This is a genomic window from Pseudomonas sp. MD330_10 (assembly GCF_042610415.1).
GTDB classification, from domain to species: Bacteria; Pseudomonadota; Gammaproteobacteria; order Pseudomonadales; family Pseudomonadaceae; genus Aquipseudomonas; species Aquipseudomonas rhodesiae.
In genome coordinates, this window is sequence record NZ_JBHGZU010000019.1 from 55,453 (window position 1) to 97,920 (window position 42,468).

Annotated in this window: 48 protein-coding genes (1 of these 48 only partly in view); 23 read left to right on the plus strand and 25 right to left on the minus strand. The window is 59.7% G+C overall.

Annotated features, from left to right (window positions below; all coding sequences use genetic code 11):
* Nucleotides 1–116: the final stretch of a response regulator gene (locus tag ACFZPT_RS22685; protein WP_099313103.1), read on the plus strand. Its footprint begins 2,194 nt before the window's first position; 116 of the gene's 2,310 nt are visible here — the last part of the coding sequence; its start codon lies off the left edge, out of view; the stop codon is at nt 114–116.
* On the opposite strand, the gene ACFZPT_RS22690 is transcribed toward ACFZPT_RS22685, so the two are convergent.
* From ACFZPT_RS22690 to msrB, 3 genes are all read right to left on the minus strand, one after another.
* Complete coding sequence (locus tag ACFZPT_RS22690) at nt 70–561, minus strand: MarR family winged helix-turn-helix transcriptional regulator (RefSeq protein ID WP_034096605.1); 492 nt, start codon at nt 559–561, stop codon at nt 70–72. The genes ACFZPT_RS22685 and ACFZPT_RS22690 overlap by 47 nt on opposite strands.
* A complete protein-coding gene (locus tag ACFZPT_RS22695) occupies nt 558–1,043 on the minus strand; it encodes a glutathione peroxidase (RefSeq protein WP_034096604.1) in 486 nt (161 codons plus the stop codon). The genes ACFZPT_RS22690 and ACFZPT_RS22695 overlap by 4 nt, the downstream gene beginning before the upstream one ends.
* Nucleotides 1,044–1,193: 150 nt before the next feature.
* Nucleotides 1,194–1,586 (minus strand): peptide-methionine (R)-S-oxide reductase MsrB, encoded by a 393-nt coding sequence (gene msrB, locus ACFZPT_RS22700; protein ID WP_034096603.1) that lies wholly within the window; start codon nt 1,584–1,586, stop codon nt 1,194–1,196.
* A gap of 202 nt (nt 1,587–1,788) precedes the next feature.
* Between msrB and ACFZPT_RS22705 the strand changes: the two genes are divergently transcribed.
* Together ACFZPT_RS22705 and htpX are read left to right on the plus strand one after the other, a co-directional pair.
* Nucleotides 1,789–3,000: a pyridoxal phosphate-dependent aminotransferase gene (locus ACFZPT_RS22705; RefSeq protein WP_034096602.1), complete on the plus strand. Its 1,212-nt coding sequence runs from the start codon at nt 1,789–1,791 to the stop codon at nt 2,998–3,000.
* Between the two features lie 303 nt (nt 3,001–3,303).
* Entirely contained in the window at nt 3,304–4,191 is an 888-nt protein-coding gene (htpX, locus tag ACFZPT_RS22710; RefSeq protein ID WP_034096601.1) for a protease HtpX, read from the plus strand.
* 58 nt (nt 4,192–4,249) lie between these two features.
* On the opposite strand, the gene ACFZPT_RS22715 is transcribed toward htpX, so the two are convergent.
* Nucleotides 4,250–4,906 carry a thiopurine S-methyltransferase gene (locus tag ACFZPT_RS22715; protein ID WP_034096600.1) on the minus strand — a complete coding sequence of 219 codons (657 nt, stop codon included), beginning with the start codon at nt 4,904–4,906 and terminating at the stop codon, nt 4,250–4,252.
* 103 nt (nt 4,907–5,009) lie between these two features.
* Here ACFZPT_RS22715 and ACFZPT_RS22720 point away from each other — a divergent pair, with 103 nt between their 5' ends.
* The gene (locus tag ACFZPT_RS22720; protein WP_034112660.1) at nt 5,010–5,777 is read left to right on the plus strand and encodes a class III extradiol ring-cleavage dioxygenase; all 768 of its coding nucleotides are present in this window, start codon (nt 5,010–5,012) and stop codon (nt 5,775–5,777) included.
* Between the two features lie 76 nt (nt 5,778–5,853).
* On the opposite strand, the gene ACFZPT_RS22725 is transcribed toward ACFZPT_RS22720, so the two are convergent.
* Nucleotides 5,854–7,527 (minus strand): DEAD/DEAH box helicase, encoded by a 1,674-nt coding sequence (locus tag ACFZPT_RS22725; RefSeq protein WP_014717677.1) that lies wholly within the window; start codon nt 7,525–7,527, stop codon nt 5,854–5,856.
* A gap of 111 nt (nt 7,528–7,638) precedes the next feature.
* Here ACFZPT_RS22725 and ACFZPT_RS22730 point away from each other — a divergent pair, with 111 nt between their 5' ends.
* Complete coding sequence (locus ACFZPT_RS22730) at nt 7,639–7,905, plus strand: hypothetical protein (protein WP_187696905.1); 267 nt, start codon at nt 7,639–7,641, stop codon at nt 7,903–7,905.
* Between the two features lie 108 nt (nt 7,906–8,013).
* Here ACFZPT_RS22730 and ACFZPT_RS22735 read toward each other — a convergent pair whose 3' ends face one another.
* Nucleotides 8,014–8,769: a spermidine synthase gene (locus tag ACFZPT_RS22735; protein WP_034096598.1), complete on the minus strand. Its 756-nt coding sequence runs from the start codon at nt 8,767–8,769 to the stop codon at nt 8,014–8,016.
* Between the two features lie 124 nt (nt 8,770–8,893).
* Between ACFZPT_RS22735 and ACFZPT_RS22740 the strand changes: the two genes are divergently transcribed.
* A complete protein-coding gene (locus ACFZPT_RS22740) occupies nt 8,894–10,240 on the plus strand; it encodes a class II 3-deoxy-7-phosphoheptulonate synthase (protein ID WP_034096597.1) in 1,347 nt (448 codons plus the stop codon).
* A gap of 102 nt (nt 10,241–10,342) precedes the next feature.
* Here the strand turns inward: ACFZPT_RS22740 and ACFZPT_RS22745 are convergent, their stop codons facing one another.
* Nucleotides 10,343–11,572 carry a winged helix-turn-helix domain-containing protein gene (locus tag ACFZPT_RS22745; RefSeq protein WP_099313102.1) on the minus strand — a complete coding sequence of 410 codons (1,230 nt, stop codon included), beginning with the start codon at nt 11,570–11,572 and terminating at the stop codon, nt 10,343–10,345.
* Between the two features lie 45 nt (nt 11,573–11,617).
* Complete coding sequence (locus tag ACFZPT_RS22750; RefSeq protein ID WP_034096595.1) at nt 11,618–11,824, minus strand: DUF1127 domain-containing protein; 207 nt, start codon at nt 11,822–11,824, stop codon at nt 11,618–11,620.
* Between the two features lie 70 nt (nt 11,825–11,894).
* Between ACFZPT_RS22750 and ACFZPT_RS22755 the strand changes: the two genes are divergently transcribed.
* The gene (locus ACFZPT_RS22755) at nt 11,895–12,776 is read left to right on the plus strand and encodes a LysR family transcriptional regulator (protein WP_034096594.1); all 882 of its coding nucleotides are present in this window, start codon (nt 11,895–11,897) and stop codon (nt 12,774–12,776) included.
* Here ACFZPT_RS22755 and ACFZPT_RS22760 read toward each other — a convergent pair.
* The gene (locus ACFZPT_RS22760; protein ID WP_099313101.1) at nt 12,766–13,515 is read right to left on the minus strand and encodes a sulfite exporter TauE/SafE family protein; all 750 of its coding nucleotides are present in this window, start codon (nt 13,513–13,515) and stop codon (nt 12,766–12,768) included. The two genes, ACFZPT_RS22755 and ACFZPT_RS22760, sit on opposite strands and share 11 nt — an antisense overlap.
* 108 nt (nt 13,516–13,623) lie before the next feature.
* Here ACFZPT_RS22760 and ACFZPT_RS22765 point away from each other — a divergent pair, with 108 nt between their 5' ends.
* The 4 genes from ACFZPT_RS22765 (at nt 13,624) to ACFZPT_RS22780 (ending at nt 16,797) form a co-directional block, all read left to right on the plus strand.
* Nucleotides 13,624–14,574, plus strand: a complete 951-nt coding sequence (locus ACFZPT_RS22765) for a LysR family transcriptional regulator (protein ID WP_099313100.1) — start codon at nt 13,624–13,626, stop codon at nt 14,572–14,574.
* A gap of 78 nt (nt 14,575–14,652) precedes the next feature.
* Nucleotides 14,653–15,105, plus strand: a complete 453-nt coding sequence (locus tag ACFZPT_RS22770; RefSeq protein WP_099313099.1) for a MarR family winged helix-turn-helix transcriptional regulator — start codon at nt 14,653–14,655, stop codon at nt 15,103–15,105.
* A gap of 228 nt (nt 15,106–15,333) precedes the next feature.
* On the plus strand, nt 15,334–15,753 hold the full coding sequence (locus tag ACFZPT_RS22775) for an organic hydroperoxide resistance protein (RefSeq protein WP_099313098.1): 420 nt from the start codon (nt 15,334–15,336) through the stop codon (nt 15,751–15,753).
* A 27-nt stretch (nt 15,754–15,780) separates the two neighbouring features.
* Nucleotides 15,781–16,797, plus strand: a complete 1,017-nt coding sequence (locus ACFZPT_RS22780; protein WP_034112584.1) for an alpha/beta hydrolase — start codon at nt 15,781–15,783, stop codon at nt 16,795–16,797.
* Between the two features lie 63 nt (nt 16,798–16,860).
* Here the strand turns inward: ACFZPT_RS22780 and ACFZPT_RS22785 are convergent, their stop codons facing one another.
* Together ACFZPT_RS22785 and earP are read right to left on the minus strand one after the other, a co-directional pair.
* Complete coding sequence (locus ACFZPT_RS22785; protein ID WP_003172723.1) at nt 16,861–17,433, minus strand: elongation factor P; 573 nt, start codon at nt 17,431–17,433, stop codon at nt 16,861–16,863.
* A 49-nt stretch (nt 17,434–17,482) separates the two neighbouring features.
* A complete protein-coding gene (gene earP, locus ACFZPT_RS22790; RefSeq protein WP_034112582.1) occupies nt 17,483–18,616 on the minus strand; it encodes an elongation factor P maturation arginine rhamnosyltransferase EarP in 1,134 nt (377 codons plus the stop codon).
* Between the two features lie 132 nt (nt 18,617–18,748).
* On the opposite strand from earP, the gene ACFZPT_RS22795 reads away from it, so the two are divergent.
* The gene (locus ACFZPT_RS22795) at nt 18,749–19,120 is read left to right on the plus strand and encodes a hypothetical protein (RefSeq protein WP_034096587.1); all 372 of its coding nucleotides are present in this window, start codon (nt 18,749–18,751) and stop codon (nt 19,118–19,120) included.
* A gap of 5 nt (nt 19,121–19,125) precedes the next feature.
* Nucleotides 19,126–19,608, plus strand: a complete 483-nt coding sequence (locus tag ACFZPT_RS22800; protein WP_034112777.1) for a GreA/GreB family elongation factor — start codon at nt 19,126–19,128, stop codon at nt 19,606–19,608.
* A gap of 79 nt (nt 19,609–19,687) precedes the next feature.
* On the opposite strand, the gene cysB is transcribed toward ACFZPT_RS22800, so the two are convergent.
* The 5 genes from cysB to ACFZPT_RS22825 form a co-directional block, all read right to left on the minus strand.
* On the minus strand, nt 19,688–20,662 hold the full coding sequence (cysB, locus tag ACFZPT_RS22805) for an HTH-type transcriptional regulator CysB (protein ID WP_003189876.1): 975 nt from the start codon (nt 20,660–20,662) through the stop codon (nt 19,688–19,690).
* A 103-nt stretch (nt 20,663–20,765) separates the two neighbouring features.
* The gene (locus tag ACFZPT_RS22810; protein ID WP_034096586.1) at nt 20,766–21,266 is read right to left on the minus strand and encodes a universal stress protein; all 501 of its coding nucleotides are present in this window, start codon (nt 21,264–21,266) and stop codon (nt 20,766–20,768) included.
* A 71-nt stretch (nt 21,267–21,337) separates the two neighbouring features.
* Complete coding sequence (locus tag ACFZPT_RS22815) at nt 21,338–22,249, minus strand: 5'-nucleotidase (protein ID WP_034096585.1); 912 nt, start codon at nt 22,247–22,249, stop codon at nt 21,338–21,340.
* Nucleotides 22,250–22,264: 15 nt separating this feature from the next.
* On the minus strand, nt 22,265–23,227 hold the full coding sequence (locus ACFZPT_RS22820) for a putative 2-dehydropantoate 2-reductase (RefSeq protein WP_034096584.1): 963 nt from the start codon (nt 23,225–23,227) through the stop codon (nt 22,265–22,267).
* Nucleotides 23,224–23,610, minus strand: a complete 387-nt coding sequence (locus ACFZPT_RS22825) for a hypothetical protein (RefSeq protein WP_034096583.1) — start codon at nt 23,608–23,610, stop codon at nt 23,224–23,226. Before ACFZPT_RS22825 ends, ACFZPT_RS22820 begins: the two co-directional genes overlap by 4 nt.
* On the opposite strand from ACFZPT_RS22825, the gene ACFZPT_RS22830 reads away from it, so the two are divergent.
* Together ACFZPT_RS22830 and ACFZPT_RS22835 are read left to right on the plus strand one after the other, a co-directional pair.
* Nucleotides 23,609–24,043, plus strand: a complete 435-nt coding sequence (locus ACFZPT_RS22830) for a pilus assembly protein PilZ (protein WP_099313097.1) — start codon at nt 23,609–23,611, stop codon at nt 24,041–24,043. The genes ACFZPT_RS22825 and ACFZPT_RS22830 overlap by 2 nt on opposite strands.
* A gap of 130 nt (nt 24,044–24,173) precedes the next feature.
* Nucleotides 24,174–25,250, plus strand: coding sequence for a 3-deoxy-7-phosphoheptulonate synthase (locus ACFZPT_RS22835; RefSeq protein ID WP_034096581.1), 1,077 nt, complete (start codon nt 24,174–24,176; stop codon nt 25,248–25,250).
* 70 nt (nt 25,251–25,320) lie between these two features.
* Here the strand turns inward: ACFZPT_RS22835 and ACFZPT_RS22840 are convergent, their stop codons facing one another.
* Nucleotides 25,321–25,602, minus strand: coding sequence for a GNAT family N-acetyltransferase (locus ACFZPT_RS22840; RefSeq protein ID WP_034096580.1), 282 nt, complete (start codon nt 25,600–25,602; stop codon nt 25,321–25,323).
* A 612-nt stretch (nt 25,603–26,214) separates the two neighbouring features.
* Here ACFZPT_RS22840 and oprI point away from each other — a divergent pair.
* On the plus strand, nt 26,215–26,466 hold the full coding sequence (gene oprI / locus ACFZPT_RS22845) for an outer membrane lipoprotei OprI (protein WP_003172710.1): 252 nt from the start codon (nt 26,215–26,217) through the stop codon (nt 26,464–26,466).
* Between the two features lie 133 nt (nt 26,467–26,599).
* On the opposite strand, the gene ACFZPT_RS22850 is transcribed toward oprI, so the two are convergent.
* The 3 genes from ACFZPT_RS22850 to ACFZPT_RS22860 form a co-directional block, all read right to left on the minus strand.
* Nucleotides 26,600–27,568, minus strand: coding sequence for a L,D-transpeptidase family protein (locus ACFZPT_RS22850; RefSeq protein ID WP_034096579.1), 969 nt, complete (start codon nt 27,566–27,568; stop codon nt 26,600–26,602).
* A gap of 83 nt (nt 27,569–27,651) precedes the next feature.
* Nucleotides 27,652–27,945 carry a hypothetical protein gene (locus ACFZPT_RS22855; RefSeq protein WP_003172705.1) on the minus strand — a complete coding sequence of 98 codons (294 nt, stop codon included), beginning with the start codon at nt 27,943–27,945 and terminating at the stop codon, nt 27,652–27,654.
* A gap of 57 nt (nt 27,946–28,002) precedes the next feature.
* Nucleotides 28,003–28,608 (minus strand): arylesterase, encoded by a 606-nt coding sequence (locus ACFZPT_RS22860; protein WP_034096578.1) that lies wholly within the window; start codon nt 28,606–28,608, stop codon nt 28,003–28,005.
* Nucleotides 28,609–28,618: 10 nt separating this feature from the next.
* Between ACFZPT_RS22860 and ACFZPT_RS22865 the strand changes: the two genes are divergently transcribed.
* Together ACFZPT_RS22865 and ACFZPT_RS22870 are read left to right on the plus strand one after the other, a co-directional pair.
* Complete coding sequence (locus ACFZPT_RS22865; protein ID WP_034096577.1) at nt 28,619–29,302, plus strand: ABC transporter ATP-binding protein; 684 nt, start codon at nt 28,619–28,621, stop codon at nt 29,300–29,302.
* On the plus strand, nt 29,302–31,812 hold the full coding sequence (locus tag ACFZPT_RS22870; protein ID WP_034096576.1) for an ABC transporter permease: 2,511 nt from the start codon (nt 29,302–29,304) through the stop codon (nt 31,810–31,812). The genes ACFZPT_RS22865 and ACFZPT_RS22870 overlap by 1 nt, the downstream gene beginning before the upstream one ends.
* A 34-nt stretch (nt 31,813–31,846) precedes the next feature.
* On the opposite strand, the gene greB is transcribed toward ACFZPT_RS22870, so the two are convergent.
* Entirely contained in the window at nt 31,847–32,320 is a 474-nt protein-coding gene (greB, locus tag ACFZPT_RS22875; RefSeq protein ID WP_379555728.1) for a transcription elongation factor GreB, read from the minus strand.
* 117 nt (nt 32,321–32,437) lie between these two features.
* Nucleotides 32,438–33,439: a hypothetical protein gene (locus ACFZPT_RS22880; protein WP_034096575.1), complete on the minus strand. Its 1,002-nt coding sequence runs from the start codon at nt 33,437–33,439 to the stop codon at nt 32,438–32,440.
* 222 nt (nt 33,440–33,661) lie between these two features.
* On the opposite strand from ACFZPT_RS22880, the gene ACFZPT_RS22885 reads away from it, so the two are divergent.
* Genes ACFZPT_RS22885 through ACFZPT_RS22895 form a run of 3 tightly spaced genes read left to right on the plus strand, consistent with a single transcriptional unit; the run spans nt 33,662 to nt 37,068 of the window.
* A complete protein-coding gene (locus tag ACFZPT_RS22885; RefSeq protein WP_034096574.1) occupies nt 33,662–34,588 on the plus strand; it encodes an ATP-binding cassette domain-containing protein in 927 nt (308 codons plus the stop codon).
* Nucleotides 34,585–35,310, plus strand: coding sequence for an ABC transporter permease (locus ACFZPT_RS22890; protein ID WP_034112572.1), 726 nt, complete (start codon nt 34,585–34,587; stop codon nt 35,308–35,310). Before ACFZPT_RS22885 ends, ACFZPT_RS22890 begins: the two co-directional genes overlap by 4 nt.
* Nucleotides 35,311–35,325: 15 nt before the next feature.
* Entirely contained in the window at nt 35,326–37,068 is a 1,743-nt protein-coding gene (locus ACFZPT_RS22895; RefSeq protein WP_099313096.1) for a Gldg family protein, read from the plus strand.
* Nucleotides 37,069–37,072: 4 nt separating this feature from the next.
* On the opposite strand, the gene ACFZPT_RS22900 is transcribed toward ACFZPT_RS22895, so the two are convergent.
* From ACFZPT_RS22900 to ACFZPT_RS22910, 3 genes are all read right to left on the minus strand, one after another.
* Entirely contained in the window at nt 37,073–37,381 is a 309-nt protein-coding gene (locus ACFZPT_RS22900; protein WP_034096789.1) for a hypothetical protein, read from the minus strand.
* 260 nt (nt 37,382–37,641) lie between these two features.
* Nucleotides 37,642–38,076 (minus strand): DoxX family protein, encoded by a 435-nt coding sequence (locus tag ACFZPT_RS22905; RefSeq protein ID WP_034096571.1) that lies wholly within the window; start codon nt 38,074–38,076, stop codon nt 37,642–37,644.
* A gap of 103 nt (nt 38,077–38,179) precedes the next feature.
* Entirely contained in the window at nt 38,180–39,598 is a 1,419-nt protein-coding gene (locus tag ACFZPT_RS22910) for a transglycosylase SLT domain-containing protein (protein ID WP_034096570.1), read from the minus strand.
* Nucleotides 39,599–39,832: 234 nt separating this feature from the next.
* On the opposite strand from ACFZPT_RS22910, the gene ACFZPT_RS22915 reads away from it, so the two are divergent.
* Nucleotides 39,833–40,639, plus strand: a complete 807-nt coding sequence (locus ACFZPT_RS22915; RefSeq protein WP_034112567.1) for a TatD family hydrolase — start codon at nt 39,833–39,835, stop codon at nt 40,637–40,639.
* A 96-nt stretch (nt 40,640–40,735) separates the two neighbouring features.
* Nucleotides 40,736–42,217 (plus strand): methyl-accepting chemotaxis protein, encoded by a 1,482-nt coding sequence (locus tag ACFZPT_RS22920; protein ID WP_034112565.1) that lies wholly within the window; start codon nt 40,736–40,738, stop codon nt 42,215–42,217.
* Nucleotides 42,218–42,468: the final 251 nt, after the last annotated feature.

Below are 42,468 nucleotides of genomic sequence, written 5' to 3' on the forward strand. Positions count from 1 at the left end.
AAGAACGCGAACGCTGCCGCGCCGCCGGGATGAACGACTACCTGGCCAAGCCTTTCCGTCGCGAAGAACTCAATGCCCTGCTGGATCTGTGGGTGCCGAAGACGACAGCGCTCTGATCTGCCCAAGCAATTGGTCCAGACCATCGCGCAGGTCGTCCGCCTGGTTCAGGTCGATGCCGCTGTCGCACAACAGTCGCGTCTTCATCTGGTAAGTCCGCTCGCGCAGATGCACGCCGGCCTCACTCAAGCTCAAATGCACTTCCCGCTCATCCCGGGTACTGCGCTGCCGCTGCACCCAAGCCAGTTGTTCAAGACGTTTGAGCAACGGCGTGAGGGTGCCCGAGTCGAGCATCAGACGGTCCCCCAGCGCCTTGACCGTAGGCTGCGCCGGAGGGGCGTCATGCCACTCCCACAGCACCAGCATCACCAGGTATTGCGGGTAGGTCAGGCCCAATGGATCCAGCATCGGCTTGTAGGCACGGGTTACCGCCCGCGAAGCCGCGTAGAGCTTGAAACACAATTGGTTGTCCAGGGCCAGGGACACAACGGGTGGGTTAGTCATTTGAGCAGGGCTTCGATCTCTTGGGTCAAGTCCTGAGGTTTGGTGGTCGGGCCGAAGCGCTTGACCACCTGACCATTGCGACCGATCAGGAACTTGGTGAAGTTCCATTTGATGCCCTTGGAACCCAGCAAACCGGGGGCCTGCTGTTTCAATTGCACAAATAAAGGATGGGCATCGCTGCCATTGACGTCGATTTTCTTGAACAGCGGAAAGCTGACACCGTAGTTCAGCTCACAGAATTCTGAAATCGCCCCTTCGTCACCCGGCTCCTGCTTGCCGAACTGGTTGCAGGGGAACCCCAATACCACCAGCCCCTGATCCTTGTACTGTTGCCAGAGTTGCTCAAGGCCCTTGTACTGCGGGGTGAAGCCGCATTTGCTGGCGGTGTTGACCACCAGCACGGCCTTGCCGGCGAAATCGGCCAAGGTCTTTTGCTCACCCTTGATGGTGGTGCAGGGAATACTCAGCAGGTTGTCGCTCATGGCTGTGCCTCGTGTCGGGGGAAGAGCCCACAACATAGCGAGCGATTCAATTGCACACAACTTAATTGAGCGCATTGATCATGCTCGATCACGTTTATGACTGGGAGCGAGCCATCTCGTCACTCACTCCCGACGCGCTACCTACTCACTTCAACGAGGCACCAGATCCAGGCACACCGAATTGATGCAGTAGCGCAAACCGGTCGGTGGCGGACCATCGGGGAACACATGCCCCAGGTGCGCATCGCACTTGGCGCAGGTGACTTCGGTACGGATCATGCCGTGGCTGACGTCCCGGATCTCGATCATGGCGCTGTCGGCGATCGGCTCGTAGAAGCTGGGCCAGCCGCAGCCCGAGTCAAACTTGGCCTTGGAATCGAACAGCGGCTCATTGCAGCAAATGCAGTGGTACACGCCGTCCGTTTTGGTGTCGTTGTACTTGCCGCTGAAAGGTCGCTCGGTACCTTTGAGGCGACATACGTTGTACTGCTCCGGATCGAGCATCGCTTTCCATTCTTCAACGGTTTTCTGCAACTTATCCATCGGTACACCTCGGCAACTGAAAAACCCTGATCTGTGTCTTTTCCATGGATCAGGCGGCACGTATGATTGCGCCTCTTCAAAACGCCAGTCTGGCACCCGCGCTACCGGCATTCAAACGTATTTCTGGGTGCGGGCCTCGCAGCCTTCACAGTACGGTAGTGCCCACACCGTCTGGATCGTTCATTTTCAGGATCACATCGCCATGCAGGTCAGCAAATCGAACAAGCTCGCCAACGTCTGCTACGACATTCGCGGCCCAGTGCTCAAGCACGCCAAACGCCTGGAAGAGGAAGGCCATCGCATCCTCAAGCTGAACATTGGCAACCCGGCGCCGTTTGGTTTCGAAGCGCCGGACGAAATCCTCCAAGACGTGATCCGCAACCTGCCCACCGCCCAAGGCTACAGCGACTCCAAAGGCCTGTTCAGCGCGCGCAAGGCGGTGATGCAGTACTACCAGCAGAAGCAGGTGGAAGGCGTCGGCATCGAGGACATCTACCTGGGCAACGGCGTGTCCGAGCTGATCGTGATGTCCATGCAGGCCTTGCTCAACAACGGCGACGAAGTGCTGGTACCTGCGCCTGATTACCCATTGTGGACCGCCGCCGTGACCCTGGCCGGCGGCCACCCCGTTCACTACCTGTGTGACGAAGGCGCCGACTGGTTTCCGGACCTGGCCGACATCAAGGCCAAGATCACCCCGAACACCAAGGCGCTGGTGATCATCAACCCGAACAACCCTACCGGCGCGGTGTATTCCAAGGAAGTGCTGCTGGGCATGCTCGAACTGGCGCGTCAGCACAACCTGGTGGTGTTCTCCGACGAAATCTACGACAAGATCCTGTACGACGATGCCGTACATGTGTGCACCGCCTCCCTGGCGCCGGACCTGTTGTGCCTGACCTTCAACGGCCTGTCCAAGTCCTACCGCGTGGCGGGTTTCCGCTCCGGTTGGATCGCCATCTCCGGCCCCAAGCACAACGCCCAGAGCTACATTGAAGGCATCGACATACTGGCCAATATGCGCCTGTGTGCCAACGTACCGAGCCAGCACGCGATCCAGACCGCCCTGGGCGGCTATCAAAGCATCAACGACCTGGTGCTGCCACAAGGCCGGCTGCTGGAACAGCGCAACCGCACCTGGGAGCTGCTCAACGCCATCCCTGGCGTCAGTTGCGTCAAACCCATGGGCGCGCTGTACGCCTTCCCACGGATCGATCCGAAAGTCTGCCCGATTCTCAACGACGAGAAATTCGTGCTCGACCTGCTGCTATCGGAAAAACTGCTGGTCGTACAGGGCACGGCATTCAACTGGCCGTGGCCGGATCACTTCCGCGTCGTCACCTTGCCGCGCGTGGATGACTTGGAGATGGCCATCGGTCGTATCGGCAACTTCCTGAAGTCTTATCGCCAGTAGTGAAACGTAGCTGTACGGCCGAGATCCGGTCGTACAGCGAGCATCTGGCAACACTTCTATTCCGCCACCCTCCCCACTTACTGCGTTAACCTGTTATTTGCCCCCATCTCCCTATAATCATGGGGAAATATGGCAACTAAGGACAGATATCGAGCGGTGTTTCATGTGGGAAAATCCCTTCAAGGCTCTACATTCATGCTGTAGGACACAGTTTGAAATAGTCGCTCGGTTGAATAGCCCCATGACGCACCTTATATACCCCGCAGTACGCAACATATTAAGCATGAGGAGAACTCTACAACCATGATGCGCATCCTGCTGTTTTTGGCCACTAACCTGGCGGTCGTGCTGATTGCCAGCGTCACCCTGAGCCTTTTTGGCTTCAACGGGTTCATGGCGGCCAATGGGGTTGACCTGAACCTCAATCAGCTGCTGATTTTCTGTGCGGTCTTTGGTTTTGCCGGCTCGCTCTTCTCGCTGTTCATCTCCAAGTGGATGGCGAAGATGAGTACCAGCACCCAGGTCATCACTCAGCCCCGTACCCGCCACGAACAATGGTTACTGCAAACCGTTGAACAGCTGTCCCGCGAGGCGGGCATCAAGATGCCTGAAGTCGGAATTTTCCCGGCCTATGAAGCCAACGCCTTCGCGACCGGCTGGAACAAGAACGACGCGCTCGTTGCCGTGAGTCAGGGCATGCTCGAACGCTTCTCGTACGATGAAGTGAAGGCCGTGCTGGCCCACGAGATCGGCCACGTGGCCAACGGTGACATGGTCACCCTTGCACTGGTCCAGGGCGTGGTGAACACCTTCGTGATGTTCTTCGCACGGATCATCGGTAACTTCGTCGACAAGGTGATCTTCAAGAACGAAGAAGGCCGTGGCATTGCCTACTTCGTGGCGACCATCTTCGCGGAAGTGGTACTCGGCTTCCTGGCCAGCGCCATCGTGATGTGGTTCTCGCGCAAACGCGAATTCCGCGCGGACGAAGCCGGTGCACGCCTGGCCGGCACCGGGGCGATGATCGCAGCGCTGCAACACCTGCGCTCCGAACAGGGCCTGCCGGTGCATATGCCGGACAGCCTGACCGCCTTCGGCATCAACGGCGGCATCAAACAGGGCCTGGCTCGCATGTTTATGAGCCACCCACCGCTGGAAGAGCGCATCGACGCCTTGCGTCGTCGCGGCTGACGGCAACCGGCAATACCGAAAAGGGGCGATCTGATCGCCCCTTTTTAGTGGGCGCGATTTACACCCTGGTCAGTCGGTATGCGCGTTCGTCCAGGCGCGGCACGCCGTCCTGCACGAATTTCCAGCTCTCGCCCAGAATGTCTTGCTCCTCCAGCACTTGCAGCGTCCAGTGCGACGCGAGCAACACCCTCACCTCATCCTGCGTGACCGCAAAGGGCGGACCGGCTTTCAGCGCCTGGTCGTAATCCAAGGTGATCAACAGGCCCTCACAGCCCGCACGCAGGCAACGATTCAAGTGCGCGGCATAACGTGCCCGCATCAACGGCGGCAAAGCGATCAACGCGGCACGGTCATACAACGCAGCGCAGTCGGCCAACACCTCGGCGTCCAATGCAAAGAAGTCACCGCACCACACCTCGATCAACCCAGCCTGATACACCGTGAACGCACCATGCTGATGAATTCGCGGGTGCAGCCCCTGCTCACTGAAGAACGTCTGCACAGCCTGTTCCGATAGCTCCACCCCAAGCACCCGATGCCCCAGACTGGCCAGCCATATCAGGTCCAGGCTCTTGCCGCACAGCGGCACCAACACCTGAGCACCGTGAGCCAGGGCCAGTGAGGGCCAATGCCGCAGCAAATAAGGATTGATGTCGGACTGATGAAAGCCGATCTGGTTGGTCGCCCAACGGTCATGCCAAAACTCAGGTTCCATGGATCACCCCAAAAATTCGATCAAATACTGCTAAAACTTATATTAGATTTAGATCAATGATCTGATTGAAGATGGGCCCATGTTAACGCTCAGGACCCTTCAAATGCTCCCTAGCCTGTTTATCTCCCATGGCTCGCCCATGCTGGCCCTGCAACCTGGCGCCAGCGGTCCTGCCCTGCAGCGCCTCGCCGCGCAATTGCCCAGACCGAAGGCCATTGTAGTTGTGTCGGCCCACTGGGAAAGCGAGGAATTACTGGTCAGCGGCAGTGCCGCCCCGCAAACCTGGCACGACTTCGGCGGTTTTCCCCGCGAGCTGTTCGCCGTGCAGTACCCGGCGCCAGGGGACCCGCAGTTGGCCAGCGAAGTTGTCGCATTGCTCCACGCCGACGGCTTGAATGCGAGAGTCGATGAGCGCCGCCCTTTTGATCATGGCACTTGGGTGCCGCTCTCGCTGATGTACCCGGCAGCCGACATTCCCGTGGTGCAAGTTTCCCTGCCCAGCCGTATGGGCCCTGCCCTGCAAACTCGCATTGGCCACGCCCTTGCGGGCCTGCGCAGCCAAGGCGTGTTGCTGATCGGTTCCGGCAGCATCACCCATAACCTGGGTGAACTGGACTGGCACGCGGGACCGGAGAGCATCGAGCCCTGGGCGCGGGAGTTCCGCGATTGGGTGGTGGATAAACTGGCGGCCAATGATGAAGCGGCCCTGCATGACTACCGTCGCCAGGCGCCCTATGCCGTGCGCAGCCATCCGAGCGACGAACACCTGTTACCGTTGTTCTTCGCGCGTGGCGCCGGCGGCACGTTCGGTGTGGCGCACCAAGGCTTCACGATGGGCGCGCTCGGCATGGACATCTACCGATTCGACTAACCGTAAAGTCAGGCAAAAAAAAATCCCCGAACCAGTCGGGGATTTTTTATTTTCGATCAATCAGCCCAAGGGCCGATCAATCTTCGCGGTAGCGACGCAGCTTCAGCTGCTTACCGGCAACGCGAGTGTCTTTCAGCTTGGCCAGCAGTTTTTCCAGACCGTCTTCCGGCAGCTCCACCAGGGAGAAGCTGTCACGGACCTGAATGCGACCGATAGCCTCACGCGCCAGGCCACCCTCGTTGAGGATAGCGCCCAGCAGGTTCTTGGCAGCGATACCGTCACGCGCACCCAGCGCGGTACGGCAACGGGCACGGCCTTCGGCCAATGGCACCGGAGCGCGACGCTCACGATCACCACGGTCCGGACGGTCGCCGGAACGCTCTGGACGATCACCGCGCGGGGCGCTGTTCGGAACCAGTGGGCGTTCTTTCTCGATGGCAGCCAGGGTCAGGGCCTGACCGTTGGTGGCCTTGCGCAGCAGTGCGGCGGCCAGAGCACGCGGGGTGCAACCGATATCGGCGGTCAGGCGGTCCAGCAAGTCGCCGTGGGTCGATTCAGCGTCAGCCACCAGGGGTGCCAGGCTGTTGGTCAGTTTCTTGATGCGGGCATCGAGAACGGCCTGGGCATCAGGCAGGCGGACTTCGGCCACCTTCTGACCGGTCACACGCTCGATCACTTGCAGCATGCGGCGCTCACGCGGCGTCACCAGCAGCAAGGCACGACCTTCGCGACCGGCACGGCCGGTACGGCCGATACGGTGAACGTAGGATTCCGGATCGTACGGCATGTCAACGTTGAACACGTGGGTGATACGTGGAACGTCAAGGCCGCGAGCAGCAACGTCGGTCGCCACAACGATGTCCAGACGGCCATCCTTGAGGGAGTCGATCACGCGCTCACGTTGGTTCTGGGCGATGTCACCGTTCAGCGCAGCGGCTTTGTAGCCTTTGGCTTCCAGGGCACTGGCCAGGTCCAGGGTCGCTTGCTTGGTGCGCACGAACATGATCAGGGCGTCGAAGTCTTCGACTTCCAGCAGGCTCAATACAGCCGAGGTCTTCTGGTCAGCGTGAACCAACAGGTGAGCCTGTTCGATCGCGGTAACGGTCTGAGTCTTGGTCTGGATCTTCACGTGCTCCGGATCGCGCAGGTGGCGTTCGGCAATGGCACGGATCGACTGAGGCAGCGTGGCCGAGAACAGTACGGTCTGACGGGTCGCTGGCAGAGCCTTGAAGATGACTTCCAGATCGTCCATGAAGCCCAGCTTCAACATTTCGTCAGCTTCGTCGAGAACCAAGTGGTTCACGGTCGACAGGACTTTCTCGTCACGACGCAGGTGGTCGCACAGACGGCCCGGGGTGGCGACAACGATCTGTGCGCCATTACGGATGGCTTTCAGTTGTGGGCCCATCGGCGCGCCGCCGTAAACGGCCACAACGGTTACACCAGGCATTTGCTTGGCGTAGGTTTCAAAAGCGGTTGCTACTTGCAGCGCCAACTCACGGGTTGGCGCCAGGATCAGGGCTTGCGGTTCGCGCTTGGCAGGATCGATGCAATGCAGGATAGGCAGGGCAAACGCGGCGGTTTTACCGGTACCGGTTTGCGCCTGGCCAATCATGTCCTTACCGGCCATGATGATTGGGATCGATTGCTGCTGAATAGCCGAAGGTTCTTCGTAGCCGGTCGCTGCGACGGCTGCAAGAATGTTCGGATTAAGATTAAAAGCGGCGAAGCCGCCGGTTTCCTGGGTCATGGGTCTGCCTCTGAGTGCATCCGCAAAGACCCATGCTCCAAAGCTGCGCATGCCGTGTTGAGACTCAAGAGTCGCCCTGGCTGCTTTGTCGGCGGGGATTTGCGAAAACGAATGAATGAAAAAGATTCGTCAAGGGAGAGTCCGCTGTGCGGACGTGCAGCCGAAGCTGACTTCGGGGAATTGCGCTACCTAAACGCGGCCCGGTTAAAGGCCGGCGCGCACTATACCGGAAATAGCCGAAAAAGGGAGCTTTTTTTATCGGCGGCCGCCGATAAACGCGCGGCTGCAACGCTTTTAAAAACCAAATCGATCGGGTTTGTTTTTACAAAGGCCCGGCCCCGCTGGCTAACGCGCTTAAACGTTTCACTTAACTTTTAAGACCCTTTGGTTTGAAACCTGCCCGTTACCGGACGAATCCAGCAAGAGAATGATCCCCCACCGGGGCTACCTTCCCCCACAAGAGCGCGGACGGGCGCGCTCAGCCTACTAAGTGGCCGACCTAATCGCCTTGATCAGTGGCTGCAACGAATAGCCCAGTTGCGCTGCCAGTGCTTCGGCACGAGCCGAAAGTGCGTGCAGGTCGAGCTCTTGATCCAACTCCGACGGCACCAACAGGATGACGTTGCCCTCCTTCACCGGCAATTCCCAGTAATGCCGGTGATACAAACCGCGCAGCAACGCCGCGCCCAACGGTTTGCCATCGTCGGTGGCCCACTGGTTGATTACCAGCCAGCCGCCAGGGTTGAGTTTCTTCTGGCAGTTCTCCAGAAAGGCCCACGCCAGGTGCCCGACGCCGGGGCCCACATCGGTATACAGGTCGACGAACACCAGATCGGCCGGTTCGGCGCTTTCCAGCAACTCCAGGGCATCGCCAATGCGGATATACAGGCGCGGATCGTCGTCCAAGCCCATGTATTCGATGGCCAGGCGCGGCACGTCGGGGCGCAGTTCGATGGCTTCGACATCCTCCAATGGCAGGAACTTGAGGCATGCCTGGGTCAGCGTACCGGCGCCCAGGCCAAGGAACAGCGCGCTCTCGGGCTGCTCGTGGCACAACGCGCCGATCAGCATGGCGCGGGTGTAGTCGTACTCCAGCCAGCTCGGGTCGGCGGTAAACACACAGCTTTGCTCGATGGCATCGCCGAATTCGAGAAACCGGTAGTCGGCCACTTCGAGCACTCGGATCATGCCGAAGTCATCATGGACCTCGGCCAGCACGCGCTCGACACGCTCCTCTGTCATCACTGCTCCTAAAGGGTTTACCGCTGGGCAAAGGCGCGATTGTCGGCCAACCGGCGGCAACAGGTCACGCACTAATTGCTGATAACATTGGCGCCCGACCGTCAATCAGCCAATCGAGTTCAAGATGAGCCAACCGTGGAGCCCCGAGAGCTGGCGCGCCCTGCCGATCCAGCAACAACCCCAGTACCCGGATGCAGCGCACCTGTTGCAAGTGGAGCAAAGCCTGGCCAGCTATCCGCCGCTGGTGTTCGCCGGGGAAGCCCGCGAGTTGCGCCGTCAGTTTGCCGAAGTGACCCAAGGCCGCGCCTTCCTGTTGCAGGGCGGTGACTGCGCCGAAAGTTTTGCCGAGTTCTCCGCCGCGAAAATCCGCGACACCTTCAAGGTGCTGCTGCAGATGGCCATCGTGATGACCTTCGCTGCCGGTTGCCCGGTAGTGAAAGTCGGGCGTATGGCCGGTCAATTCGCCAAGCCGCGCTCGGCCAACGATGAAACCATCGATGGCATCACCCTGCCCGCCTACCGAGGCGATATCGTCAACGGCATCGGTTTCGACGAGAAAAGCCGCGTGCCGGACCCGGAGCGGCTGCTGCAGTCCTACCACCAGTCCACCGCCACCCTCAACCTGCTGCGCGCCTTCGCCCAGGGCGGGTTTGCCGACCTGCACCAAGTGCACAAGTGGAACCTGGACTTCATCGCCAACTCCGCGCTGGCCGACAAATACAGCCAACTGGCCGACCGCATCGACGAAACCCTGGCGTTCATGCGCGCCTGCGGCATGGACAGTTCGCCGCAACTGCGCGAGACCAGCTTCTTCACCGCCCACGAAGCGCTGCTGCTCAATTACGAACAAGCCTTCGTTCGCCGTGACAGCCTGACCAACGATTACTACGACTGCTCGGCCCATATGCTGTGGATCGGCGACCGTACCCGTCAGTTGGACGGCGCCCACGTCGAGTTCCTGCGCGGGGTGAACAACCCGATCGGTGTCAAGGTCGGCCCAAGCATGGACCCGGACGATCTGATCCGCCTGATCGACATTCTCAACCCGGACAATGACCCCGGCCGCCTCAACCTGATTGCGCGCATGGGCGCCGGCAAGGTCGGCGACCACCTGCCCAATCTGATCCGCGCCGTGCAGCGCGAGGGCAAACAAGTGCTGTGGAGTTCCGACCCGATGCACGGCAACACCATCAAGGCCAGCAGCGGCTACAAGACCCGGGATTTTGCGCAGATCCTGGCGGAGGTGAAGGCGTTCTTCCAGGTGCATCAGGCCGAGGGCACCTATGCCGGCGGGATTCATATCGAGATGACCGGGCAGAACGTCACCGAATGCATCGGCGGCGCCCGGCCGATCACCGAGGATGGTTTGTCGGACCGCTACCACACCCACTGCGACCCACGGATGAATGCCGATCAGTCGCTGGAGCTGGCGTTTCTGATTGCCGAGACGTTGAAGCAGGTCAAACGCTGAGACTGGGCTGACGCCCTCGTGGGCAAGCCCACTCCCACAGGGAATGCATTGCAATCAAACCCTGCATTCCAATGTGGGAGTGGGCTTGCCCACGATGAGGCCCTAACGGCCAACATCCAAGCCGATCATCGCGCTGCGCAATCGATCGGCACTGGGCCTCTGGCAATTGAGCTGTACCTGCTGCAACCCCAGCCAGTCGGCCATCTGGCGCAAATTCACCGCCAACGCCCGCATCCCCTCCTCGTCCAGACCTGGCGCTTCTTCGTGCACTGCATGCACCGCCAGGCGTGAGTGGGCGCGTTCGGCGCGCAGGTCAACACGCGCGGCGATGCGTTCATTGTGCAGAAACGGCAGCACGTAGTAGCCGTACACGCGCTTGTGTTGCGGCGTGTAGATCTCCAGGCGGTAGCGGAAGTCGAAGAGACGCTCGGTGCGGTTGCGCTCCCAGATCAGCGAATCGAACGGCGACAGCAAGGCACTGGCCGGTACTTTGCGCGGCACGGTTGGGGCTGGCAGGCAGTACGCCGGTTGCTTCCAATCCTGCACCCGACAACTGAGCAACTGGCCCGCTTCCACCAGTTCGGCAAGGCGAATGCGGCTGTCGGCGGGGTCCAGACGAAAGTAATCGCGCAGGTCTTTTTCAGTACCTAGCCCCAACGCGGTGGCGCTGTGCAACAACAGGCCACGTTGCGCCTCGGCTTCACTCACCTGGGTGTTCAGGATGGCGTCGGGGATCACCCGTTCAGGCAAATCGTAGAGGCGCTCGAACCCACGCCGACCGGCAACGGTGACCAGGCCCGCAGCAAACAGCCATTCCAGCGCGTGCTTTTCGTCACTCCAGTCCCACCACGGGCCGGCGCGCTCCTCGCGGGTCGACAGACTGCCAGCACCCAGCGCACCCTGTTGTTCCACCGTCTTCAGCACGCGCTGGATAACGGCTTGCTGTTCGCGGCCAAAGCGCGCCATCTGCGCATAAATGCCCTGCCCCTGCTGAGCCCGTGCCATGCGCCAGCGCAGCAATGGATACAACGCCATGGGCAGCAATGAGGCTTCGTGCCCCCAATATTCGAACAGCGACCGTCGCCGCCCCTGGCTCCAGGCGGCCTGCTCCAGCAACGCCGGTGAGTACTGGCCTAGCCTGGAAAACAACGGCAGGTAATGGGAACGCACCAGCGCATTTACCGAGTCGATCTGCAACACCCCGAGTCGCTCGATCAAGCGATTGACATGGGTGGCCTTGACCAACGCCGGCGGCTGACGCCCGGAAAACCCTTGGGCTGCCAGCGCCAGGCGTCGCGCTTGTTTGAGGGAGAAACACAGGTCGGCAGGCATGGCAGTCTCCGTGAGGGCTCGCCGCCTACCCTACTGCATCCATGGTTATTTTCGCAGCGGGTCCTGCCAGAAATGCTGATGACGCTCGCGCTCCACATCGGCGCGGTTGAGGCCGATGTCCTTCAATGCGTCATCGCTCAAGCTCGCCAGCAACCGACGCTCCTGATGCAGTACCTGCCAACGGCTCATCACCTGAAATAGCCCGGCAAACGGGCGTTTCGCCAACAGCACAAAACCTTTCTGACCTTTCATCTCGTCACCCTCCCTTGGGGATGACGCCAGTGTGTGCTTGGCCCTATGATCAATCCAACGAATGTTTCTTATGCAATCCATCTCGGAGATTGATCAATTGTCCGGTTACCCAAGCATTGATACGGACGTGCTGCGCACCTTCGTCGCCATCGCCGATCACGGCGGGTTCACCCGCGCTGGAGAGTTGGTCAACCGCACGCAGTCGGCGGTGAGCATGCAGATGAAACGCCTGGAGGAAGACGTGCTGCAGCGCAAACTGTTCGAGCGCGATGGCCGCCAAGTGCGGTTGACGCCAGAGGGCCAGGTGTTGCTGGGGTATGCGCGACGCATCCTCAAGCTGCACAGCGAAGTGTTCAACACCTTGCGCGAGCCGCATATGGTGGGGCTGGTGCGCATCGGCACGCCGGACGACTACGTAATGCGTTTCCTGCCGGGCATTCTCAAGCCGTTTTCCAAGGCATACCCGTTGATCCAGATCGAGATGCACTGCGAGTCGTCCACGGTGTTGATGCAGCGCCGGGACCTGGCATTGACCGTGGTCAGCCGCGAGCCGGGCCATGAAATCGGCGAGCTGCTGCGTACCGAACGCATGGTGTGGGCGGCATCGCCGTGCTTTTGCGTGGACGAACATGATGCGCTGCCGCTGGCGGTCTCCGGCACCGATTGCGTCTATACCCAATGGACCTGCGCCGCGCTGGAGGCGGCCGGACGGGACTACCGCCTGGCGTATCACAGCTCCAACGTCGCGGCGATCCAGGCGGTAGTGAATGCCGGGCTGGCGGTGATGATCTGCATGGAAAGCCTGGTGACCGAGGAACTGCGCGTACTCGGCAGCGACGAAGGCTTCCCGCCGCTGCCGTCGATGAACCTGCACCTGTTACGCAACGCCAACATGACCTCGCCGATCACCGAGTGCCTGGCCGATTACATCCGCGAGGGCTTCAGACTTTAAACGTCAGCATCACCGCGCACACCACCAGGAAGGCGCAGAACAGGCCGCGCAGCAGGCGTTCCGGCATGGCATGGGCGACCTTCACGCCCCAACTGATGCTGAGCAGGCCGCCGATGGCCAGCGGCAAGCCGATCATCCAGTCCACTTCGTGGTGCCAGGCGTAGGTCACCAAGGTCACGCTAGTGCTGGGCAGCGCCAGCGCCAGGGACAATCCTTGGGCGACCACCTGCGTGGTGCCGAACACGCTGGTCAGCACTGGCGTGGCGACCACAGCGCCGCCCACTCCGAACAAGCCCCCCATGGACCCGGAAGCCGCGCCCAGCACGCCAAGCCAAGGCCAGCCGTAGCGCATCTGCGCCGTGGCTGGTGCGTTGCGCGTGAACATTCGCACCAGGTTGTAGGCCGACAGCACCAGCAAAAACACGATAAAGCCGATGCGCATCGCTCCGGCATCCAGGCCGACCGCCCAGATCGATCCCAGCCAGGCGAAGATAAATCCCATTACGCCCAAGGGTAAGGCGTGGCGTAATTCGATGCGATTGCGCTGGTGATAGCGCCACAGCGCCAGCATCACATTGGGCACCACCATGACCAGCGCGGTGCCCTGGGCAATCTGTTGATCCAGGCCGAACAGCACGCCGAGCACCGGGATAGCAATCAGCCCACCGCCAATGCCGAACAACCCGCCGACCGTGCCGAGGGCTGCGCCCAAGACCAGATAAATCGCTAAATCCAACACCGCGCATTACTCCACCAACCCAAGACCTCGCATGCTACGCAGTCGCGCCTGGCGCGGAAACGCACAGCAACGCACAATGGCTGTGCCAATCTCGCACAAGCAGCCGCCATGAATCCGAACATCTTGACCGACCAACTGAGCCTGTTTCTCGACGTATTGGAGACCGGCAGCTTCTCCGCTGCGGCGCGTCGCCATCCGCTGACGCCGTCGGCCGTGGCTCGGCGTATCGACAGCCTGGAAAATTCGGTGGGCAGTCGTCTGTTCCAGCGCAGCACCCACGCGGTGGTGCCGACACCGGCGGGCCTGGCCTTTGCCGAACGGGCGCGGCGGATTGTCAGCGAGCTGCAACTGGCAAGCGCCGAAGCGGTGTCCCTAAGCCATGCGCCGGAAGGCTTGATTCGGGTGGATGCGCCGGCCGCTTTTGGGCGACGCCACCTGGCACCGGTGATTGCCGACTTCCTCAACGTATACCCCGGGCTGGATGTGCACCTGCATCTGATCGATAGCTTCGTGGACATGCAGGGCGCGCACCTGGGCAAAGTCGATCTGGTGTTGCGCGCCGGGCATATCGTCGATACGCGGTTGATCGCCACCCCATTGGCCAGCATCGTGCGCATCGCCTGCGCCAGCCCGGCCTATCTGAAAAGCCGCGGCACGCCGACCCATCCTCGGGAACTGAGCGACCACGATGGCTTGGACTGGGACGGACTGGCGCCTATGTTTGCCTGGCGCTTCGAGCCGGATGGGCGTCGCGCCACCTACCGCCCGCAGCGCATCCGCATGAGCGCCAATAACGCCGAAGCCTTGCTTTGCGGAGCGCTCGCCGGGCTGGGTATCGCCCATCTGCCGACATGGTTGGCCAGTGAGTACCTAGTGCGCGGCGAACTGTTACCGCTGTTTTGCGAAAACGGTTTGCCCAGTCCGGAAACCACCGGGATCTACGCCTTGCGCCTGGAGCAACAACCCAACGCCCGCAGTCGTCTGCTGCTCGAATACTTGAAAACGCGTTTCAGCCCAGTGCCACCGTGGGATCTGGCACTGCAGAGCGGCTTGATCTGACCGTTAGGGCAGAATTACCTGGCGCATTAAAGATTTGCCCGCTAGATTCCAGAGCAGACACGTTTTTAAGGCGCCACCATGAGCAAGAACCCTGCCCCCTGCGAATCCCTGATGCTGGACAACCAGCTGTGTTTCGCCCTGCATTCCACCTCACTGCTGATGACCAAGGTCTACAAGCCGCTGCTGCAAGCGCTGGGCCTGACCTACCCGCAGTACCTGGCCATGATGGTGTTGTGGGAAGAGGACGGTTTAACCGTCGGTGAAATCAGTAGCCGACTGTTGACCGATCCCGGCTCCCTCACTCCCCTGCTCAAGCGTCTGGAAGCCGAAGATCTGCTCAGCCGCACCCGCAGCCGCGAAGACGAGCGCGTGGTGGTGGTGGAGTTGACCGATGCTGGCCGCGCCTTGCAAGCCAAGGCCATGGGGATCCCTCAATGCATTCTCGGCGCCAGCGGTCTGGAGCTGGACCAATTGCGCAAGCTGCAAGCGGATCTGCTCGCGTTGCGCGGCAACTTGCAAAACGCGATCTGAACACAGTAAAGACGTGGGAGGGGGCTTGCCCCCGATTGCGGCAGCTCGGTCAAAAATTTGTCGACTGATAAACCGCCATCGGGGGCAAGCCCCCTCCCACAGCGATTTAGAGCGGGACGAAAATATTTTTAACTTTTATCTTGCGCGCTAAACATTAGCGCTATATATTTGCCCTCACCAACTACTTAGCGCACAAAACTTTAGCGCTAAAAAAACGAGGGTTCCACCATGCAAACGCTCTATACCGCAGTAGCCACCGCCACCGGCGGCCGTGATGGTCGCGCTGTTTCCAGCGATAACATCCTCGACGTCAAGCTCTCCACCCCGAAAGAACTCGGCGGTGCCGGCGGCCAGACCACCAACCCGGAACAACTGTTCGCCGCCGGTTACTCGGCCTGCTTTATCGGCGCACTGAAATTCGTTGCTAGCCAGACCAAACGCAAAATCCCGGATAACGCCGCGATCACCGCTCACGTCGGTATCGGCCAGATCCCCGGCGGTTTCGGCTTGGATATCGACCTGCACATCGGCCTGCCAGGCCTGAGCCAGGCGGATGCGCAAAGCCTGGTCGACGCCGCTCACCAGGTCTGCCCGTATTCCAACGCCACCCGTGGCAACGTCGATGTACGTCTGCATGTAACCGTCTGATCAACTCTGTCGCCTAAGGAGAAGCACATGAACACCATTGGTAAAGCACTCACCGGCACCCTGCTCGCCCTGTCCATCGGCAGCGCCTTCGCGGCGACCGGCGAGGTGGAGCACAACACCCAGGCTTTTCTGGATGCGTTGAATGCCGGTACCGGCAAACCCATCGAACAACTGACGCCGAAAGACGCCCGTGCGGTGCTGGCCGGCGCTCAGGCGGGGGTGAAGCTGACGCTGCCCCAGGCGGACGTGAGCCACAAGACCATCCAGGTCGATGGCCAGCCGCTGGAGCTGACCATCGTGCGTCCAGCCGGGGTCAAGGGCACATTGCCGGTGTTTATGTTCTTCCACGGTGGCGGCTGGGTGCTGGGGGATTACCCTACCCATGAACGCTTGGTACGGGATCTGGTGGCGGGTTCGGGAGCGGCGGCAGTGTTCGTCAACTACACGCCTTCACCCGAGGCCCATTACCCGGTGGCGATCAATCAGGCCTATGCCGCCACGAAGTGGGTGGCCGAGCATGGCAAAGAGATCAACGTCGACGGCAAGCGCCTGGCGGTGGCCGGTAACAGCGTCGGCGGCAACATGGCCGCAGTGGTCAGCCTGATGGCCAAAGACAAGGGTACGCCGGCAATCAAGTTCCAGTTGCTGTTATGGCCGGTAACGGACGCCAACTTCGAGACAGCGTCCTACAACCAGTACGCCGAAGGGCACTTCCTTACCAAAAATATGATGAAGTGGTTCTGGGACAACTACACCACCGACGCCGAGCAACGCGCCGAGATCTACGCCTCACCGCTGCGCGCCACCACCGCGCAACTCAAGGGTCTACCACCAGCAATGGTGCAGACCGCCGGCGCCGACGTGCTGCGCGACGAAGGCGAGGCGTATGCGCGCAAACTGGACGAGGCCGGCGTGCCGGTGACGGCGGTGCGTTACAACGGCATGATCCACGACTACGGGTTGCTTAACGTGGTCAGCCAAGTGCCGGCGGTGCGTTCGGCCCTGTTGCAGGCGTCCGATGAGCTCAAGCAACACCTGAAGTAACCCACCGCCCACGAAAAAGCCCGACGCTAGGTCGGGCTTTTTTTCGTATCGGCGAAGCCAGAATTACTTCTTGGCGCGACCTTTGTACGAACCACCTTCACGGGTGTCGATTTCGATCAGGTCGTCGATTTCGATGAAATCGGCTACTTGCAGTTCGGTGCCGTTGCTCAGCTTGGCAGGCTTCATCACCTTGCCGGAAGTGTCGCCACGGGCGGAACCTTCGGTGTAGGCAACCTTACGCACGATAGTGGTCGGCAGCTCTACGGAAACCAGGCGCTCTTCGAAGAAAATCGCTTCGCAGACGTCTTCCATGCCTTCTTCGATGAACGGCAGAACGGCTTCGATATCTTCAGCGTTCAGCTCGTACATGGTGTAGTCGGTGGTGTCCATGAACGTGTAGGTGTCGCCGCTGATGAAGGACAGGGTCGCTTCTTTGCGGTCGAGGATCACGTCGTCCAGTTTGTCGTCGGCGCTGTAGACGATCTCGGTCTTGTAACCGGTCAGCAGGTTCTTCAGCTTGGTCTTCATGATTGCGCTGTTACGACCAGACTTGGTGAACTCAGCTTTCTGAACCAGCCAAGGGTCGTTTTCGAGACGGATCACTGTACCGGGTTTCAGTTCTTTACCAGTTTTCATTACGTATATCCGAAATTTGGATGGGATTTACAAAAATCAAGGTCGCGTATCATATCCAACTTTCATAAAACTGTACCAGCGCCGTCGCAAGATCGTCCTGCAATGCCTGTTCCAGACACCACGACTCGGCATGCCGGGCTACCTCGGGCCAGTGTTCCAGCAGCATTTTCCAAGCGCTGGCCATATCGCCCTCGGTGTTCCAGGCTTGCCAGAGAGCCACGAGCGCAGTTTTAGCCGCCGGAGAAAGCGCGGCGGTGTAGAGGTCTAGAAACGCGTCAAGTTTGTCCAGATGAATGTCTTCGTCCTGGCGATAGATATGCCACAACAGCGGTCGGCCAGCCCACTGGGCGCGCACGAACGAGTCTTCGCCGCGCACGGCATTGAAGTCGCAGCACCAGAGCAGACGGTCGTATTGCTCCTGGCGCACGAACGGCAGCACCTGCACGGTCAGGGCTTGGCGCCGATGAATATCCCCGGCTGCCAACCCATCCACGCCGAGCCAGCGCTGCACATCGCCGAGTATGCGCCCCTCGGGCACCAACAGATGAGTGGCGGTCCCGTCCGTCGATAACACGTCCAGCCATGGGGCCAGCCCAGGGTTTTCGTAAGCAAACAGTGAGATCAATCGCGTGCCAATGGTCGGAAATACGCCCATCGCATGCAGGAATTGTCGCTGCGCCTCGGCGTCTTGCTGAAAAGCCTGACGTTGCTCCAGCAATCCAGCCTCTCGCAATAACCCTCCAGTGCCTTCGCGGAACCCCGGAAAGAAGAAGTACTTCTGCACGCCCTTGAACTTCACCGACGGCAAACGATGGCAACCCACCACCCACTCTTCGGCGCTGAGGTAATCCAGGTTCATCCACAGCGGAGTCCGTTCGCACGCGGCCATGGCTTCCATATAGTCCGGCGGCAACTGACATGCGAACGCTGCGATCACCACATCTGCCGCCGAAGCCTGTGCCCACTCGGCCGGCCAGTGGCGCACGTCGACGCCCTCTTGCCATTGCTGGTCGAGCCGAATGTCAATGTCAGGGCACATACGTTCGAAGGCGCGCAAGTCATCGACCCACAAGCGCACGGCACAACCGTGCTCCACCACCAATTGCCGGGCCAGGCGCCAGGTCACGCCGATGTCGCCGTAGTTATCGACGACGCTGCAAAAAATATCCCAGCGGGCTTTCATTCCGGGCTCCATCGATCAAATGGGCGATTGTCCGCATAAATGCACGGATGCAGAAGTCTTGATCGTGATTATTCTGCACAGGGGCTGTGCGACAATCGCCGCCATGCCGTCAATGCCCGCCAGGAGGCCGCCATGTCTGACCGTCCGTTATCGCTGCCCAAACTTATGCTCGCCATCGCCCTGGGCCTATGGCTGGGGTTCGTCGCCATTGTGCTGACCACTTGGCTGGCCTCGCGCTACCTCTTCCCTCAAGCCTTGGCTCCAGTGGCCCAGGCCGTCCAGCATTGGGGCACGCCCGCCGCCGCTGTTGCGCCGGAACCGCCCAACCGAATGTTCGAGCAGTACCAGCAGAATTTGCAAAAACAGGAGCAGCAACAAGCCCTGGATCAGGCGCGCAACAATGCGCGCAACCTGTCCAACCCCAAATGTCAGTTCTGGCTGCAACAGGACCAGAACGCCCCGACCGAGAAGTCCCGCGCCAACGTCCTGCAATTCTGCGATTGATGAACATGAATAAATACGCTGTCCACACGCTCATCCTGGAAAAACTCGGCGTCGATCTCGACATCGCTCAACGTGCCGCGCAGACCGCCTACGAAACCGCGACCCACGAAGAAAACATCGCCGAGAACAAATACGACACCCTCGGGTTGGAAGCCTCTTACCTGGCGACCGGGCAAGCCAGACGCGTTGAGGAAATCAAGCAGGCCCTGACACTGTGCCAGAACCTGCCAGTGCGGCCCTACGATGAGCAGCGCGGTATAGAAGTCGGTGCGTTACTGGGCCTGGAAGATCAGAACGGTCGCCAGCAGTGGCTGTTCCTGGCGCCCGATGCGGCCGGATTGAAAGTGGATGTGGTGGGCCAGACGGTGACCGTCATCACCCCGCGCTCGCCCTTGGGCAAAAGCCTGCTGGGCAAGTTCGAAGGCGATGAGGTGGAAGTGCTAGTGGCTGGCGCCCGGCAGTACTTCACGGTTACCGACGCCAAATAATCGGTAGGCGCGCTTGTTCGTATAGGACGCCCTGTTCACCCTGGCGCCCTGGGTGATCCCTGAGTACGAACGCCTAAGGTCAGTGAACCGGCAGTTCCACGCCGTCGAACAGTTCTTCCAGCTCCTGCTTGTTATGGCACTGGATGGCCTTGGCCATCACTTCGCGGGTCAGGTGTGGGGCGAACTTCTCGATGAAATCGCACATGAACCCGCGCAGGAACGTACCGCGACGGAAGCCGATCTTGGTCACGCTGGACTCGAACAATTCGCTGGCATCCAGCACAACCAAGTCTTTATCGAGGTTGGTGTCCACCGCCATCTTGGCGACGATACCCACCCCCAGTCCCAGGCGCACGTAAGTCTTGATTACGTCGGCGTCGGCGGCGGTAAACACCACTTTCGGCGTGAGGCCACGATGACTGAAGGCTTCATCAAGCTTGGAACGGCCGGTGAACCCGAACACGTAGGTGACGATCGGGTATTCCGCCAGGGCTTCGAGGGTCAGTTTCGGCAGCTTGGCCAACGGGTGGCCCTGAGGCACCACCACGCAACGGTTCCAGCGATAGCACGGCATCATCACCAGATCGCCGAACAGCTCCAGCGCCTCGGTGGCGATGGCGAAATCGACGGTGCCGTCGGCGGCCATCTCGGCGATCTGCATCGGCGACCCTTGGTGCATGTGCAACGCCACGTCCGGGTACTGTTTGATGAAGTCGCGAATCACCGGTGGCAGTGCATAACGGGCCTGGGTGTGGGTGGTGGCGATCGACAAGGTGCCTTTTTTCTCGTTGGAAAATTCCTGGGCGATCTGTTTGATGCTTTCGACTTTACGCAGAATCTCGCCGGCGGTGGTGATGATGCGCTCACCGGCCGGTGTCACGCGGGTGAGGTGCTTGCCGCTGCGCGCGAACACTTCGACGCCCAACTCGTCTTCGAGCAGGCGGATCTGCTTGCTGATACCCGGTTGCGAGGTGTAAAGGCTTTGAGCGGTAGCGGAAACGTTGAGGTCGTGGTGCGCCACTTCCCAGATGTAGCGCAGTTGTTGAAGCTTCATATGTGTCCCTCAAAGCAGATAGACGCCACGGGTATCAGCAGCGATATATAACTATATTAAAGGTCAGAAGGATAAATCTAGAACTTTTTATCCCTTCTCCCATTCACACGTCATCACTGCGTCGACGTTGTAGCGACGGCACCAGGTAAACCGGCACCGTAGACAGCTGCACCACCCGCGTGGCAGTACGGCCCAATGGCGTGGCCTGCGCACTGGTAGAGCTATGACTTCCTACGATCAACAAGTCGACGGAAAGTTTACGCAGTTGGTCGAGAATCACCTCGCACGGGTCGCCCTGAATCACGCGCACCGAGCGGATCCACTTCAAGTCCTGCTCGCCCTCCCCCAACTCCTCACGAAAACTCTCCAGTACACGCTGCTCGATCGTTGCGATCATGGTACTCAGGCCCTGGCTTTGCCATTCAATCAAGGCCTTTTCATCAAGGTAGCTCTGCAACACCGATTCGGCGAACAGACCGATAGGTTCAACCACATGAATCACGTACAGGTCAGCCTTGAACGTCCGCGCCAGCGCCAAGGCATGTTGCATCACATACGGCGCATACAGACCGAGGTCCGTGGCGTACAGCATCGAACGAATCATAAAAACCTCCTGGACAGCCAGGATGGCGGAGATCAAAACAGCTTAGCAGCGCCGTGCGGAGTTGGACTGGCTCAGACCGGGCTCTTCAGTTCATTGCTAATGCCATGGGGCACATGCCCGGTGGCGACCACCTCCCTGGCTTTCTCGCAATGACCGGCCTGATCATCAAAAAACACATCGGCGGCGAATGCCTCAAGAAACGCGGATTTCTCCAACCCGCCGAGAAACAGCGACTCGTCCAGCCGAATGTCCCACTCTCGCAAAGTGCGGATCACCCGCTCATGGGACGGCGCCGAACGCGCGGTCACCAGTGCGGTACGGATTGGACAAGCCTCGTCCGGAAACTCACGTTGCAGCAAGTTGAGCGCCGCCAGAAACCCTTTGAAAGGCCCACCATGCAACGGCTGGCGTGCCGATTCGCGCTCGCTGGCCTGGAATGCTTCAAGCCCTCCGGCCTGGTACACACGCTCGGATTCATCGGAGAACAGCACCGCGTCGCCGTCGAAGGCGATGCGCAATTCCTCGCTGCTGGCCCGACGCGCACCGCCGGACAAAATCGTCGCCGCCGCGAAACCGGCATCCAGGGCGCTGCGCACATCTTCGGCATGGGTGGACAAAAACAGATGGCAACCAAATGCCGCCAAATAAGGATAAGGACTACGTCCCCCGACGAACGCGGCGCGAGAAATATCCAGGCCGTAATGCTGGATGGAATTGAACACGCGTAGGCCGGTGTCGGCGCTGTTGCGCGACACCAGCACCACCTCGACACGGGCACGGCCCAGGCTGGCGTTGAGGCTCAGCAGTTTCTTGACCAGCGGGAAGGCATCCCCGGGTTCCAGGATCTCTTCTTCATGCTCGATCTGGTATTTGCGATAAGTCTCCACGCCTTCGGCCAGGTAGATTTTGTGACTTTCGCTGAGGTCGAACAGCGCCCGCGACGAAATCGCCAGCACCAGTTTGTCACCCAATCCCTTTGCCATCTGCGCTCCTCCCGATCAGCGATTGTGCCGATCAATAAAACTCAAAGCCTGGTGCAGTGCCTGCATACGCGGCAGCTCGCACCCGGCGGCCTTGGCGGCGGATAACGGCCGTGCATAGATCGCCGCCAGTTCCAACGGGCGCTTGTGCATATAGTCGTGATACATGCTCGGCAGGTAGTCCTCCATGGTCTCGGTCATGGCGAACATCTGCTCGGCATAGCTGGCCGGGATTTCGTGGCCACACGCATGGGCGCCCTGTATCACTTCGGCCATCAGCGCCTGGATCAGCTCGCGGCTGGAGGCGTCGGCCATCAGGTTGGTGGTGCCAGCCTTCAATAAAACCGAGAGGCCGTTGAAAGGCACGTTCCACACCAATTTATGCCAGCGCGCCTGATGCACATTGGCCATGGCCTGTGACTCGATACCGGCCTTATGAAACAACGCGGCGCCGGCCTCGACAATCTCCTTCTGACGGTTTTCATCGTTGGCGGCCGAGCCGCTGTGATAGCCGAGATTAACCCGCCCCAGGGCCTGGTGCTCGACCACACCGGGGCCGGAACGGTGTACGCCGATGTAACACAAGCCGCCCAGCAGGTGCAGCGATGCCGGCAAGTGTTCACGCAGGCTGTCCTCAACGTCGAGGCCGTTTTGCAACAACACCACCTTGGCATCCGGCGCCGCGACCTGGGCCAGGGTCGGCGCCAGCTCCACATTACCGGTGGACTTGGTGCCTACCAACAACCAATCGCAGGGCGGCATATCGGCTGCCTGGGCGTAAGCCTGCACGGGGTGCAGATGCAAAGCGCCATGCACACCGCTGTTCACGCGCAACCCCTGCTCGCTGACCACCGCATATTCGCTGCGCAGCAGGAAGTGCACATCAAACCCGGCGCGCGCCAGCATCAAGCCATAAAAACCGCCAATGGCGCCGGTGCCGATGATGCCAATGCGAGGCGACTGCGGTGTAACTGTGGTCATGGCAACTCCTCCGGTGTGCGGGTAAGCGCTTCATTTACAGCCTCGCCAACGGCCGCAGGTGTAAGACGTGTCTGCAATTGCCCAAGGAATTGACCCTCGCACACCACGAACAACGCCGGCAAATGAAAGATCTGGTAACGCTCGACCGCACCGCCGTTATGCCCGGCATCCACCCAGCACACGCGGTCCACCGGCAAGCGCCAGCCCGGCATTTGCTGACGCGCCCAGCGGCAACTGGAACAGCCGGCGCTGACAAATACCACCAGCGAAATTCCTGGCAATCCCAGCAATTGCTGGTCAATATCCAGGTCGGTCAATTCCAGTTCCTTCACTATACTGCTGCCACCGCCGTCAACTGGACGGTGCTCGGAGTCCGTGTACATGGGTCGTTTTTTACCTCACCCTGATGATGTCGCTGTCGAGTTAATCCAACGCCCCTCTCCCGCCATTCCCCGTCAACGCCTCCTCACTGCCGGCTTGGGCGGCATTGCTTGTCATTGGCCGCGCGCCTGGCGACAAGGCACGGCGGTGGATCTGCACATCCCATCCTTGGGCGCCAGCGCCCGCTATCCGGGGTACGTGGCCTGGTGCCGCAAGGTTGAAAGTGGCTATCGTGTGGGCATCTCGTTCACCGATGAACATGCCCTGTTCGGCGCACGCATGGGCGAGCAAGCATGCCGGATAGAGCGCTACTGCCGCCAGCACGAAGATGCCGAGCCCTCCCCTCAGCAGTTCGAGGCCCTGGCCAGGGAGTGGGTTGCGCGGCACGCGTTAGAGTTCTCCCACGACGCGTTTGTGCAGCCCGTGCGGGATTAAACCCGCGCCGCCCATTGTCGCGGGCCCGTAATACGCGCTAAGGTTCCTCCCCCCTGCATCCAAATCATGCTGTGCACCGCCGCACGGGAACGGCTGGCGGCCGGCACCCGTGACCCTGACGAGTAACACGATGGCTGATTTACCGATCAATGACCTTAACGTCGAATCCAACGAGACTCTGATCACCCCCGATCAGCTCAAGCGCGAAATCCCTTTGAGCGAGACTGCCCTGCAGACCGTTACCAAAGGCCGCGAAGTCATTCGTAATATCCTCGACGGCACCGACCATCGCCTCTTCGTGGTGATCGGCCCTTGCTCGATCCACGACCTCAAGGCGGCTCACGAATACGCCGAGCGCCTCAAGGTATTGGCGGCAGAAGTCTCCGATACCCTGTATCTGGTCATGCGTGTCTACTTCGAGAAGCCGCGCACCACCGTCGGCTGGAAAGGTCTGATCAACGACCCGTACCTGGACGACTCGTTCAAGATTCAGGACGGTTTGCACATCGGTCGTCAATTGCTGCTGGATCTGGCCGAAATGGGCCTGCCCACCGCCACCGAAGCACTGGACCCGATCTCCCCGCAATACCTGCAGGATCTGATCAGCTGGTCGGCCATCGGCGCACGCACCACCGAATCCCAGACCCACCGCGAAATGGCATCCGGCCTGTCGTCGGCCGTGGGCTTCAAGAATGGCACCGACGGCGGCCTGACCGTAGCGATCAACGCGCTGCAATCGGTCTCCAGCCCTCACCGCTTCCTGGGCATCAACCCGGAAGGCGGCGTTTCCATCGTCACCACCAAGGGCAATGCCTACGGCCATGTGGTGCTGCGGGGCGGCAACGGTAAGCCCAACTATGATTCGGTCAGTGTCGCGTTGTGCGAACAGGCGCTGAACAAGGCCAAGATCAAGCCGAACATCATGGTCGACTGCAGCCACGCCAACTCCAACAAGGACCCGGCCCTGCAGCCGCTGGTTATGGAAAACGTTGCCAACCAGATCCTGGAAGGCAACCAGTCGATCATCGGCCTGATGGTCGAGAGCCACTTGAACTGGGGCTGCCAGGCGATTCCCAAGGACCTTGCCGACTTGCAGTATGGCGTGTCGATCACCGATGCCTGCATCGATTGGGCGGCCACCGAGAACACCCTGCGCAGCATGCACGCCAAGCTCAAGGATGTATTGCCCAAGCGCCAACGCGGCTGAACCCGGCTCGGGTTTACGCACACAAAAACGCCGGGCTGAGCCCGGCGTTTTTTATGCTGATCTGAATTCCTTACAACTTGGCGGCATGGCGCTGGTGGCGCTCCATATAACGCTCTACGTAAGAGCAGGACGGGATCACCGTGTAGCCCGCCGCCTCGGCGAACTTCAAGGCCTCCTCGGTCAGCGCTGCCGCGATACCACGCCCTCTCAATGCGTTAGGCACGAAGGTGCGATAGATATCCAGGGTCTGTTTACCAAGGTCCATATAGGTCAAGTAGGCACGATGACCGTCCACAGTGGTCTCGAACTGATGACCCGTCTGGTCATGGTGGATGGACAACGCCTCGCTCATCACTACTCCTCGCGGGTCTTGGTTTCTGACCCCTACCTTACCGATGTTTTTCCGGCGAAGGAACATCTACGCCAACCCGTGCCGGTTTCGACAACGAGAATACCTCTAGCGCTCGCAACCAGCCCGTAGGGAATAGTAGGCACCAATCCTGCAATTGCTCAAGGCGCATGCACCATCCCCCGCCGCTGGTGGATACAGAAAGGGCTTCGACCCATCGATGATCGAAAGCCTGAACATTGCCGGCAGTTGAACCTTGAGACGAACAGGCGCTCTTAAAGTCACCACTACATGCTTAAAAAAGATGCCAGGCCATGCACCGTCAAGCGCAACGGAAGTGCTCGGATAGTTATATAAATTTTCATCTATGTACAAGGCCCAACACAGGCGGCATGGCCCTTTCAGCGAGGCTCGATGCGGGCCCAGTGAAAAAAAATTGGACAGTTTTTATACAAACCCACGCAAGGTTAGCCAAAACAGATTCGCCGCAAGAATTTTTTTTGCTTCTTGCGCTGCGTCAGTTTACTTACTACAAGTAATGGGTAGTATGTACGCCGGCTATAAGCTCAATCTGAGAAGTAGCCATTTAATAGAAAGTCCTTGAAGGGGAACACGATGAACAACGTTCTGAAATTCTCTGCTCTGGCTCTGGCCGCAGTTCTGGCTACCGGTTGCAGCAGCGTCTCCAAAGAAACCGAAGCTCGTCTGACTGCAACTGAAGACGCAGCAGCTCGCTCCCAGGCTCGTGCAGACGAAGCCTACCGTAAAGCTGATGAAGCTCTGGCTGCTGCTCAAAAAGCACAACAGACTGCTGACGAAGCTAACGAGCGCGCTCTGCGCATGCTTGAAAAAGCTAGCCGCAAGTAATAACCCTTCGGGGTTGTTATCAAGCCGATCCATTTTTGGATCGGCTTTTTATTGCCTGGGATTCACCCGTAACCCCGGCCAATAAAAAACCCGCCGCGGCACCAGGCCGGGGCGGGCTTGGCAGGTTGCGGGCTTACTGCTGCAGATCGATCGGCGTACTGGATACCATGGGCGCCGCGCCTGGCACACCGATTTCAGTGGGCAGACCGTCTTCCGCCGCCACCACGTCACGCACCTGATCCCAATTGACCCGCAGGTTATTGGCTAGGTCTTCGCGCTTGAGCAAGGCGTTGATCACCGCCGTATGTTTGTCCACCACCGATGGCGTGCCGTCATCGTTCAGGGGTGTATGCGCCTCCAGGTACACCTTGCCGCCACTGCTGCCGAACTTATAGGCATCGTTGATGATGCGCACCGAGGTGCCGACCGGCACCATATCGGCCATCTCCAACACGTTATTGTTGAACATGCGGAAGCAGCCATGGCTGGTACGCGTGCCGATGCCGAACTTCATGTTGGAACCGTGGATCAGGTACCCCGGCGTTCCCAGCGTGAACTTGAACGGCCCCAAGGGGTTGTTCGGCCCAGCCGGCACCACGTTGGGCAGCGGGTCGCCATTGGCGGCGTGCTCGGCCTTGATCGAGGCCGGCGGTGTCCAGGTCGGGTTGGGCGTCTTGGCGATAATGCTGGTGTGGGCAATCGGTGAGCCCCAGCCTTCACGACCGATCCCCAACGGGAACGTGTAAACCACGTTCTGGCCTTTGGGGTAGTAGTAGAGCCGGTATTCCGCGAGGTTGATCACAATGCCTTCGCGCGGCCCGGGCGGCAGGATGAAGCGCGTCGGCAGCACGATCTCGGTGCCCGCGCCCGGCAACCAGGCATCCACGCCCGGGTTGGCCGCGACCATCTCCGAGTAGCCCAGGTCATACGCAGTGCCAAGATCGGCAAAGGTGTCTTCGTACTTGGCCTTGATCACTTGGACTTGGCCGACGATGTCTTCCCCCGGGGGTGGCAAGGGCAACTGCAGGGCCGCTGCCGAACCGGCCGCACACAGGGCAGCAAGCGACAGGCAGCAGGTAACGACGGAAAGGCGCGACAACATCCGAAAAATCCTTCGCAGAACGACGGGTAAGTTAAAAGCCAATTGCTAGCTTACAGCTTATAGCTTGACGCTTGCAGCTGCTTCTAGAGTTCAAAACGCAGCTCCGGCCAGATCGGCGGTGTGCCGCGCTTCTGAGACTCAAGGATAGCCCGACAGAGGGGGCACAAACGCTGGTCCTGGAAAATCGACCGATCCACCAGCGACCAACGCGGCTGCGCCGGCAATAACGTGCCGCACAGCGTGCGATCGATGGAGCCGCCCAGTTCCAATTGACGCGTCACCAGATGCACCCGCACTTCCTGGCAGGCGAACAGATCCAGCTGCTCGTCCGGCTCGATCAGTTGGTAGTTAAACAGGGACCAGGCAGGACGCGACATCGAGGGCTCCAAATCAGGGGGCGCCACCTTAGCCGAAAGCCTGCCGGTAGAAAAGCGTCATAACAGCGGTTTGAGCGATGGCCAGACATTTTCCAGCAACTTGTCCTGAGCACCGACCGCCGGGTGAAGACCGTCGGCCTGCATCAGCTCGGGATGCCCCCCCACGCCCTCCAGGAAAAACGGCACCAGCGGCACCTTTTTTTCCTGCGCCACATCGCCGAACACCTTATTAAAGGCTTCGACGTAGCGTTTTCCATAATTGGGTGGGATCTGCATGCCGAGCAGCAACACTTTTGCTCCACTGTCCCGAGACTGCTGAATCATCGAAGCAAGATTTTGTTGCAATTGCGCCGGCGGCTGACCGCGCAGCCCATCGTTGCCCCCCAGCTCAATGATCACCACCTCCGGCTTATGCGCTGCAAGCGCCGCCGGCAGCCGCGCAAGCCCTCCCGCACTGGTATCGCCACTGATGGAAGCGTTGACCACGGTATCGTCAAACCCTTCGTTCTTGAGCCGTTGCTCCAGCAGCGCCACCCACCCTTTGCGGGTATCCAGGCCGAAACCGGCACTGATACTATCGCCAACGATCAGGACTGTACCCGCCGCTGCGTTCTGGGCCATGCACATCAAGGCCAGGCCAGCACTCAAAAACCACATTCGCATCGGATTCTCCATGGGCGCAAGCATTCTCACCGCGCGGAACCTTAGCAAAGTGGTTCCCAGCACGGAAGGTGAACTGACTATCCTGCACGAACTGAGCCTGGAACTGAACAAGGGCGACAGCCTGGCTATCGTCGGCAGTTCCGGTTCCGGCAAATCCACGCTCCTGGGCCTGCTGGCCGGCCTCGACCTGCCCAGCGGCGGCGAAGTCACCCTCGCCGGGCAAGCCCTGAGCCGCCTGGACGAAGACCAACGGGCGCGCATCCGCGCCGAGCATGTGGGCTTCGTCTTCCAATCCTTTCAATTGCTCGACAGCCTCAATGCGCTGGAAAACGTCATGCTGCCGCTGGAACTGGACGGCCGCAAAGACGCCCGCGAACGCGCCAGGCACTTGCTTGAGCGCGTGGGCTTGGGGCAACGCCTGACCCACTCGCCCCGTCAGTTGTCCGGTGGCGAACAGCAACGGGTGGCGATTGCTCGGGCGTTCGCCGCCGAGCCCGACGTGCTGTTCGCCGATGAACCTACCGGCAACCTCGATAGCCACACCGGCGAGCGCATCAGCGATCTGCTGTTCGAACTCAATAAAGAGAGCGGCACGACCCTGGTGCTGGTCACCCACGACGAGCGCCTGGCCCACCGTTGCCGACGCCTGATCCGCCTTGAAGCCGGCCTGATGGTCGCGCCCCTGGAGCCTTGATGGCACGTTTGCCGCTGTTGCGTCTGTTCAGCCTTGCCCTGCGTCAATTACTGCGCGATGCCCGTGCCGGCGAATTGCGCGTGCTGTTCTTCGCCCTGCTGGTCGCCGTGGCCGCCAGCACCGCCATCGGCTACTTCGGCGCCCGCCTCAACGGCGCCATGCTACTGCGCGCCACCGAGTTCCTCGGTGCCGATCTGGTGCTGGAAGGCAGCTCGCCCGCCCGCCCTGAGCAAATCAAGTCCGGTACCGAGCTGGGCCTGGATCATGCCCGGGTGGTGGAATTTTCCAGCGTGATTGCCACCGACAATGGTATCCAGCTCTCCAGCATCAAGGCGGTCAACGAGCAGTACCCGCTGCGTGGCGCGCTCAAGAGTGCCGCCGCGCCCTTTGCCGAGGAAACCCCAGGCGGCGGCCCGAAACCCGGCGAAGCCTGGGTAGAAGCGCGGCTGCTGACGGCCCTCGACCTAAAAGTCGGCGACAGCATCGACGTGGGCATGAAAACCCTGCGCCTGGCGCGGGTGCTCACCTATGAACCGGACCGCGCCGGCAATTTCTACAGCCTCACCCCCAGGGTGATGATCAACCTCGCCGACCTGCAAGCCACCGGCGTGGTACAGCCCGGCAGCCGCGTCAGCTACCGCGAACTGTGGCGCTACCCCCAGGGCGGTACGGCGCTGCAAACCTATCGTGACCTGATCAAGCCCGGCCTCGCCGCCAACCAGCGCTTGCAGGATTCCCGCGATGGCAACCAGCAGATCGGCGGCGCCCTGGGCAAGGCCGAACGCTACCTGAACATGGCCAGCCTGGTGGCCGTTCTATTGGCGGGGGTGGCGGTGGCCTTGTCGGCCAACCGCTTTGCCACGCGACGCTTTGACGCCAGCGCGCTGTTGCGTTGCCTGGGATTGTCGCGCCGCGAAGCCATGTTGTTGTTCAGTCTGCAATTGAGCGTACTGGGCCTGCTGGCCAGTCTCGCTGGCGCTCTCCTCGGCTGGCTGGCGCAGTTCGGTCTGTTTTATTTTCTGCGGGATCTGCTGCCGGCGGATGTGCCACCTGGTGGGCTGTTGCCGGCCGTGGCAGGAATCGGCACCGGGCTGGTCGCGCTTGCGGGCTTCGCCTTGCCGCCGTTGGCCGCGCTAGGGCGCGTCCCGCCGCTGCGAGTATTGCGCCGCGATCTGCTGCCCATCCCGTCCAGTACCTGGATGGTCTACGGTGCTGCGCTGTTCGCCTTGGGCCTGATCATGTGGCGTCTGAGCCTCGACCTGGTGCTCACCTTCGCCTTGCTGGGAGGTGGCGTGGTGGCCGCATTGGTGCTCGGCGGCTTGCTCTTGCTGCTGTTGCAAAGTCTGCGTCGGCTGTTGGCCGGTGCGACTCTGCCCTGGCGCCTGGGTCTGGGCCAATTGCTGCGCCACCCGCTGGCCGCAGCCGGTCAGGCCCTGGCATTCGGTCTGATCCTGCTGTCCATGGGCTTGATCGCCCTGCTGCGCGGCGAGTTGCTCGACACCTGGCAAAACCAGTTGCCCAAAGATGCACCCAATTATTTTGCCTTGAACATCCTGCCGGCCGACAAAGATGCTTTCGGCGCACGCCTGCTGGAAATCCAGGCGCAATCGGCACCGCTGTACCCGGTGGTGCCGGGGCGGCTGATCAGCATCAACGGCGAACCGGTGCAGGAGATCGTCAGCAAGGACTCCAGTGGCGACCGCGCCGTGCAACGCGACCTCAGCCTGACATGGGCCGCCGACGTGCCGCCGGGCAATGCCCTGACGTCGGGCGCTTGGTGGTCCCAGCAACCCTCCGATGGTATTCCCGGCGTCTCGGTCGAGGCCAAGGTGGCCGAAAGCCTCAAGCTCAAACTCAACGACCACTTGGTCTTTACGATAGGTGGGGAAAATCGCGAAGCGCGGGTCACCAGTCTGCGCACCATCAACTGGGATAACTTCCAGCCCAACTTCTTCATGATCTTCCAGCCTGGCACATTGAAGAATCTGCCGACCACGTACCTGACCAGCTTCTACCTGGCCCCCGGTCATGATCAGCAAATCGTCGACCTGTCCCGCGCCTTCCCGGCCGTGACCATCCTGCAGGTAGAAGCGCTGCTGGAGCAATTGCGCAGCATCCTTGCGCAAGTGACGCTGGCCGTGGAGTACGTGCTGTTGTTTGTATTGGCCGCCGGGATGGCCGTGCTGTTCTCCGGCCTGCAAGCGACGCTGGATGAGCGCATCCGCCAGGGTGCGCTGCTGCGCGCGCTGGGAGCCGAACGCAAGTTACTGGTCAAAGCCAGGCGCATTGAATTCGGGTTACTGGGCGCCGCGAGCGGACTGTTGGCGGCACTGGGCACTGAACTGGTGACCTGGGCGCTATACCGCTATGCATTCGACCTGGTCTGGCAGCCTCATCCGTGGCTCTTGCTGCTGCCCGTCATCGGTGCCGTGTTGATTGGCGGTGCAGGCGTCTTCGGCACCCGCCGCGCACTCAATGCCAGCCCGCTGACTGTGCTGCGCGAAGGCTGAGACAACTCAGGCCCGCTCGGCGGGCCTGTTACTTTCACTTCTCATACTCGATCGCGGTGATCCACCAGCACACCTCGCCCGTTGGCGTCTGCACGATGGCCTCATCGTCGACTTGCTTGCGCAACAGAGCACGGGCCATCGGCGAATCGATAGAGATGTAATCCATCCGCTCATAAATTTCGTCATAGCCGACAATGCGAAAACGCTTGGTTTCGCCCTGCTCGTTTTCAATCTCGACCCAAGCACCGAAGAACACCTTGCCTTCCTGCTCCGGTGCGTATTCCACCACGCGCATGTCTTCAAGACGCTTGCGCAGGTAGCGCACACGGCGATCGATTTCACGCAGCAGTTTCTTGTTGTACGCGTAATCGGCGTTTTCGCTGCGGTCCCCCAGCGACGCCGCCCATGTCACTTTGCGCGTGGTATCCGGGCGCTTCTCGCGCCACAGGTAATCCAGCTCTTTTTTCAGCGCCTCATGACCTTCTTTGGTAATCAGCTTGGTACTCAAACGCTCGCATCCCCAGGCAATATCCATAAACACCGATGCACCAGGGGATGGCCCTGGCGTCGACGGGCTGCGCTTGATGATAAATGAACCGAAGAAAGTAGCCAGGGCCGTTCACTCCTAGCTATCCAACGCCTGATCCAATTCATGCAACATGCCCCGCAGCGTATGACGCAGGCCCGACAATTGCGACTTCAACGCGGCCAGCGTCTCGGTCTTGCGTTGGATGTCCTGCGACTGATCACGCAGTTGAAATGTGCGCTGCTCCAGATCCTTGACCTGCTCGCCGATCTGGTTCTGCTCCTGCAACAATCGATTCTGCCACTGCTCCAACGCGGTCTCTCGCTCAGCCGCGGCGAGCTTCTGTTGAGTCAACTCATGGGCGACCCGGGCCAGACTGGACAATGTGCTGTCCACTTCAAACAGTGCGCTTTGCTCCATCGGCGCAGGCAGTTTCGAAGGCGGCGGCGACGGCGGCTCAGGTTCTTGCGCGTTGGCGATGGGCGCCTCAGCCTGAACGACTGTTTCGGGAGGCTCGACAGGCAGCGGTCGAGGTTCTTCAACAGAATGTTCAAGCACCGATTGAGCATCCGCTTCGGATGAGCTTGCCGCTTTGGGCGGGGAGATCATTTGGGAGGAAAAGCGAATGGAAGGCACGATCAATGAGGTGCTTTCGATCGCCGGCAGTGTGGAGGCATTCATGCCTAAAGTGATCACCTTCATCACCAGCGCCTTCTTGATGGTCACCGAATGATGGTCTTCAGGCCGCGCGGGCGGCAATTTACACCCCCTCAGATCGACAAAATGATAAGGCACCTGGGTTTCGGTGACCCCGGCCGCTTTCGTACCTGACGCCGCAGCCAACATAAGAATCTGCTTGAACACATGCATGGCTATTTGCAAGTCTTCCTTGGATTCAACACCGCTGAGGAAATACCGTTCGAGTTTCTTGCGCAGCGCCGCGATATAAACCCTGGAGCTCCCAGGTTCAACTTCCTCATCCAGACTATACACAAGGAAGTTAGAGGCGATCTGCCCTACCGCGAACCCACAGAGCAGCGCGCCGTTGACCGGAGCATCCTGACCGTTGCGCTCAAGAACAAGGGTACGTAGAAGCATCATAGTAATCGGACCTCATTTAAAAAAGTCGGATGTTTATATAAACATCAAATAAACACCTACCAACACAAGCATCTAAAACACAAAACAATTGTTTCAGTGACTCACCTGGCACGCACGTAGGACTTTTCTTATTAACGCGGACCGTCGTTCCCAAGGACGAGTATTAACCGTACCCTTTTTGAATCCTAGCCCTACGTCACGCCAAACTTATTCGGTAAAAAAATGATCGAAATAAGCAATCTGACAAAAACCCTGAACAAGAAAAATATCATCAGCGATTTTTCATTCAGCGCCCGTCAGCAAGAGTGCCTAGGATTATTTGGCGAGGGGCCTGATGTTAAGACCATGCTTTTGAACCTGCTATCCGGTTCGACGCAACCCACCGGCGGGCACATACACATCGACGGCATCAACGCGCAAACCTATCCACATAAAGCCAAGCAAGTTATCGGCTACCAACGTTTTAAGGACCTCAGTCACCCGACGATGTCCGTTAAAGCATTTCTCAACTATATCGCCGCCATACGTGGTTACCACGGAGCGGAAAAACGCGCTCGGGTGGAACAAGCGGTGACACGACTGGATTTGTATCCAGCCCTCAATGCCCCCCTCGACGCGCTCTGCGCATGCACCAAACGTAGGGTGTCCGTCGCCCAGGCCATCCTGCATACGCCCGCAGTGCTGCTATTGGACGAGCCGACTGCGGGACTTGCGGCGGATCAGGCACTATCACTCAAGGCGCTTATCCGTTCGCTCGTGCAGGAGATGACGGTCATCATCTCCTCTCGCAACAGTGAAGAGTTGGCCCAACTCTGCACGCGAGCATTGCTCATCGCTGATAGTCGCCTGGTAGCCGACACGCCCCTGCCCGATTTGCAACGCAGTTCCCGTCACTTCCAGGCCGTCACCCTCTCGGCCGACACCCCTTTGGACTTACTGGCCTTGGCGGTATTACCCGGCGTCGCCGGCATTGAGGAGCATCGCCACGCGCCTGGCACGGTCACCGTTCTGGCCATGCCAGGGCATGCCATCTATCCCCATATACACACGCTCATTGCCAACCGCCGTTGGAAAATCAACACATTGAACCTGGAGCCCGGTCGCGTGAACGATGTGGTTCAGCAACTGAGCCAGGAGAGGTCCCATTGAAGCTGCTGCCGGTTATTTTCAAGCGCCAACTCGCCAACTATGCCTCTTCGCCCGCGACCTATCTCAGCGTCGCGCTGTTTCTAGCCCTGTCCACCATGGCGGGGTTGTATCTTCACCGCTGGGTGGAACAGGACAGTGGTGACCTGCTGGTGTTTTTCCAGTGGCACCCCTGGCTCTATCTATTGCTGATACCGGCGTTGACCATACGACTCTGGTCAGATGAGGCCGATCCCGGTTTTGCCGACCTTATGAGCGCATTACCCATCACGGCCGCCGAACGGGTGATCGGCAAGTTCATCGCCGCCTGGGTCGTGGCAGGCACGGCATTGATCCTCAGCTTCCCTCTGGTCGTCGCCGCCAATTACCTGGGTAGCGCCGATAATGGCCTCATCGCCTCGCAATTCGCGGCGAGCTGGTTATTGGCGGGAAGCTATCTGTCCGTCGGTTGCTTTGTGTGTACGTTGGCACGTCAACGTGTGGTTATTTTTATATTGACGATAAGTTTATTACTGGCAGCCACTGCCCTTTCTTCATGGGTAGACGCTCTGGAGCGCCAAGCCCCTATTTGGATTATCGACAGTTTAAGCGCCCTTAATCCACAGTCGAGATTCAGCACAATCGACCATGGAAAGTTTACGCTTCATGACAGTCTTTATTTCGTCAGCATGATCGTTGCCTTTCTCACTGCGACGATTGTCACACTCAACTACAAACTCCGCTGAGAAGGAAAGCCCTGCATGCGTTCCACTCTGCGCACCGGCATGACACTCGTCGTCATTTTTTTGTTATTTCTTGCATTAAACCTTGTTTGGACAGCCAAACTTCCCGAGCTTCGCTGGGACTTTACGCAACACAAAATCCATACCCTATCGCCACCAACGCAGGATTTACTTGTGTCATTGGAGGTGCCGTTGGACTTGTATTATTTCAATGCACACAACAACCCCAAACGAACGTATGCGTTGAATCGTTACGGCAAGCGTATCGAAGACTTGCTCCGCGAATATGAAAAAGCCGCAAGAGGCATGATCAACCTGCACCTGATTGAGCCTGCGCCTTTTTCAGAAGACGCCTACAAAGCCGCGTTATATGGTCTCGACGACCAAACTGGGTTTCTGGGGTTGATCGGCAACCGCGCGGGTCATGGCGCACAACGAATCGGAGCATTCAGCCTGGACCGTGAGCCATTGCTCGAATATGAAATCAACCACCTGATCTACCAGCTGCAGCATCCAGAGCCCCGGACAATCGGGCTGCTCAGCGGATTGGACATGGGCGAATCCGCAGGGCGTCTAATGGGGGAACTGCAGCGCCACTTCGACCTGATCAATCTGGAGCCGACCCTTGAACAGGTGCCTGCAAGCATCAAGACACTGATGGTGGTTCAACCCCGCGCGCTGTCTTACCGCACGCTGTATGCGATAGACCAATTTACGTTGAGGGGCGGCAGATTATTGATGTTTATCGACCCCATCAGCGAGTACGGCGCTGGTGCCCTGCCCACCAACTCTCGCCTGGACGAGATGCTCACGGCATGGGGCATTCAAGTATTCCCCGACAAACTGCTGATCGATCATCTCTATGCTTCCTCGGTGGTCACCGGCCCCGGGAAACCAGCCGTGCGCCATCCGGCTAGATTGAACCTGCCGCATGAGGCAATGAACCCCAGTGATATCAGTAGCTGGAAACTCAATACGGTGACGGTATCGAGCAGCGGTGCCCTTTCGCCGCGTATGAAAAGTCGCACCACCTTCACCCCTCTCCTGCAAAGCTCCTGGCAGTCTGCATTGCTGGAAACCGAGCGATTCGCCTCGGCGCTCAAATTCGATGCACTGACCGACGAAATGTCTCAGCACGCCCAACGTCATACCCTTGCAGCACGTATCGAAGGTCCGGCCTATTCGGCATTTCCCAATGGCATCAAGGGACAACCACCCGGTTTGCAAAAAGCCGAGCGCATCCATGTGGTGGTGGTGGCGGACACCGATTTACTGATGGATGAGGTCAGCACGGCGCCTGGCGGCAACATGATGTTTATTTTGAATACGCTGGATAACTTGTCCATGCTTGAACCCCTCGCCAGCCTCCGCCCTCGGGTGGTGACGAACCCCGCGCCAAGTGCGTTGCACACGATGCGCGATAGGGCCGCACAGTCTTACCGCGAGAAAGCGACCGAATTGGAACGACGCCTTCAGCGAACCGAGCGGGAGTGGCAACTGCTGACCCCTCCCACAACCAGCCTCGGCACCCAAGCGGTGGACCCTAACACCCAGCTGCAAGCCCTCAACAAGGAGCGGCTGCGTCTACCCATGGAATTGCACGCGCTGAAAACCCAGGCATACGAGTCAGTGCATCGCCTGGAACTCATGATCAAGCTGGGGTTGATCGTTACGGTGCCCGTGACGCTATGTCTGATAGCGTGGGGTCTGTGGTTACGCCAACAGCGTCATCGCACTCAGCCACGCTCGCTGCTCTACTGAATACTTACCGCCGCGCAATCAACCCCTGCCGGGCGATCCGAGTCAATTGACGGATGACTTCTTCAGCGTTATCGGCACTGGGGGCCTGAATGACCGCGAGATCGAAGCTGTCACTGGCAAACCTAGCGAGGGAGTCGCCGTCTTCAACGAACTGAATCAGGAAAGCGGAGGGCCGCCCAGTACGACGCGGCCAGCCGTCCAGATAACGCAATAATGTCGGCTGGTGCTTGCCACCTAGAAGGATTTTCGGATTGCGTTGCGTGAGGTCCGCAGTGATCGGAGCCAGGCGTATCAGAGGGCGTAGTGCATTCATCGTGTCGTGTCTCTGCCTCAAAAGTCTGCGGGCAGGTGAGAGGCAACACCGAACCAGCGCTTTAGCGGTATTTCGAAGGTATCTCGCAAGGGAGAACACGCTTCTGTCGGGCTGCATTGAGTCCCAGTGGCGCCCCGCAATTAGCTGTTTAAATCGGCGCATGAACGGCATCCTAGAGAAGCCGGTGGGGCGATGTCAAGAATCGCCGGCAACGAAAAGGCCCACGCATGCGTGGGCCTTTTCAGAGCGTTGCCAGTCAGTCAGTTGGCGATGGCGCGGTCGGCAGAGAGCTTGCCAGCACCTTCCAGCAACACCGCCAGTGTGCCGCCCAGCAAGGCCAAGGCAAATTCATAACCGTTGTTGGCCATGAACAGACCGTTATGGATATGCACCGAGAAGATCGCTACCAGCGTTAGGATGGTCAAGCCCAGCGCCGCCGGACGCACCAGCAAACCAATGATCAGCGCCAGGCCTGCGAAGAACTCAGTACCGCCCGACAGCAGTGCCATCAGCGTACCCGGCGCCAGGCCAATGCTTTCCATCCACTGGGCAGTGCCCGCCAGACCGTAGCCACCAAACCAGCCAAAGAGTTTTTGCGAACCGTGGGCGGCGAAGATGATGCCAACGACGATACGTAGAATCGTCAGGCCATAACCGGCGCGGGTGGACAGAAGGCTTTTGATAAGTGGGCTCATGGCGTACATCCTTTTCGAAGTAGAGGTTGGTTGGCCGCTATATTAATCAGTTTAGAGGATGATAAAAGCGCAAAAAATGCCTGATTAATATCTACAAAATCGATTACTTTCGTGACGCGATTTTGGTGGCCACTGGCTCCAGGGACTCTCGTTCGCGGTCGAATGCCAAATAGTACTTATTGACACTATTCACATAGCCGACTGCGCTCATCCCGACTTGCTCCATGGCGATGCGCTCCACCTGAAAAAACCACTGATTGGGGTTGAGCCCGCGGCGCTTGGCTTCGGTGCGCATGCCCTGAACGCGCTCGGGCCCCATGTTGTAGGCTGCCAGCACAAACGCCATGCGCTCGCGCTCGTTGAGCTTGGGGCTGGCGAAGAATTTGCGACGAATCATCGTCAGATACCGCGCACCGGCCTGCACGTTGCTGTCGAGCGTTTCGATATTGTTGACGCCCACACGCTGTGCCGCCGATGGCGTGATCTGCATCAGCCCGGTGGGGCCGCCGCTGTTTCGAGCGCTCGGGTCAAGGGCCGACTCTTTGAACGCCAACGCCGCCAAATTCAGCCAGTCCATGCCTTGCTCCTCAGCGTGCTTTTGCAGGACCGGGCGCAGTTTCTCCAGACGCTGGCGATCGATGCGGGCCAGCGGATTGCGCACCTGGTAGAGACGACGGTAGATGCGCTGGAACGCCACATCCCGGTCCGCAGGGGTGCGATAGGTCTTGAGGAATCGGTCGATACTGGCGCGCAGTATCGATGCATCCTGGCGCACAAACCAGAACTCGTCGCCGGGCGACGTGATCGCGACCTGCTTATCGAAGCGCAACTTGGGCAGGATCTTCGACCAGCGCTCGGCTATGGGTTTTTCAACGATGGTCAGATGGAAAATCCCTGCCTGGACCATCTCCAACACATCCTCCACGGCCAGCGTTGGATCCACCCACTCCACCTTGATCGGTGGCTGTTTGTGCAGGGCCAGTTTTTGATTGACCTGGCTGACGGCATCCGCCGCCGCACTGCCAGTTGTCAGCGCCAGGGTGCGACCGGACAACTGCTCCAGCCTGGTAAACCGCCGTTCACCCTTGACCCCCACCAACCATAGCGGCACGTCGCTGATAATCGGGTCGCTTGTGACGATCTTATGGGCCGTGTTTATATCCAGCAGTTCACCGGGGGCCACCAGATCGCCTTCACCACGGGCCAGCGCTGCCAGCAACTGATCCTTGGCTTTGGGAATGATCTTGAGATTGATCTCCTGACCATCGCGGGCATGGCCATTGAGGTATTGCTCGAACGCACGCAGGCGATGGTATTCGACACCAATGGCCTGCCCCTGCACTTCGCCGGAACTGTTACGGCTCTGGTTGACCAGTACGCGCAAGGTGCGACTTGAGCGAATCTCCGCCAGATCGCGGACTTTGCTGGGTTTGGTCACTTCCAGTGGCCCGTCCAGACGCGCGACCGCCGCCATCGGCAGCAGCGTGAGGCATAACATTAATAACGCCGAGGGTCGGATCATCCGCTCTCCGGAAAGAATACTGGTCAACACCCTCGGAAAAACGAGGAGCTGGGAGTCAGAAACAGAGCGCTTTCAGCGCAGGCTTCGCGCGCAACTCAAGCATGGACAAGGCATTTAGCCATCAGCCATGTCGGTCGCAACGTTCAAAGACAGCTATAAACCGTTGTAGTTCTTGGTTTTTCTTATAAATCTACAGCTCTGATATGCTTTCCGGCCGCAGGCGGAGATAGCACCATGCAGCTCATTGATATCGGCGTCAACCTGACCAATGCCAGTTTCGACGATAAACACCAGGCCGTTCTCGACCGCGCCTATGCCGCCGGCGTGCAGCAATTAGTGCTCACCGGCACCAGTGTCGAAGGTAGCGAACAGGCCCTGGACCTGTGCGTAAAACTCGATCAAAACGGCCAACGCCTCTTCAGCACGGCGGGCATTCACCCCCACTCCGCCAGTGACTGGAACGGTGACAGCGCTCAGCGTCTGCGTGCTTTGCTCAGTGAGCCCCGGGTGCGTGCCGTCGGCGAATGCGGGTTGGATTTCAATCGGGATTTCTCCCCGCGCCCGCAACAGGAAAAAGTGCTGGAAGCTCACCTGGCCCTTGCCGCAGAGCTGAAACTGCCAGTGTTCCTACATGAACGTGATGCTAACCAGCGCCTGTTGGAAATCCTCAAGGACTACCGCGACCACCTCACCGCCGCCGTGGTGCATTGCTTCACCGGCGAACAGCAGGCACTGTTCAGCTATCTCGACCTCGATTTGCACATTGGCGTTACCGGTTGGATCTGCGACGAACGCCGTGGGACCCATTTGCACCCGCTCGTCGGAGAAATCCCCCGAGGACGTCTGATGCTGGAGAGCGACGCGCCTTATCTGTTACCACGCACGCTGCGCCCCAAACCGAAAAATGGCCGCAACGAACCAGCCTATCTCGTGGAAGTGCTGCGTGAAGTCGCCCTGCACCGCCAGGAAAGCGTAGAGGACCTGGCCTTACACAGCACCGCCTGCGCCCGTCGGTTTTTTGAGTTGCCCAATCTGGATTGATGCGGCGCATTGACCCATGTCAAAAGGGTTTTTTATGATAAAGGCACAATACTGGCACCTTGCCAATGCTGCTTTCGCTATCAGAGAAAACCTTCCATGGGTGCCTGGCTTAGCAATATCTCGCTGAAATACAAATTCTGGGCCGTTAACGCGGTCGCCTTTGTCACCACCCTGCTGCTGGTGCTGTACGCCGTACACCTCGAACAGCAGGCCCGCACCGCGCAATCCTACGCGTCGGCGCAGGCCCAGGCGCAATTGCTCAGCGCCTGGCCGGCCGATAAGGCGTTGCCCAAGGGCGAGATGTGGCTGACGTTCCCGCGCGGCCAAGTCCCACAACTGGCAGACCAGGATCTGTCAGCCCTGAACAGCGCCAGCGGCTGGGTCGAACTCAATCCTATGCCGTTGTTCGGTGAGAATGTTCTGGCGGGGGCGCAAGTTGCCGCCCGCGCGGACGGCCAACAAATCGCCGCACTCGCCTACGCCCCCAGCTTCAGCCAGGTGTTCAGCGAGCGCTTTACCCAGTACGCCGCAGCGGTGTTGATCCTGATGCTGGCGATGCTGTGCGCCTCGCAGTTGTTGATCCGCTTCCTGCTAAGCCAGCTCAACACCCTCAAGGACGTGATGCTGCATGTGGAGAAAACCGGCGACCTGTCGGCCCGTGTGCCATTGGCGTGCAAAGATGAAGTCGGCCAGATGGCCAGCGCGTTCAACGCCATGCAGGCCGGCTACCAGCGGGTGGTCAACACCGTGGCGAGCACCGCCCGGTTGCTCGACGAAGGTGCCGCGCGCCTGGCCAGCAGCATGAACGATGTGCAGCACGGCATGCTCGGCCAGCAAAGCGAAACCGACCAGGCCGCCACCGCGATCAATGAAATGACCGCTACCGTGCACCACATTGCCCAGCACGCCGGCGCTACCCGCGACCTGTCCAAAACCGCCGATACCCTGGCCGGCAGCGGCCGCGAAGTGGTCACCCGTGTGCAACGCTCGATCGCCGGGCTGTCTACCGGTGTGCAGCAAACCGCGGAAATGATCCAGAAACTCGCCGAAGACAGCCAGAAAATCAACGGCGTGGTCAGCGTGATCCACAGCATCGCCGAACAGACCAACCTGCTGGCCCTCAACGCTGCCATTGAGGCCGCCCGCGCCGGTGAAATGGGCCGCGGTTTCGCCGTGGTCGCCGACGAAGTGCGCAACCTGGCCAAACGCGTGCAAAGCTCCACCGACGAAATCACCCGCATGGTTTCGGCCTTGCAGGCCGGCACCCGCGATGCGGTGGACTTTATGCAGGAAAGCTCCTTCAAGGCCGACGACTGTGTGCAGCAGGCCCAGGACGCCGCCGGCGCCCTTGCCGAAATCACCGACGCCGTGGCGCAGATGCGCGAGAGCAACACTCAGATCGCCGTCGCGGCCGAGCAGCAGAGCCACGTTGCTGAAGAGATGAACCGCGCGGTGGTCAGCATCCGTGACGTAACCGAAAACACCGTGCAACAGACAGTGGGCTCTGCCACCACCAGCAATGACCTGGCCACCTTGGCTGGGGAGTTGAGCAAGGCGATTGGGCAACTGAAGCTGTAGGACTGTTCAAGCTGTAATCCTATCCCTACAGCAACCCCACGGTTTGCCCGCGCTTTTGGCGAAACGTCCTCACCCTGCCGGCGAATAACGCCGACTTCTTTGCTCTGATAATCCCTCCAAAGTCTCTCGCCTGATCATTCAGTGCGAGGGATCGCTGATGCACTCCGCTTTTATGGCCCTGCTCGACAGGGCTGTCTCTTGATTCCGGTCATCGCCAGCTTCGTCCTGGCCCCCATGGACCCCAAGGCGCC

Coding starts and splice junctions, on each gene's coding strand:
- ACFZPT_RS22705 (WP_034096602.1), top strand. CDS start 1,789: ATGCAGGTCAGCAAATCGAACAAGCTCGCCAACGTCTGCTACGACATT.
- ACFZPT_RS22690 (WP_034096605.1), bottom strand. CDS start 561: ATGACTAACCCACCCGTTGTGTCCCTGGCCCTGGACAACCAATTGTGT.
- ACFZPT_RS22855 (WP_003172705.1), bottom strand. CDS start 27,945: ATGTCGCGTCCTGCCTGGTCCCTGTTTAACTACCAACTGATCGAGCCG.
- ACFZPT_RS22820 (WP_034096584.1), bottom strand. CDS start 23,227: ATGACCACAGTTACACCGCAGTCGCCTCGCATTGGCATCATCGGCACC.
- ACFZPT_RS22770 (WP_099313099.1), top strand. CDS start 14,653: ATGAGCAAGAACCCTGCCCCCTGCGAATCCCTGATGCTGGACAACCAG.
- ACFZPT_RS22720 (WP_034112660.1), top strand. CDS start 5,010: ATGCTCCCTAGCCTGTTTATCTCCCATGGCTCGCCCATGCTGGCCCTG.
- ACFZPT_RS22785 (WP_003172723.1), bottom strand. CDS start 17,433: ATGAAAACTGGTAAAGAACTGAAACCCGGTACAGTGATCCGTCTCGAA.
- ACFZPT_RS22905 (WP_034096571.1), bottom strand. CDS start 38,076: ATGAGCCCACTTATCAAAAGCCTTCTGTCCACCCGCGCCGGTTATGGC.
- oprI (WP_003172710.1), top strand. CDS start 26,215: ATGAACAACGTTCTGAAATTCTCTGCTCTGGCTCTGGCCGCAGTTCTG.
- cysB (WP_003189876.1), bottom strand. CDS start 20,662: ATGAAGCTTCAACAACTGCGCTACATCTGGGAAGTGGCGCACCACGAC.
- ACFZPT_RS22810 (WP_034096586.1), bottom strand. CDS start 21,266: ATGATTCGTTCGATGCTGTACGCCACGGACCTCGGTCTGTATGCGCCG.
- ACFZPT_RS22745 (WP_099313102.1), bottom strand. CDS start 11,572: ATGCCTGCCGACCTGTGTTTCTCCCTCAAACAAGCGCGACGCCTGGCG.
- ACFZPT_RS22755 (WP_034096594.1), top strand. CDS start 11,895: ATGCAATCCATCTCGGAGATTGATCAATTGTCCGGTTACCCAAGCATT.
- ACFZPT_RS22740 (WP_034096597.1), top strand. CDS start 8,894: ATGAGCCAACCGTGGAGCCCCGAGAGCTGGCGCGCCCTGCCGATCCAG.
- ACFZPT_RS22835 (WP_034096581.1), top strand. CDS start 24,174: ATGGCTGATTTACCGATCAATGACCTTAACGTCGAATCCAACGAGACT.
- ACFZPT_RS22795 (WP_034096587.1), top strand. CDS start 18,749: ATGTCTGACCGTCCGTTATCGCTGCCCAAACTTATGCTCGCCATCGCC.
- ACFZPT_RS22735 (WP_034096598.1), bottom strand. CDS start 8,769: ATGACAGAGGAGCGTGTCGAGCGCGTGCTGGCCGAGGTCCATGATGAC.
- ACFZPT_RS22895 (WP_099313096.1), top strand. CDS start 35,326: ATGCGTTCCACTCTGCGCACCGGCATGACACTCGTCGTCATTTTTTTG.
- ACFZPT_RS22840 (WP_034096580.1), bottom strand. CDS start 25,602: ATGAGCGAGGCGTTGTCCATCCACCATGACCAGACGGGTCATCAGTTC.
- ACFZPT_RS22765 (WP_099313100.1), top strand. CDS start 13,624: ATGAATCCGAACATCTTGACCGACCAACTGAGCCTGTTTCTCGACGTA.
- ACFZPT_RS22885 (WP_034096574.1), top strand. CDS start 33,662: ATGATCGAAATAAGCAATCTGACAAAAACCCTGAACAAGAAAAATATC.
- ACFZPT_RS22780 (WP_034112584.1), top strand. CDS start 15,781: ATGAACACCATTGGTAAAGCACTCACCGGCACCCTGCTCGCCCTGTCC.
- ACFZPT_RS22910 (WP_034096570.1), bottom strand. CDS start 39,598: ATGATCCGACCCTCGGCGTTATTAATGTTATGCCTCACGCTGCTGCCG.
- ACFZPT_RS22860 (WP_034096578.1), bottom strand. CDS start 28,608: ATGCGAATGTGGTTTTTGAGTGCTGGCCTGGCCTTGATGTGCATGGCC.
- msrB (WP_034096603.1), bottom strand. CDS start 1,586: ATGGATAAGTTGCAGAAAACCGTTGAAGAATGGAAAGCGATGCTCGAT.
- ACFZPT_RS22800 (WP_034112777.1), top strand. CDS start 19,126: ATGAATAAATACGCTGTCCACACGCTCATCCTGGAAAAACTCGGCGTC.
- ACFZPT_RS22865 (WP_034096577.1), top strand. CDS start 28,619: ATGGGCGCAAGCATTCTCACCGCGCGGAACCTTAGCAAAGTGGTTCCC.
- ACFZPT_RS22695 (WP_034096604.1), bottom strand. CDS start 1,043: ATGAGCGACAACCTGCTGAGTATTCCCTGCACCACCATCAAGGGTGAG.
- htpX (WP_034096601.1), top strand. CDS start 3,304: ATGATGCGCATCCTGCTGTTTTTGGCCACTAACCTGGCGGTCGTGCTG.
- ACFZPT_RS22715 (WP_034096600.1), bottom strand. CDS start 4,906: ATGGAACCTGAGTTTTGGCATGACCGTTGGGCGACCAACCAGATCGGC.
- earP (WP_034112582.1), bottom strand. CDS start 18,616: ATGAAAGCCCGCTGGGATATTTTTTGCAGCGTCGTCGATAACTACGGC.
- ACFZPT_RS22815 (WP_034096585.1), bottom strand. CDS start 22,249: ATGGCAAAGGGATTGGGTGACAAACTGGTGCTGGCGATTTCGTCGCGG.
- ACFZPT_RS22725 (WP_014717677.1), bottom strand. CDS start 7,527: ATGACCCAGGAAACCGGCGGCTTCGCCGCTTTTAATCTTAATCCGAAC.
- ACFZPT_RS22775 (WP_099313098.1), top strand. CDS start 15,334: ATGCAAACGCTCTATACCGCAGTAGCCACCGCCACCGGCGGCCGTGAT.
- ACFZPT_RS22850 (WP_034096579.1), bottom strand. CDS start 27,568: ATGTTGTCGCGCCTTTCCGTCGTTACCTGCTGCCTGTCGCTTGCTGCC.
- ACFZPT_RS22870 (WP_034096576.1), top strand. CDS start 29,302: ATGGCACGTTTGCCGCTGTTGCGTCTGTTCAGCCTTGCCCTGCGTCAA.
- ACFZPT_RS22730 (WP_187696905.1), top strand. CDS start 7,639: ATGAATGAAAAAGATTCGTCAAGGGAGAGTCCGCTGTGCGGACGTGCA.
- ACFZPT_RS22880 (WP_034096575.1), bottom strand. CDS start 33,439: ATGATGCTTCTACGTACCCTTGTTCTTGAGCGCAACGGTCAGGATGCT.
- ACFZPT_RS22900 (WP_034096789.1), bottom strand. CDS start 37,381: ATGAATGCACTACGCCCTCTGATACGCCTGGCTCCGATCACTGCGGAC.
- ACFZPT_RS22920 (WP_034112565.1), top strand. CDS start 40,736: ATGGGTGCCTGGCTTAGCAATATCTCGCTGAAATACAAATTCTGGGCC.
- ACFZPT_RS22915 (WP_034112567.1), top strand. CDS start 39,833: ATGCAGCTCATTGATATCGGCGTCAACCTGACCAATGCCAGTTTCGAC.
- ACFZPT_RS22750 (WP_034096595.1), bottom strand. CDS start 11,824: ATGAAAGGTCAGAAAGGTTTTGTGCTGTTGGCGAAACGCCCGTTTGCC.
- ACFZPT_RS22825 (WP_034096583.1), bottom strand. CDS start 23,610: ATGTACACGGACTCCGAGCACCGTCCAGTTGACGGCGGTGGCAGCAGT.
- ACFZPT_RS22830 (WP_099313097.1), top strand. CDS start 23,609: ATGGGTCGTTTTTTACCTCACCCTGATGATGTCGCTGTCGAGTTAATC.